The sequence below is a fragment of the Allobosea sp. genome, from assembly GCF_035944895.1.
Taxonomy (GTDB): Bacteria; Pseudomonadota; Alphaproteobacteria; order Rhizobiales; family Beijerinckiaceae; genus Allobosea.
Genome location: NZ_DASZAT010000006.1, coordinates 111945 through 169294 on the forward strand (window position 1 = coordinate 111945; position 57350 = coordinate 169294).

Annotated in this window: 50 protein-coding genes and 2 tRNA genes (2 of these 52 cut by a window edge); 21 read left to right on the forward strand and 31 right to left on the reverse strand. The window is 66.8% G+C overall.

Annotated elements, in window-relative coordinates; translation table 11 throughout:
* Window positions 1-527, reverse strand: partial view of a quinone oxidoreductase family protein gene (locus VGV58_RS09120; protein ID WP_326873702.1) — the 5' portion only. It extends 445 nt beyond the left edge of the window; the window shows 527 of its 972 coding nt (coding positions 1-527); its start codon is at window positions 525-527; its stop codon lies beyond the left edge, outside the window.
* 128 nt (window positions 528-655) lie between these two features.
* Between VGV58_RS09120 and VGV58_RS09125 the strand changes: the two genes are divergently transcribed.
* Together VGV58_RS09125 and VGV58_RS09130 are read left to right on the forward strand one after the other, a co-directional pair.
* Window positions 656-2356 (forward strand): SulP family inorganic anion transporter, encoded by a 1701-nt coding sequence (locus VGV58_RS09125; protein WP_326873703.1) that lies wholly within the window; start codon window positions 656-658, stop codon window positions 2354-2356.
* A gap of 52 nt (window positions 2357-2408) precedes the next feature.
* Window positions 2409-3581 (forward strand): UbiH/UbiF family hydroxylase, encoded by a 1173-nt coding sequence (locus VGV58_RS09130; protein WP_326873704.1) that lies wholly within the window; start codon window positions 2409-2411, stop codon window positions 3579-3581.
* Window positions 3582-3584: 3 nt separating this feature from the next.
* On the opposite strand, the gene VGV58_RS09135 is transcribed toward VGV58_RS09130, so the two are convergent.
* Window positions 3585-4688 (reverse strand): CaiB/BaiF CoA transferase family protein, encoded by a 1104-nt coding sequence (locus tag VGV58_RS09135; RefSeq protein WP_326873705.1) that lies wholly within the window; start codon window positions 4686-4688, stop codon window positions 3585-3587.
* 34 nt (window positions 4689-4722) lie between these two features.
* Window positions 4723-5694 (reverse strand): AEC family transporter, encoded by a 972-nt coding sequence (locus VGV58_RS09140; protein ID WP_326873706.1) that lies wholly within the window; start codon window positions 5692-5694, stop codon window positions 4723-4725.
* 230 nt (window positions 5695-5924) lie between these two features.
* Between VGV58_RS09140 and VGV58_RS09145 the strand changes: the two genes are divergently transcribed.
* Complete coding sequence (locus tag VGV58_RS09145; protein ID WP_326873707.1) at window positions 5925-7589, forward strand: hypothetical protein; 1665 nt, start codon at window positions 5925-5927, stop codon at window positions 7587-7589.
* Window positions 7590-7667: 78 nt separating this feature from the next.
* Here the strand turns inward: VGV58_RS09145 and VGV58_RS09150 are convergent.
* The 3 genes from VGV58_RS09150 to VGV58_RS09160 form a co-directional block, all read right to left on the reverse strand.
* Window positions 7668-7742 (reverse strand) — tRNA-Glu (locus VGV58_RS09150).
* Window positions 7743-7836: 94 nt separating this feature from the next.
* The gene (gene recJ, locus VGV58_RS09155; protein WP_326873708.1) at window positions 7837-9639 is read right to left on the reverse strand and encodes a single-stranded-DNA-specific exonuclease RecJ; all 1803 of its coding nucleotides are present in this window, start codon (window positions 9637-9639) and stop codon (window positions 7837-7839) included.
* 46 nt (window positions 9640-9685) lie between these two features.
* Window positions 9686-11125: an MFS transporter gene (locus tag VGV58_RS09160; protein WP_326873709.1), complete on the reverse strand. Its 1440-nt coding sequence runs from the start codon at window positions 11123-11125 to the stop codon at window positions 9686-9688.
* A gap of 298 nt (window positions 11126-11423) precedes the next feature.
* Here VGV58_RS09160 and VGV58_RS09165 point away from each other — a divergent pair, with 298 nt between their 5' ends.
* From VGV58_RS09165 to VGV58_RS09205, 9 genes are all read left to right on the forward strand, one after another.
* Window positions 11424-11762, forward strand: coding sequence for a hypothetical protein (locus VGV58_RS09165; RefSeq protein WP_326873710.1), 339 nt, complete (start codon window positions 11424-11426; stop codon window positions 11760-11762).
* 180 nt (window positions 11763-11942) lie between these two features.
* Entirely contained in the window at window positions 11943-13436 is a 1494-nt protein-coding gene (gene guaB / locus VGV58_RS09170) for an IMP dehydrogenase (protein WP_326873711.1), read from the forward strand.
* Window positions 13437-13538: 102 nt separating this feature from the next.
* Window positions 13539-13949: an MAPEG family protein gene (locus tag VGV58_RS09175; RefSeq protein ID WP_326873712.1), complete on the forward strand. Its 411-nt coding sequence runs from the start codon at window positions 13539-13541 to the stop codon at window positions 13947-13949.
* Window positions 13950-14164: 215 nt separating this feature from the next.
* Window positions 14165-15433 (forward strand): efflux RND transporter periplasmic adaptor subunit, encoded by a 1269-nt coding sequence (locus VGV58_RS09180; RefSeq protein ID WP_326873713.1) that lies wholly within the window; start codon window positions 14165-14167, stop codon window positions 15431-15433.
* Entirely contained in the window at window positions 15433-18579 is a 3147-nt protein-coding gene (locus VGV58_RS09185; protein WP_326873714.1) for an efflux RND transporter permease subunit, read from the forward strand. The genes VGV58_RS09180 and VGV58_RS09185 overlap by 1 nt, the downstream gene beginning before the upstream one ends.
* 267 nt (window positions 18580-18846) lie before the next feature.
* Entirely contained in the window at window positions 18847-19959 is a 1113-nt protein-coding gene (locus VGV58_RS09190; RefSeq protein ID WP_326873715.1) for a DUF2865 domain-containing protein, read from the forward strand.
* Window positions 19960-20084: 125 nt separating this feature from the next.
* Window positions 20085-21134 (forward strand): HpcH/HpaI aldolase/citrate lyase family protein, encoded by a 1050-nt coding sequence (locus VGV58_RS09195; protein WP_326873716.1) that lies wholly within the window; start codon window positions 20085-20087, stop codon window positions 21132-21134.
* Window positions 21135-21250: 116 nt separating this feature from the next.
* Window positions 21251-21580, forward strand: coding sequence for a heat shock protein HspQ (gene hspQ / locus VGV58_RS09200; RefSeq protein WP_091829030.1), 330 nt, complete (start codon window positions 21251-21253; stop codon window positions 21578-21580).
* A gap of 50 nt (window positions 21581-21630) precedes the next feature.
* Entirely contained in the window at window positions 21631-23250 is a 1620-nt protein-coding gene (locus tag VGV58_RS09205) for a phytoene desaturase family protein (RefSeq protein ID WP_326873717.1), read from the forward strand.
* 21 nt (window positions 23251-23271) lie between these two features.
* On the opposite strand, the gene hflX is transcribed toward VGV58_RS09205, so the two are convergent.
* The 7 genes from hflX to dusB all read right to left on the reverse strand — a co-directional run bounded on the left by hflX (window position 23272) and on the right by dusB (window position 32673).
* Window positions 23272-24609 (reverse strand): GTPase HflX, encoded by a 1338-nt coding sequence (gene hflX, locus VGV58_RS09210; protein WP_326873718.1) that lies wholly within the window; start codon window positions 24607-24609, stop codon window positions 23272-23274.
* An 80-nt stretch (window positions 24610-24689) separates the two neighbouring features.
* Window positions 24690-24938 carry an RNA chaperone Hfq gene (gene hfq / locus VGV58_RS09215; protein ID WP_057192822.1) on the reverse strand — a complete coding sequence of 83 codons (249 nt, stop codon included), beginning with the start codon at window positions 24936-24938 and terminating at the stop codon, window positions 24690-24692.
* A gap of 196 nt (window positions 24939-25134) precedes the next feature.
* The gene (gene ntrX / locus VGV58_RS09220; protein ID WP_326873719.1) at window positions 25135-26502 is read right to left on the reverse strand and encodes a nitrogen assimilation response regulator NtrX; all 1368 of its coding nucleotides are present in this window, start codon (window positions 26500-26502) and stop codon (window positions 25135-25137) included.
* Window positions 26499-28775 (reverse strand): sensor histidine kinase NtrY-like, encoded by a 2277-nt coding sequence (locus tag VGV58_RS09225; RefSeq protein ID WP_326873720.1) that lies wholly within the window; start codon window positions 28773-28775, stop codon window positions 26499-26501. The genes ntrX and VGV58_RS09225 overlap by 4 nt, the downstream gene beginning before the upstream one ends.
* Before the next feature lie 234 nt (window positions 28776-29009).
* Entirely contained in the window at window positions 29010-30464 is a 1455-nt protein-coding gene (gene ntrC / locus VGV58_RS09230; RefSeq protein WP_326873721.1) for a nitrogen regulation protein NR(I), read from the reverse strand.
* Window positions 30465-30491: 27 nt separating this feature from the next.
* Window positions 30492-31607 carry a two-component system sensor histidine kinase NtrB gene (locus tag VGV58_RS09235; RefSeq protein ID WP_326874113.1) on the reverse strand — a complete coding sequence of 372 codons (1116 nt, stop codon included), beginning with the start codon at window positions 31605-31607 and terminating at the stop codon, window positions 30492-30494.
* 43 nt (window positions 31608-31650) lie between these two features.
* Window positions 31651-32673: a tRNA dihydrouridine synthase DusB gene (dusB, locus tag VGV58_RS09240; protein WP_326873722.1), complete on the reverse strand. Its 1023-nt coding sequence runs from the start codon at window positions 32671-32673 to the stop codon at window positions 31651-31653.
* Between the two features lie 183 nt (window positions 32674-32856).
* Between dusB and VGV58_RS09245 the strand changes: the two genes are divergently transcribed.
* Complete coding sequence (locus VGV58_RS09245) at window positions 32857-34050, forward strand: bifunctional 2-C-methyl-D-erythritol 4-phosphate cytidylyltransferase/2-C-methyl-D-erythritol 2,4-cyclodiphosphate synthase (protein ID WP_326873723.1); 1194 nt, start codon at window positions 32857-32859, stop codon at window positions 34048-34050.
* 4 nt (window positions 34051-34054) lie between these two features.
* Window positions 34055-34552 (forward strand): CinA family protein, encoded by a 498-nt coding sequence (locus tag VGV58_RS09250; protein ID WP_326873724.1) that lies wholly within the window; start codon window positions 34055-34057, stop codon window positions 34550-34552.
* 10 nt (window positions 34553-34562) lie between these two features.
* On the opposite strand, the gene VGV58_RS09255 is transcribed toward VGV58_RS09250, so the two are convergent.
* The 14 genes from VGV58_RS09255 to VGV58_RS09320 form a co-directional block, all read right to left on the reverse strand.
* Window positions 34563-36671: a fused MFS/spermidine synthase gene (locus VGV58_RS09255; protein WP_326873725.1), complete on the reverse strand. Its 2109-nt coding sequence runs from the start codon at window positions 36669-36671 to the stop codon at window positions 34563-34565.
* Between the two features lie 48 nt (window positions 36672-36719).
* Window positions 36720-37187, reverse strand: a complete 468-nt coding sequence (locus VGV58_RS09260) for a type II toxin-antitoxin system RatA family toxin (protein ID WP_326873726.1) — start codon at window positions 37185-37187, stop codon at window positions 36720-36722.
* A gap of 14 nt (window positions 37188-37201) precedes the next feature.
* A complete protein-coding gene (gene lipA, locus VGV58_RS09265; protein WP_326873727.1) occupies window positions 37202-38200 on the reverse strand; it encodes a lipoyl synthase in 999 nt (332 codons plus the stop codon).
* A 198-nt stretch (window positions 38201-38398) separates the two neighbouring features.
* Entirely contained in the window at window positions 38399-38674 is a 276-nt protein-coding gene (locus VGV58_RS09270) for a GlsB/YeaQ/YmgE family stress response membrane protein (RefSeq protein ID WP_152014699.1), read from the reverse strand.
* A 72-nt stretch (window positions 38675-38746) separates the two neighbouring features.
* Window positions 38747-39082, reverse strand: a complete 336-nt coding sequence (locus VGV58_RS09275; protein ID WP_326873728.1) for a GlsB/YeaQ/YmgE family stress response membrane protein — start codon at window positions 39080-39082, stop codon at window positions 38747-38749.
* Between the two features lie 46 nt (window positions 39083-39128).
* Window positions 39129-39377: a GlsB/YeaQ/YmgE family stress response membrane protein gene (locus VGV58_RS09280; protein WP_414643921.1), complete on the reverse strand. Its 249-nt coding sequence runs from the start codon at window positions 39375-39377 to the stop codon at window positions 39129-39131.
* Between the two features lie 74 nt (window positions 39378-39451).
* Window positions 39452-40891, reverse strand: coding sequence for a dihydrolipoyl dehydrogenase (gene lpdA / locus VGV58_RS09285; RefSeq protein ID WP_326873729.1), 1440 nt, complete (start codon window positions 40889-40891; stop codon window positions 39452-39454).
* A gap of 75 nt (window positions 40892-40966) precedes the next feature.
* A complete protein-coding gene (locus VGV58_RS09290; RefSeq protein ID WP_326873730.1) occupies window positions 40967-41659 on the reverse strand; it encodes an SGNH/GDSL hydrolase family protein in 693 nt (230 codons plus the stop codon).
* A gap of 7 nt (window positions 41660-41666) precedes the next feature.
* Complete coding sequence (locus VGV58_RS09295) at window positions 41667-43010, reverse strand: pyruvate dehydrogenase complex dihydrolipoamide acetyltransferase (RefSeq protein ID WP_326873731.1); 1344 nt, start codon at window positions 43008-43010, stop codon at window positions 41667-41669.
* A complete protein-coding gene (locus VGV58_RS09300) occupies window positions 43001-43384 on the reverse strand; it encodes a hypothetical protein (protein WP_326873732.1) in 384 nt (127 codons plus the stop codon). The genes VGV58_RS09295 and VGV58_RS09300 overlap by 10 nt, the downstream gene beginning before the upstream one ends.
* A 2-nt stretch (window positions 43385-43386) precedes the next feature.
* Window positions 43387-44799, reverse strand: a complete 1413-nt coding sequence (locus VGV58_RS09305; RefSeq protein WP_326873733.1) for a pyruvate dehydrogenase complex E1 component subunit beta — start codon at window positions 44797-44799, stop codon at window positions 43387-43389.
* A gap of 65 nt (window positions 44800-44864) precedes the next feature.
* Window positions 44865-45950, reverse strand: a complete 1086-nt coding sequence (pdhA, locus tag VGV58_RS09310) for a pyruvate dehydrogenase (acetyl-transferring) E1 component subunit alpha (RefSeq protein WP_326873734.1) — start codon at window positions 45948-45950, stop codon at window positions 44865-44867.
* Window positions 45951-46226: 276 nt separating this feature from the next.
* Complete coding sequence (locus tag VGV58_RS09315; RefSeq protein WP_326873735.1) at window positions 46227-46538, reverse strand: FtsB family cell division protein; 312 nt, start codon at window positions 46536-46538, stop codon at window positions 46227-46229.
* 34 nt (window positions 46539-46572) lie between these two features.
* A complete protein-coding gene (locus VGV58_RS09320) occupies window positions 46573-47679 on the reverse strand; it encodes a hypothetical protein (RefSeq protein ID WP_326873736.1) in 1107 nt (368 codons plus the stop codon).
* Between the two features lie 81 nt (window positions 47680-47760).
* Here VGV58_RS09320 and VGV58_RS09325 point away from each other — a divergent pair.
* Window positions 47761-47835, forward strand: a tRNA-Lys gene (locus VGV58_RS09325).
* Window positions 47836-48037: 202 nt separating this feature from the next.
* Here the strand turns inward: VGV58_RS09325 and VGV58_RS09330 are convergent.
* On the reverse strand, window positions 48038-48904 hold the full coding sequence (locus VGV58_RS09330; protein WP_326873737.1) for a hypothetical protein: 867 nt from the start codon (window positions 48902-48904) through the stop codon (window positions 48038-48040).
* 125 nt (window positions 48905-49029) lie between these two features.
* Window positions 49030-49299 carry a hypothetical protein gene (locus VGV58_RS09335; protein WP_326873738.1) on the reverse strand — a complete coding sequence of 90 codons (270 nt, stop codon included), beginning with the start codon at window positions 49297-49299 and terminating at the stop codon, window positions 49030-49032.
* 192 nt (window positions 49300-49491) lie between these two features.
* Between VGV58_RS09335 and VGV58_RS09340 the strand changes: the two genes are divergently transcribed.
* The gene (locus tag VGV58_RS09340) at window positions 49492-50055 is read left to right on the forward strand and encodes a PRC-barrel domain-containing protein (protein WP_326873739.1); all 564 of its coding nucleotides are present in this window, start codon (window positions 49492-49494) and stop codon (window positions 50053-50055) included.
* A gap of 67 nt (window positions 50056-50122) precedes the next feature.
* Here VGV58_RS09340 and VGV58_RS09345 read toward each other — a convergent pair whose 3' ends face one another.
* Entirely contained in the window at window positions 50123-51646 is a 1524-nt protein-coding gene (locus VGV58_RS09345) for an NAD(P)H-hydrate dehydratase (RefSeq protein ID WP_326873740.1), read from the reverse strand.
* 281 nt (window positions 51647-51927) lie between these two features.
* Between VGV58_RS09345 and VGV58_RS09350 the strand changes: the two genes are divergently transcribed.
* From VGV58_RS09350 to VGV58_RS09365, 4 genes are all read left to right on the forward strand, one after another.
* A complete protein-coding gene (locus VGV58_RS09350) occupies window positions 51928-52266 on the forward strand; it encodes a P-II family nitrogen regulator (protein ID WP_057192756.1) in 339 nt (112 codons plus the stop codon).
* 96 nt (window positions 52267-52362) lie between these two features.
* Window positions 52363-53772, forward strand: coding sequence for a type I glutamate--ammonia ligase (gene glnA / locus VGV58_RS09355; protein WP_326873741.1), 1410 nt, complete (start codon window positions 52363-52365; stop codon window positions 53770-53772).
* A 365-nt stretch (window positions 53773-54137) separates the two neighbouring features.
* On the forward strand, window positions 54138-55013 hold the full coding sequence (locus VGV58_RS09360) for an FkbM family methyltransferase (protein WP_326873742.1): 876 nt from the start codon (window positions 54138-54140) through the stop codon (window positions 55011-55013).
* 65 nt (window positions 55014-55078) lie between these two features.
* Window positions 55079-56215 (forward strand): glycosyltransferase, encoded by a 1137-nt coding sequence (locus VGV58_RS09365; RefSeq protein WP_326873743.1) that lies wholly within the window; start codon window positions 55079-55081, stop codon window positions 56213-56215.
* An 18-nt stretch (window positions 56216-56233) separates the two neighbouring features.
* On the opposite strand, the gene VGV58_RS09370 is transcribed toward VGV58_RS09365, so the two are convergent.
* Window positions 56234-56434 (reverse strand): hypothetical protein, encoded by a 201-nt coding sequence (locus tag VGV58_RS09370; RefSeq protein WP_326873744.1) that lies wholly within the window; start codon window positions 56432-56434, stop codon window positions 56234-56236.
* A 300-nt stretch (window positions 56435-56734) separates the two neighbouring features.
* Here VGV58_RS09370 and parE point away from each other — a divergent pair, with 300 nt between their 5' ends.
* Window positions 56735-57350, forward strand: the beginning of a protein-coding gene (gene parE, locus VGV58_RS09375; RefSeq protein WP_414643922.1) for a DNA topoisomerase IV subunit B. The gene runs 1448 nt beyond the window's last position; only the first 616 of its 2064 coding nucleotides appear in the window; the start codon lies at window positions 56735-56737; its stop codon lies beyond the right edge, outside the window.

Sequence of the window (57350 nt, forward strand, 5' to 3'; positions counted from 1 at the left end):
GCCTTCTCCTTGCTGCCGACGGTACCGATCACGGTCGCACCCAGCGCCTTGCCCCATTGGCAGAGGATAGAGCCGGTGCCGCCGGCCGCGGCATGGACCAGGATCGTGTCGCCCGGCTTCACCGGATAGGTGCGGTGAAGCAGGTATTCCGCCGTCAGCCCCTTCAGCATCATGCTGGCGCCGGCTTCGTAGGACACGTTGTCGGGCAAGGCGACGACCGCCGACGCAGGAACGATGCGCTCCTCGGCATAGGCGCCATGGGCGGCGACGACGGCGATCCGGTCGCCCGGCTTGAACTCCGTGACGCCGGGGCCGACCGCGAGCACGTCGCCCGCCGATTCGTTGCCGAGCGTGAACGGCAGCGGCGCCGGGTAGAGGCCGGTGCGGAAATAGGTGTCGATGAAGTTGAGGCCGATGGCGCGGTTGCGGATCAGGATCTCGCCCGCTCCCGGCGCCGGCAGGCTGACCTCTTCGAGCTGCAGAACCTCGGGGCCACCGGTCTTGTGTACGCGGATTGCTTTCGCCATGGCGATCTCCTGATGTCGATGGCCGCAACGATAGGGACTTGCCTTCCTCCCGCGCAACGGCTGCACTGCACGGCAGACCCGCGCAAACGCCGAGTCGGTCTGGCATCTCTGCATGATCGGTCTCTGACATGAACAGGCAAGGCGCTCATCTCGGTGGCCCGCCGATCCTGCGCGAGGCCTTCACGCCCAAGCTGATCTCCGCCCTGAGGGAAGGCTATGGCCTGGCGCGGCTACGCGCCGATGCTCTTTCCGGGCTGACGGTCGCGATCGTCGCGCTGCCGCTTTCCATGGCGATCGCCATCGCCAGTGGCGCCACACCGGCGGCCGGGCTGTTCACTGCGATCGTCGGCGGTTTCCTGGTCTCGGCGCTGAGCGGCAGCCGCCACCAGATCGGCGGGCCGGCCGGCGCCTTCATCGTCCTCGTCGCCGCGACGATCGACCAGCACGGCTTCGACGGGCTTCTGCTCGCCACCATGCTGGCCGGCGCGGTGCTGATTGCGGTCGGGGCGCTCAGGCTCGGCACCTACATCAAGTACATCCCGCATCCCGTGCTGGTCGGCTTCACCACCGGCATCGCCATCATCATCTTCGCGAGCCAGATCCGCGATCTGCTCGGCCTGACGCTGCCCGGCAAGGAGCCGGCGGCGCTGATCCCGAAGCTGCAGGCGCTCGGGGGCGCGCTCGGCACGCTCAACCCGGCAGCGCTCGGGCTCTCGGCCCTGACGGTCGCGACGATCCTGGCCATCAGGCGCTGGCGGCCGAGCTGGCCGGGTCTCCTGATCGCTGTCGCGCTCGCCGCCGCCGCGACCTTCCTGTTCAATCTGCCGGTCGAGACCATCGGCAGCCGCTTCGGCGGCATTCCGCGCGCCCTGCCCGCCCCGCATCTGCCGGCCTTCAGCCTCGACAAGCTGGTCGAGGTGCTGCCGGCGGCGCTGTCGATCGCCGTGCTTGGCGGCATCGAATCGCTGCTTTCCGCCGTGGTCGCCGACGGGATGAGCGGACGCCGGCACCGCTCGAACATGGAGCTGGTGGCGCAGGGCGTCGCCAATATCGGCTCGCCCCTTTTCGGGGGCATCTGCGTCACCGGCACGATCGCCCGCACCGCGACCAATATCCGCGCCGGCGGCGTCACGCCGATCGCCGGGATGCTGCACGCCGCCTTCGTGCTGCTGTTCATGCTGGTCGCGGCGCCGCTCGCCTCCTACATCCCGTTGGCGGCGCTTGCCGGGGTGCTCGCCGTGGTCTCCTGGAACATGGCCGAGAAGGCCGCTTTCGCGGCGATCCTCAGGCATTCGCGCGCCGACTCGCTCGTGCTGCTCGCGACCTTCCTGCTGGTGATCTTCGAGGACCTGATGGTCGGGATCGGCGTTGGCGTCGTGCTGGGATCGCTGATCTTCATGCACCGCATGGCCAATATCGTCACGGTCGAGGCCGGCATGGACACAGGCCTCGTCGACTATGACGAAGCGGGTCATGACGAGCCGCAGATGAACGGCAACGGCAAGCGCGACGGCGAAGCCTTCCACTACAAGATCACCGGCCCGCTCTTCTTCGGCGCCAGCAGCCATGTCGCGACCGTGCTCGATCGCGTCGGCCCCTTTCCCGAGCGGATCGTGCTCGATCTCTCAGGCGTGCCCTTCGCCGATTCGAGCGCGGCAGTCTCGCTCAAGGCGATGATCGACAAGGCGTTGCGGCATGGTTCCGCCGTCGAGATTCGTGGCGCCGGGCGGCAGGTCCGCGCTGTGCTCGGTCATGAGGGCATCGACGAGCGGATCGTCTCGTTCCGGGAGATCGCCCAGAAGCCCGGCAAGGGCGTGGTTTGGGGATAGCTGCGGCAAGCCAGCGCTCGCCAGCGGAGCCCGCATCGGCTACCCAAAGGCCATGACGGATCAGCAGCATTGCGACATCGCCATCGTCGGGGCCGGCGCGGTCGGCCTCGCAGCAGCGCTCGCGCTCGCCGCCGCCGGGCGGCAGGTCGTGCTGTTCGGGCAGGCGAGCGCGCCGCGCGATGGCCGTACCGTCGCCTTGCTCGACGGTTCCTGGCGGCTGCTCGAGGCGCTCGGCTTGACTGAGACGCTGGACGCGGTCGCCGCGCCGCTCGCGGTGATGCGAATGGTCGACGACACCGGCAGCCTGTTCCGGCAGCCACCGGTCGAGTTCAAGGCGGCCGAACTCGGCCTGCCGGCCTTCGGCTGGAATGTCGAGAACGCCGTGCTGGTCGAAGCCATGGCAGCCAGGTCCGCGGCCGAGCCGCGTATCCACATGATCCCGCAGGCGGTGACGGAGATCGCGGCAGGCGCCGACAGTGTCCGTCTGGCGGGTGACGGCTTTACGCCTGTCGCGGCCCGCCTCGTCGTCGGCGCCGATGGCCGCAAGTCGCGGGTCCGTGAGGCCGCCGGCATCACGGCGCGCGACTGGAGCTACCCACAGGTGGCGCTGACGGCGATCTTGAGCCATCGCCGCGAGCATCAGGACGCCTCGACCGAATTCCACACCCGCTCGGGCCCGTGCACGCTGGTGCCGATGTCCGGCCGGCGCTCCTCGCTGGTCTGGCTGGTCGAACCGCAGGACGCGGACCGGCTCGCCGGAATGGATGATCTCGCTTTCGCCCGGGAGGTGGAGCGCCGGACCCATTCGATCCTCGGCGCGCTGACCGTCGCAGGCCCGCGCGGGCGCGTACCGATGGGCGGCCTGTCGGTCGATCGCTTCGCCGCCGACCGCATGGCGCTGATCGGCGAAGCCGCGCATGTCTTCCCGCCGATCGGGGCGCAGGGACTCAATCTCGGCCTGCGCGACGTCGCGGCGCTGCGCGATGCGGTGGCCGGAGCCGACGATCCTGGCGACGAGGCGGCGCTCGCTGCTTATGACCGCTCGCGCCAGGCCGATGTGCGACTGCGCACCGGCGCCGTCGATGCGCTCAACCGGACCTTGCTGACCGACTTGCTGCCGGCCGACCTGATGCGCGGCGCCGGGCTGCTCGCATTGTCGCGGATCGCGCCCTTGCGCCGGCTGGTGATGCGCCAGGGCCTCGCCGGCGGCACCGCGGCAGGCTGAGCCTCAGATTTCGTAGTCGCCGACCGGTGGGCTTGGCCGCAGCGCCGGCGCGGCGTCGCGGAAGACCGGCGCGAGCGGCAGCGGTGTCGAGACCATGCGCCTTCCACCGGGCTCCTCGACCTGCCGGTCGAGCAGGCCGCGCGCGGTCAGGTGCGGATCGGCCAAGGCTTCGTCTAGCGTCCGGACCACGGTGCAGCAGCAGTCGAGCGGTTCGATCGTTTCCCGCCAATGTTTCGCCGGCCGGGACGCGATGATCGTGGCGATTGCGGAGCGCGTCGCCTCCGGGTCGAGCCGGTCGTCCCACAATGTGGCGTCGAGGCCGATGCCCTCGCAGAAGCTCGCCCAGAACTTCTCTTCGAGTGCGCCGACGGCGAGGAACCAGCCATCTTCCGTAGCATAGAGGCCGTAACGGGGGCTGGCCCCGGTCAGTAGCCCCTCCCCGCCACTGGGATAGCGGCCGGCGGCTTGTCCCTGCGCCAATGCGTACCAGGAGAAGGCGAGCATCGCATCGGTCATGGCGATGTCGAGATGGCAGCCCTGGCCGGAGCGGTCACGTTCGCGCAGGGCGAGCAGGATGTTGATCACAGCCGGCATGGCGCCGCCGGCGATGTCGGCGACCAAGGTCGGCGGCAGTGGCGCCGGCCTGCCGCGCGCGAGCGATTGGCCGAGCAGGCCGCCGATTGCCTGGTAGTTGATGTCGTGGCCGGCCTCGGAGGCGCGCGGACCGTCTTGGCCGTAGCCGCTGACCGAGCAATAGACCAGGCGCGGATTGAGCGCCTTCAGCGCCTCGTAGCCGAAGCCAAGGCGCGCCATCACGCCGGGCCGGAACTGCTCGATGACGATGTCGGCCTGCTCGATCAATGGGGTCAACCGTGCCAGCGCGTCAGACGCCTTGAGATCGATGGCGAGGCTCTGCTTGCCGCGATTGAGGGCGGCGAAGGGAGCGGAGGTCTCGCCGAAGCGCGGCGGGAAGCGGCGCATGTCCTCGCCATCCGGCCGCTCGATCCGGATCACGCGCGCGCCGGCTTCGGCGAGGAAGAGGCTTGCAAGCGGGCCCGGCAGCAGGGTCGAGAAATCGAGGACGAGGAGATCGGAGAGCGGCTGCATCGGCGGGCCCGGGAAGACAGGCCCTCTCAGGCCTTCAGTGAAACAAATCTGCCGGCATCCTGCCCGTCTTCACCAGCCACAGGAAGCCCGTCAGCGTCACTGTCGAGACGATGGTGCCGACGAGGATGCAGGCCGAAGCGCGCTCGATGCCGACGCGATACTGCGTCGAGATCACGAAGATGTTCAGCGCCGGCGGCAGCGCCGCCATGATCACCGCGGCATAGACCCAGGGCGCCGAGAAATCACCGAGGCCCGATAGAAGCAGCCAGACCAGCAACGGGTGCAGCAGCAGCTTGATCGCCACGAGCCAGGGCAATTCGCCGGGCATCTGCCGTATCGGCTGCAGCGCGACCGTGACGCCGAGCAGGAACAGCGCGCAGGGTGCGGCCGCCTGCGAGAGCCAGAGCGTCATCTTGTCGATCGCGGTCGGCAATTCGAGCTTGAGGAAAGCCGCGAGCACGCCGGCGACGGTCGCGACATTGAAGGGATGGGTCACGACCCGCCGGACCACCTCGGCGGCCGTCGCGGCGAAGCTGCGCTTCTCGACGCCAGCCAGCGCCATCAGGAACGGGATCAGCGAGAACAGCAGCAGATTGTCGAAGACGAAGATCAGCACCACCGGCGCGCTGGCGGCGGGGCCGAGCGCCGCCAGGATCAGCGGCGGGCCCATATAGCCGATATTGGAATAGGAGCCGGCGACGCCCTGCATCACCGCTTGCGGCATGTCGCCATGGGTGTGGCGCCAACCGAGTGCGAAGGAGAGCACGAAGGCGCAGAAGGTGGCGAGCGTCGTTACCGCGACGAAGCGCCAGTTGGTCAGCTCGCTCAGCGGCTTGTCGGCGATCAGCCGGTAGAACAGGCAAGGCAGCGCGACATAGATCAGGAAGAACTGCATCCAGGCCAGCCCCTCGCCCGGCAGCCGCTTGTAACGGCCGATCAGGAAGCCGAGCAGGATCAGCCCGAAGAAGGGCGCGACCAGGTTGAACAGGCTGGCGATGTCGGCCATGCGGCATTCTCGCTTGACCGACGATGGCGACGGCGCCGCCTTATAGGACGGGCGTCGGCGCCTGAGAACCCGGCGGCCGCGCACATTCCTGCGCCGGCAGCTCGTGCAACTAAAGATTGCAGCTTTCGACAAAGCCGGAAGCGATCGGGTAACACATTTCTGCCATGTTCCCCCGATGGCTCATGGAACAGGTGATGATGAGCGGCTCTCAAGCGGCAACAGGTAGTCCGGTGTCCGGGGCAGTCTGGCGATCTTCGATCACGTCTCCGACCTTCTGGATCGCGGCGTTCCTGGCGATGGTGATCCTGGGGCTCGCGCTCCCGATCCGCCTGCCGCTCGGCCCGAATTACTGGGACACCGACATCTACCTCGATGCCGCCCAGCGCATCCGGCAGGGGCAGGTTCCCAATATCGACTTCTTCACCTCGATCGGTCCGCTCGGCTTCTATCTCACTGCCGGGATCAAGGCGCTGTTCCCGCAGGCGCAGCCGGCCCTGCTCGCCAATTGGGCGATCGTGCCGATCTCGCTGCCGATCGCTGCGTTGATCGCCTGGGACATCGGCGCACGCTCGCGCAAGCTGGCGCTGGCGATCGTCATACCGTTCCTGGTTCTGACCTCGCTGCCGATCAATCTTCACAGCCTCTACCCATCGCCCGGCTTCGACGGGTTCGGCTACTACAACCGCCATGTGGCCCTGCTGCTCTATCTGCTGCTGGCGGCGCTCCTCTTCGTCGAGAGCCGGGCCCTGCTGACGACGCTCGTCGCGGTGCTGATGGTCGCGCTGTTCCTGGTCAAGGTGACGGGGCCAGTCTCGGGCGCTGCCCTTGTCGGCTATGCGGTTCTGGCCGGGCGCATGCGCTTTCGCGATGCGGCGATCGCCGCCGGCGCTGTCATCGCCTGCCTGGGCCTGATCGAACTCGCGACCGGCCTCGTCTTCGCTTATCTCGAAGACATCCTCGATCTGGCGATGCTCAACTCCGCCTCGTTCCTGCGGCGCTTCCTGACGCTGGGCTCGATCAAGTTCAACGTGATCGCGCCTTGCCTGGCTCTGATCGGCGTTCTCGCCTACGCGGCGCGGCGGGACCGGCTGTCGCAGGGGAGCCTGCTGACCTCGCCGCTGGGCTGGCTGGGCGCGAGCCTCTTCGCACTGGTCCTCGGCGAGACGCAGAACAGCGGGTCGCTCGAATTCATCGGGCTCTGGCCGGTGCTGATCCTGATCCTCAAGGACTATTCCCAAAAATCCGGCGACCAGTTGCGTCCATGGGTCCTGATGCTCGTCATGGCCGTCTCGCTACCCAGCGCCGTGATCTTCCTGGAGCGGGGGGCGCGCGCGGTGATCGCCGCTCCGCGCTACCAGGCGCTGGAGGTGCCGGATGTCGGGCCGCTCGGCCGCGTCAGCCTGAAGCCGGAGCTGGCGGAGCGCGCGGTCGGGCAGCTCGAGCACTATGTCGAGTATTATGACGCCTCCGCCGACCTCGTCCGCCGGGGCCTGCTGCCGTCGGCCACCCTGTTCTCGGAGATCGACCACCAGGCGACCTGGCTGCTCGAAGTGCAGCAGGGCGTCGATGCCATCAAGCGCTGGGAAGCCACAAACCGCCGCCAGCTCAACGGCTTCTTCGCGCTCGACTTCGTCAGCCCATTCAATCACCTGCTCGGCCGCGCTGCTCCGCTTCACGTCGCACTCGGCATCGATACCGAGCGGACCAACCCGAAGGTCACGCGCGAGATGCTGGAAGCCCTGCGCGACATCGACGCGATCATGCGGCCCAAATGCCCCTACGAGGTCAAGCGGGCAGCGATCTGGACACAGTTCGCCCAGGCCCTGGAAGGCCGCCAGCTGATCAGCCTTTCGCCCTGCTGGGACATGTATCTGAGAAAGCAGCGCGAGCCCTGAGAGCGCCTAGCGATAGCGGCGCTGCGCTCGCCACGAGCGTGGTGGCTGTGATCGCGATGCTGTAGCGCTGAACAGGAGTGGCGCGGTCTACGGGAGTCGAACCCGTCTCCCCAGCGTGAAAGGCTGGTGTCCTAACCGATAGACGAAGACCGCGGGCCTGAGCGCGAAGCGCTCTTGCGAGGCGGGGCGAGCTATAGTGTCCCGGCGAAGCTTGGGCAACCCCGTTGTCAGGGTTTTTCGCATCCGCTCACAGCGGCCGGGCCAAATCCACCACGCGCAGCTCGGCCCGCTCGTTGCCGCCCCAGCGATTCAGCGTCAATGTGCCCGCCAGATGCACGCTCTCGCCGCGTGCCGCCAGCAGCGCCTGGCCGAGCGGCTCGCGCGCGGCGCGGAAGGCGATTCCCCCGATCGTGGCGCCATCGCCCGCCCGCAGCTTGATGCGCATGTGCCCACCGGCTCCGACCTCGATCACCTCCGTGAGGCGATGTGCCGGCAGCACGAAGACCGGCTCCGGGCAGCCGGCGCCGAATGGGCCGGCCCGGTCGATCTCGGCGAGCAGGCGCGGATTGGCGCCGCCGGCGCTGATAGCCGCGTCGATCAGCAGCGCCTCGGCCTCGCGCGAACCGGCAACACCACGGGCCAGCCGTTCGCTGACGAAGCTGGCGAAGGCGCCCTCCTGCCCTGGCGCCAGCGTGACGCCGGCCGCCATGGCATGGCCGCCACCCTTGACCGCAAGACCGGCCTCGACCGCATGGCGCACGGCCGAGCCGAGGTCGACGCCGGCGATCGAGCGGCCAGAGCCGGTCGCGCCGCCATTGGCGTTACGCGCCAGCGCGAAGGCCGGCCGGTTGAACCGTTCCTTCAGGCGGCCCGCAATCAGCCCGACAATGCCCGGATGCCAATCGGCCGAGCCGACGACCAGCACCGGATGCGCGGCGGCATCCTCGAAGCGATGCTCGACCTCGGCCACCGCTTCCTCGACCGCGGCACGCTCGATCTCCTGACGTTCCTGGTTGAGCCGGTTGAGTTCGGCGGCGATGCTGCGCGCCTCGACCTCGTCCGAGGTCAGGAGCAAACGGGCGCCGAGAGCCGCGTCGCCGATGCGCCCACCGGCATTGATGCGTGGCCCGAGCAGGAAGCCGAGATGCCAAGCCTGCACGGGCCCATCGAGCCCGGCGACATCGAGCAATGCCGCGAGGCCGGGCCGCTGGCGCAGCCGCATCATGACGATGCCCTGGCGCACGAAGGCGCGGTTGAGGCCGATCAGCGGCACGACATCGGCGACAGTCGCCAGCCCGACGAGATCGAGCGCCGCGAGCAGATCAGGCTCGCCGCCCCTTGCCTGCCAGGCGCCGCGACGACGCAGCTCGCGATTGGTCGCGACCAGCGTCAGGAAGACCACGCCGGCGGCACAGAGATGGCCGAGACCGGCGAGATCGTCCTGCCGGTTTGGATTGACCAGCGCCTCGACCTCGGGAAGCAGCTCCGGCGCCTGGTGATGGTCGAGCACGACAGTGTCGAGGCCGAGCCGTGCCGCCTGCTGCAGCGGCTCGTGGCTGGTCGTGCCGCAGTCGACGGTGACGAGCAGTGTTGCGCCCTCGCCTGCCAGCATGGCTATGGCCTCGGCGTTGGGGCCATAGCCCTCGATCAGGCGATCGGGGATATGGATGCGCGGCTTGGCTCCCGACTCGGCCAGGAAACCGGCAAGCAGCGCCGCCGAGCAGGCGCCGTCGACGTCGTAGTCGCCGAAGATCGCGACCTTCTCGCCGGATATCGCCGCCTGCGCGAGCCGCTGCGCTGCGCGGTCCATGTCACGCAGCACGGATGGGTCCGGCAGCAGATCGCGCAGCTTCGGCTCGAGATGGCGCAGCGCCTCGCTGGAGGCGACGCCGCGGCCGGCCAGGACGCGCGCCAGCGTATCGGGCACACCCTCGACCTGCGCCAGCGCCTCGGCTTGCGCGAGGCCGGCGGGATCGAGGCGGTCGCGCCAGGGGCGTCCGAGGGCCGAGTGCCCGACGCCGAGGAACAGGCGATTCTGGCCGGAGATCATGTGTCACCGCTGGCGCAGCGGCGCGGCTTCGTCAATCCAGGGCACATCACTCGAGCGGCTTCTGATCCTCGATCGCCTGCGCGGTGACCTTGCGGGCGCTCATCGGCGCATGGCCGGAGACTTCCGCGCCGGCATCAGGCTTCAGCCTGATCATCCACAGCGCCGACGAGGCCGAGATCAGACCGACCAGGACGAAGGCCGGCCAGAAATCCCCGGCACCAAGCGCCTTGCCGCCATTGTAGAGATTGGCGGCCTCGAGCGCGAACGCCCCGACGGTGATGCCCAGGCTGAGCGATAGTTGCTGGGCGACGCTGGAGAAACTGGTCGCGCTCGACATGTCGCGGTTCGAGACGTCGGCATAGCTCAGCGCGTTGATGCCGGTGAACTGCAGCGAGCGGAAGCAGCCGCCGATGAAAAGCACGCCGAGCATGATCCAGTGCGGCGTCGTCGGGGTGAACAGGCCTGAAGCTGCCAGGAAGGCCGAGCCGATCAGCGCGTTGAACGTCAGCACGCCGCGGAAGCCGAAGCGGGCGAGGATCGTCTTCGCCAGCGTCTTCATCACGAGCGCGCCTGCGGCCGAAGCGAAGGTGATCAGGCCCGATTGCAACGCGTCGAGGCCGAAACCGAGCTGCAGCATCAGGGGCAGCAGGAACGGGATCGCGCCGATGCCGACGCGAAAGATAGAGCCGCCGAGGACGCCGATTCGATAGGTCGGGATGCGCAGCAGCGAGAGATTGAGCACTGGATAGGCCAGCCGGCGGGCATGGAACCAGTAGAGGACCAATGCCGCGATCCCGAAGGCGACGCAGCCATAGGAGACAGCGACAGGCACGAGATGGCGCCCACCGGTGGCGAGGCCGAGCATCAGCGCGGCGAAGCCGGTCGAGGAGAGCAGGAAGCCCCTGATGTCGAGCGGAGCGACGTCCTCCTCGCGGATATCCTCAAAGAACATCGTCGCGAGCGCGATGCCGAGCAAGCCGATCGGCAGGTTGATGAAGAAGATCCAGCGCCAGTCGAAATAGGTGGTGATGAAGCCGCCGACCACGGGGCCGACGACCGGGCCGACCAGCGCCGGCACCGTCAGATAGGCCAGCGCACTGACCAACTCCGATTTCTCGACGCTGCGCAGGATGACGAGCCGGCCGACCGGCACCATCATCGCCCCGCCCATGCCCTGGATGAAGCGTGCCCCGACGAAGGCCCCGAGCGAGTTCGAGAAGGCGCAGAGCACCGAGCCGAGCATGAAGATGCCGAGCGCCGTCCTGAAGATGGTGCGGGCCCCGAACCTGTCGGCCATCCAGCCGGAGATCGGGATGAAGACGGCAAGGCTGACGAGATAGGAGGTCAGCGCCAGCTTGAGCGCGATCGGATCCTCGCCGAGCGACTGGGCGATCACCGGCAGCGAGGTCGCAATCACCGTCGAGTCGGTGTTCTCCATGAACAGCGCGCAGGCGACGATGAGAGGCAGGAGCTTGGCGCGCTGCAAGGAATCGGACTTTCGGAATTTTTCGGCCGCCTGCTGCCCTTTAATGCGGGCTTATCCGGCTGGCGAGAGCGGATCGGGACGGGATGACGAGGGTTGCATTCCCTGCATGACAAAACCGCTGACATAACCGGTGACGGGTCGATTCCGGAGATGTGTGCAGCTCATCACAAGGACGTGATTGCGGCTCAGCTATGCGTCTGTCGCGGGTCATTCGGGCAAGATCGTGCCTATCTCATGGCCGAAGGGGCGATGATTTCGCATACGCCGACGCGGCCGGTCCGCGGGCAAGAGGTGTCCTATGATCAACTCCACCCACCACGCAGTCCGCTCGCTCACCCTGACCGCTTTGCGCCACGGTGCTGCGGTCGCCTTGCTCGCCGGAGCCGCTTTCTTCGGCGCCGGGCAGGCGCCGGCCCTCGCCCAGTCGATGAGCTGGGAAGAAGGCTGCGCGATGCGCGTCGTGACGCCGGGCTCGGGCGACATATTGCGAACCACCAACTGCGGCCGTCAGAAGGACTGCCAGCAGATGGCCAACGCCAAGGGCAGCATGATGATGGGCAATGGCTGCTTCTTCGTGGCGCCCAACGCAGCTCCCGCTGCGCAGGCCACTCAGGCGCGCCCCGTCCGCAAGCAGTAATGACCCGCTGACCGCCATTGCATCGGGCGTGGCCTTGGGTTGCGCCCGACGCTCATAACTTTTGTCATGACGCCTCTAGCGGGCGCGCCACACGCGTGATATCGGGCCTCGTCAACTCGGCTTAGGGCACACCCGCCCTGCCCCTTTTCAGTGCCGGCCGTACCGGCCCCGGAGTTGACGATGGCGACCATCACTGACGGCCTCATTCGCGACGGTTTCACCTTCGACGACGTGCTGCTCGAGCCCGGCCCGTCCGAGGTGATGCCCGGCGATGTCGATATCTCGACGAAGCTCACCAAGACGATCTCGCTCAACCTGCCGATCATCGCCTCGGCGATGGACACGGTCACCGAGGCGAAGATGGCGATCGCCATGGCCCAGGCCGGCGGCCTCGGCGTCGTGCACCGCAATCTCGATCCCGAGCAGCAAGCGGCGCAGGTCCGCCTGGTCAAGAAGTTCGAATCCGGGATGATCGCCAACCCGATCACCATCCATCCCGACGAGACGCTGGCCGACGCGTTCACGCTGATGCGGAACAACGGCATCTCCGGCATTCCGGTGGTCGAGCGCGGCCCGCAGGGGCACAAGGGCAAGCTGGTCGGCATCCTGACCAATCGCGACGTGCGCTTTGCCGCCAATCCGGAACAGCCCGTCTCCGAGCTGATGACCAAGGATCGGCTGATCACGGTCCGCGAAGGCGTCGCGCAGGATGAAGCCCGCCGCCTGCTGCATCAGTTCCGCATCGAGAAGCTGCTGGTGGTCGACGATCACTACCGCTGCATCGGCCTGATCACCGTCAAGGACATGGAGAAGCAGGTCACGCATCCCAATGCCGCCAAGGATGGCCAGGGGCGGCTGCTGGTCGCGGCAGCGACCACCACCGGCGACCTCGGCTTCGAGCGCTCGGAGATGCTGATCGACGCCGGCGTCGACCTCATCGTCGTCGACACCGCCCATGGCCACTCCGCCAAGGTGCTGGAGGCGGTGACGCGGGTGAAGAAGCTCTCCAATGCCGTCCAGGTCATCGCCGGCAACGTCGCCACCGCCGGCGGCGCGCAGGCCCTGATCGACGCCGGCGCCGACGCGATCAAGGTCGGCATCGGCCCGGGCTCGATCTGCACCACCCGCATCGTCGCCGGCGTCGGCGTGCCGCAGCTCACCGCGGTGATGGATGCGGCCTCGGCCGGGCACAAGGCCGGCATCCCGATCATCGCCGATGGCGGCATCAAATATTCCGGCGATCTTGCCAAGGCGCTCGCCGCCGGCGCCGCCTGCGCCATGGTCGGTTCGCTGCTCGCGGGCACCGACGAGACGCCGGGCGAGACCTTCCTGTACCAGGGGCGCTCCTACAAGGCCTATCGCGGCATGGGCTCGGTCGGCGCGATGGCGCGCGGCTCGGCCGACCGCTATTTCCAGCAGGACATCAAGGATGCGCTGAAGCTGGTGCCGGAGGGCATTGAGGGCCAGGTCGCCTATAAGGGCCCGGTCTCGGGCGTGCTGCACCAGCTCGCCGGCGGCCTGCGCGCCGCGATGGGCTATGTCGGCGGCCGCAACCTCGAGGACTATCGCAACAAGGCCCGCTTCATCCGCATCACCAGCGCCGGCCTGCGCGAGAGCCATGTCCATGACGTGACGATCGTGCGCGAGAGCCCGAACTACCCGACGCGCTCCTGATTTCGGATCGCCTCACGGCGATCTGTCCTTTTTCGATCGGGCATCAGATACTTCCGGAGGGTGGACCCAGTTGTCGGTCCGCCGCTCCGCGAAGAGGACGACATGACGCTCAAGCTGATCTATCCGGCGCTGGCCCAGATCCTCTGGAGCTTCGTCGTCCTCGTCATCATGTTCCGGCGCCGCAAGCGGGCCTTCGCCAATCGCGAGGTCGGGCTCGCCGATATCGCCGTCTCGACCGAACGTTACCCTGACACGGCGCGGTTGGCCGCGGCCAATTTCAGTAATCAGTTCGAGACGCCGGTCCTGTTCTTCGCGTTGATCCTGATCGCGATCCATGTCGGCGCGACCGGCTATGTCATGGCGATGCTGGCCTGGGCTTATGTCGCCACGCGCATCGTCCATACATTGGTTCATACTGGAACCAACAGCCTGAAGCAGCGAGCGCTCGTCTTTGCAGCCGGCATTGCCTGCCTGTTCTTCATGTGGGTCGGCATCGTGATTGCTGTTCTCTGAGCAGCCTTTGCTTGTCGCACGCAAGACGTGTGCGGGCGATTTCAACTGGCCGAATTGTCGTCCTGTCACTTCGTCGCTACAGCGCTCAATAAACCGTGTTAGACACTTGCGTCGAAACCGGGCCGTCTTCATGCTAAATTCTTGCGGTGAGGACGATGTGCGGAGCGACCGTCCGGATTAGCCGGATACGGCGTTCCCGTGGCGCAAGGCTTTCTATGGCAGTGCTGACTTTCGGGCGTGTGGCTCTGTTCTCGGCCGCGGGCGTGCTCGCCGCGGGCGCGTTTCTTCATTACACTGGGCGTCCTATTCCCTGGCCGCTCGATCAGGTTCCTTATGGCAAGGTGATCCCCGGTCCGGCCAAGCCGGCCGCGACGGCGTCAGCCCCCGCGGCGGGCGGAAACAACCGCTCAGGCCAGGCCAACCGGCCGCCGGTGACGATCGTCACCGCCAAGGTCGAGCGCCGGGCAATGCCGGTGCGGATCGATGCGATCGGTACCGTCCAGGCGATCTCCACCGTCAACATCCGCTCGCGCGTCGACAGCCAGATCATGGCGGTCGAGTTCCGCGACGGCGCCATGGTCAACAAGGGCGATGTGCTGTTCCGGCTGGATTCGCGCCAGCTCGAGGCGCAGCTGCGCCAGGCCGAGGCCAATGTCGCGCGCGACAAGGCTTCGTTGATCGCGGCCGAATCCGATCTGCGCCGGGCCGAGGAGCTCTCGCGGCGGGAGATCGCCACCGACCAGCGGCTCGACACCGCCCGCACGGCGGTGAGCACCCTGCGCGCCGCGATCCGCGGCGGTGAAGCGGCGGTCGACAGCCTGCGCGTCCAGCTCAGCTACTACACGATCAGCGCGCCGGTTTCGGGCCGCGTCGGCGTCGCTGCCCTCAAGGAGGGCAATATCGCCAAGAGCGGCGACAGTTCGGCGATGCTGGCGACGATCAATCAGATCGACCCGATCTATGTCAGCTTCGCGGTAGCCCAGCGCTATCTGCCCGAGATCCGCGAGGCGATGCAGGCGAAGACGGCGGTCGTCCAGGCGAGCCAGCAGGGCGTCGGCAAGAGCATCGAAGGCACGATCGCGGTGATCGACAACGCGGTCGATGCGACGACCGGCACGATCCAGATTCGCGCCAGCTTCGACAATCCTGCCGAGACGCTCTGGCCCGGCGCGCTCGGTCAGGTCCGGCTGACACTGCGGACCGAGCCTGATGCCGTCACCGTGCCGCGCGAGGCGGTCCAGACCGGCCAGAACGGCTCCTATGTCTTCGTGATCGAGAACAACCTCGCCCGCGCCCGGCCGATCGTCGTTGCCCGCAATGTCGATGACCGCGCCGTCATCGCGTCGGGCCTGACCGGAGACGAGACGGTGGTGATCGACGGGCAGCTGCTGCTGACAGAAGGGGCACGCACGGTCGAGCGCGGCCGTGGCGGCCAGAGCCCGCCAGCGCCCAATCTCACCTCCCAGCGGGGGAGCGCCGGCTGATGAACCTGCCCGAGCTCTGCATCCGTCGCCCGGTCATGACGACCCTTCTGATGGCGACGTTCCTGATCTTCGGGCTGTTCGCCTTCAAGCAGCTGCCGGTCGCGGCGCTGCCCCGGGTCGATTTCCCGACCATCAATGTCAGCGCCCGCCTGCCGGGCGCCAGCCCCGAGACGATGGCGTCGTCGGTCGCGGCGCCGCTCGAGCGCGAATTCGCCTCGATCTCCGGTATCACCTCGATGTCGTCGGTCTCGCAGCAGGGCTCGACCTCGATCACGCTGCAGTTCGACCTCAACCGCAATATCGACGGCGCCGCGCTCGACGTGCAGGCGGCGCTCAGCGCGACGGTGCGGCGCCTGCCGCCAGAGCTCCCTGCCCCGCCGAGCTTCAGGAAGGTCAACCCGGCCGACCAGCCGGTGCTGTTCATGGTGCTGACCTCGGCGACCAAGCCGCTCTACGAGGTCCATGAATTCGGCGAAAACATCCTGCAGCAGCAGATCTCGCAATTGCCCGGCGTCGCCCAGGTCAACATCTTCGGCGCGCAGAAATATGCGGTCCGCGTGCGAGTGAACCCCGACGCCGTCTCGGCCCGCGGCCTCTCTCTTGCAGAAGTCCGCACCGCCATCGCCGCCGCGAACTCCAACTCCCCGGTTGGCACGCTGAACGGCGCCAACCAGCGCCTGACGCTCGGCGCCACCGGCCAGATGGAGCGGGCCGGCGAATACGGCAACCTGATCATCTCGCAGAAGAACGGCATCCCGATCCGGCTCAACGACGTCGCGCAGATCTACGACTCCGTCGAGAACGACCAGACCGGCAGCTGGTATAACGGCCAGCGCTCGATCATGCTGGCGGTCTACCGCCAGTCGGACGCCAACACCGTCCAGGTCGTCGACAGCATCAAAGGCAAGCTCGACGCCTATCGCGCGCAATTGCCGGCGGCGATCGAGCTGCACGTCCTCAACGACCGTTCGATTCCGATCCGCGAGGCGGTCGAGGATGTCGAGGTCTCGCTGATGATCGCGATCGCTCTCGTGATCATGGTGATCTTCCTGTTCCTGAAGAGCTTCGCCGCGACTGTGATCCCGACGCTGGCGCTGCCGATCTCGCTGGTCGGCACCTTCGCGATCATGTTCGCGCTGGGCTATTCGCTCGACAACATCTCGCTGCTGGCGCTGACGCTCGCGGTCGGCTTCGTCGTCGACGACGCCATCGTCATGCTGGAGAACATCATCCGGCATATCGAGATGGGCAAGAAGCCGTTCCAGGCGGCGCTCGACGGTTCGCGCGAGATCGGCTTCACCATCCTGTCGATCACCATCTCGCTGGTTGCCGTCTTCATCCCGGTCTTCTTCATGGGCGGCGTTGTCGGCAAGGTCTTCGCCGAATTCGCCGGCACGATCGCGGCGGCGATCATCGTCTCCGGCTTCGTCTCGCTGACGCTGACGCCGATGCTCTGCGCCCGCTTCCTCAAGGCGCATGACCACCACAAGAAGCCGAACATCGTCGAACGGGTGTTCGAGGCCGGCTTCCAGGGCATGCTCGGAGCCTATCGCTGGACGCTGGATTGCGTGCTGAAGGCACGCTTCCTGATGCTGCTGGTGACGCTCGGCACGGTCTATGTCTCGGTCCAGCTCTATATGGACGTGCCGAAGGGCTTCTTCCCGACCGAGGACACCGGCCTCCTGCGCGGCTCGACCGAAGGCCCGCCCGACACCTCGTTCGAGGCGATGGCGGCGCGCCAGATGCGTCTTGCCGAGATCGTCAAGGCCGATCCGGCGATCGACTACCTGACCTCGAATATCGGCGGTTTCAACGCCACCAATAACGGCTTCATGTTCATCGCATTGAAGCCGAAGGAGCAGCGCGACAAGGCCGAGGTCGTGATCGCGCGGCTGCGCCGGGCCGTCTCGGAGGTGCCGGGCATCACCGCGGTGTTCCAGCAGGTCCAGAACATCAACCTGAACGCAGGTCGTTCCTCGCGGGCACAGTATCTCTATTCGCTGCAGGGGCCCGATCTTGGCGCCCTCTTCAACTATGCGCCTCTGATGCAGCAGCGTCTGTCGCAGCTGCCGCAATTGCGCGACGCCAATATCGACCTGCAACTGCGCAATCCGCAGCTCTCGATCGACATCGACCGCGAGCGCGCCGCCAGCCTCGGCATCTCCAGCGACCAGATCCGCCAGGCACTCGGCAACGCCTTCGGATCGCGCCAGATCGCGACGATCTTCACGCCGGCCACCGACTACCAGGTCATCATGGAGGCCGAGCGCGCCTACCAGCAGGATCCGGCGGTGCTGTCGCGGCTGATGCTGAAGGCCGCCAACGGCCAGAACGTGCCGCTGGAGACGGTGGCGACGATCAAGCCGAGCGTCGGGCCGCTCGCGGTCAACCGTATCTCCCAGCAGCCGGCGGTGACGATCTCGTTCAACACCGCACCCGGCGTCTCGCTGGGCGACGCCGTCAACGCGATCCGCGCTGCCGAGCGCGACATCAACCTGCCCGCCTCGATCGTGACCAGTTTCGCGGGCTCGGCCCAACTCTTCCAGGACGCACTGAAGGGCCAGGGCCTGCTGATCTTCGCGGCGATCCTGGTGATCTACATCATCCTCGGCATTCTCTACGAGAGCTTCATCCACCCGATCACGATCCTGTCCGGTCTGCCCTCTGCGGGCCTGGGCGCCCTGCTCGCCTTGCAGTACTTCCACATGGACCTGTCGGTGATCGCGATCATCGGCATCCTGATGCTGGTCGGCATCGTCAAGAAGAACGCGATCATGATGGTCGACTTCGCGATCGAGCGCCGCAAGATGGGCGACGATGCGCTGACCGCGATCCGCGAGGCCGCGCTGGTGCGCTTCCGGCCGATCATGATGACGAGCTTCGCCGCGATCTTCGGCGTGCTGCCGATCGCGCTCGGGGCCGGCGCTGGCGCGGAGCTGCGCCAGCCGCTCGGCATCGCCGTGGTCGGCGGCCTCGTCGTCTCGCAACTGCTGACGCTCTACATCACGCCCGTCGTCTATTTCTATCTCGACAAGGTCGACAGCTTCATCTCCGGCCGCGGTCGCGGCGAGCGGGAGGAAGCGGCGTCGGTGCCGGGCGCAATCCCTGTTGCGATCCCGCAGGCGGTCCACCGCCCGGCGGATTGAGAGGGCGTTCAGCGTCATTCTTGGTCATCCCGGACAAGCGGCGAAGCCGCGCCGATCCGGGATCCATTCCTGAGCCTTTCCGAAAGAAGTTCCGGAATGGGTCCCGGGTCTCCCTTCGGTCGCCCGGGACGACACGCGCCTTTTCGGTGTTAACGATGACGCCGGCTTTGCGGTGACAGCGCCCCGCCGGCCGTTGAGTCTTAACGAAAAGTAAACTAAGCCAATCCTGCGGCGGACAATGAACCAGCGAGCGATGGAGAGATCGCGGTGCTTCGTGTCCGTAATGTCGATTGCCTGCGTTCCGATCCTGTCCCGCCGACCGGTTCCAGTTCCTCGACAAAGGTGAATTCGGTTTCGCGCGGCCGCAACAGCGGCCTGCGTATGATCGCCATGGCCGGTGTCGGGCTCGCGCTCGGCGCGGGTGGCACGATCCTGACCGTCTCGCTGGTCCAGGCCGAGGACGATGCCGGTATCCGTGCCTTCTATCGCGAAGAAGCGGTCCGCAGGGCTGAGCGCGCGCCGCCACGGGCGACCTACGCCTCGGTTCCGGTGTCGGCCTATGCCCCGGCCCGCCACACCTGGTCCGTGCCCTTCTTCCAGCAGGCGCGCCCGGATGGCCGTCTCGCGCCGCCGCCGGTCGAGCTCAATCCGTTCAAGCCGGTTCGTGCTGCAGCCAGGCAGGCACAGCCGAAGCCGAAGCCGCCGGCGATCCGCTACGACACGGTGTCCGGCGCGGCCGACGTGACGCGCACCATCTGCGTGCGCCTCTGCGACGGCTTCCAGGCACCGATCGGCCATCTGCGCAGCCAGTCCGATCTCAGAGCGCATGAAGCGCTCTGCCAGGCCGCCAATCCCGGCGTGCCGGTCAAGGTCTTCAAGGTTGCGGCCGGCGCCGCCACGATCGACGACGCTGTGGCGAGCGACGGCAAGACCTATCGTGCGCTGCCGATGGCCTACGCTTATGAGCGCGGCGCCGATCCGGCCTGCCGGCCTGCCATCGCGACGGCGAAGGATCGCCGCGTCTCGTTGCTGCGCGACTTCACCTTGCGGCCGGGCGACAGCATTGTGCTCGACGGGCGGGTGCGGACCTTCACCGGCGGCAAATGGCCCTACACCACCGCCGATTTCCGCGATTTCCGCGGCGCGCCCGACCTGACGGCGAGCGACCGCCGCAAGATCGACGAAAAGGTCGGCATTTCGCATAAGGAAGCGCAGGTCCGCGCTCTGCGCCGGCAGATGCGGGTGCGCGAGGCCAGCCTGCACGATGACAACTACGCCAGCGACGCCGATACGCTCGGTCTGCGCGGCCTGCTCAGCCCACGTGATCCGATTGCCAATCCGCCGCGCGTCGTGCTGCACACGCCGTTCTCGCGGAACTGAATGGAGTGAAGGATAGTTATCCTAGGCTTTTCACCCTAGGATAATTCGCCTAAGCCCGTCGAAAGAGCGATGGACGACGCGCCGACCTTCCGGCACATTCGCTGCATTGCAGCATGGAGCCGAGCATGACCACCAAGACGCCGCGCCAGTTCTTCCGCCCGCTGGCGATCGGTGCGCCCGAGCCCTATCGCGAACTGCCGCTCCGGCTGGAGCGGATGATCCATTTCGTGCCCCCGCATCTGGAGAAGGTGCGCACCAAGGTTCCCGAGCTCGCCGGCCAGGTCGACATCGTGCTCGGCAACCTCGAGGACGCGATCCCGGTCGAGGCCAAGCAGGCGGCGCGCGACGGCTTCATCGAGCTGGCGAAGGCCACCGATTTCGGCGCGACCGGCCTGTGGACCCGCGTCAATGCTCTGAATTCGCCCTGGTTCCTCGACGACATCGCCGCGATCATGTCCGAGATCGGCGGCAAGCTCGACGTGGTCATGGTGCCGAAGGTCGAGGGGCCCTGGGACATCCACTATGTCGACCAGTTGCTGGCGCAGTACGAGGCGCGCCACGCCTTGCCCAAGCCGATCCTGATCCACGCCATCCTGGAGACCGCCGAGGGCGTGAAGAACGTCGACGCGATCGCCACCGCCTCCCCCCGCATGCATGGGATGAGCCTTGGCCCAGCGGACCTCGCCGCCTCGCGCGCGATGAAGACCACCCGCGTCGGCGGCGGCCACCCCGAATACAAGGTCATCGCTGACCCCGCGCCCGATGGCGGCCCGCGCGCGATCGCGCAGCAGGATCTTTGGCATTACACCCTCGCGAAGATGGTCGATGCCTGTGCCTCGGCCGGCCTGAAGCCCTTCTACGGCCCGTTCGGCGACTTCTCGGATGGAGCCGCCTGCGAGGCCCAGTTCCGCAACGCCTTCCTGCTTGGCTGCGCTGGCGCCTGGACGCTGCATCCCTCGCAGATCGAGATCGCCAAGCGCGTCTTCAGCCCTGATCCCGACGAGGTTTCCTTCGCCAGGCGCATCCTGGAGGCGATGCCGGACGGCTCGGGCGCGGTGATGATCGACGGCAAGATGCAGGACGACGCGACCTGGAAACAGGCCAAGGTCATCGTCGACCTCGCCCGGCAGGTGGCAGCGCGCGATCCGGCGCTGGCGGCGCGCTACGGTCTCTGAAGGATTAGCACCCGCGACATCCATGGATATTGACGCATTTGCGACGTAATCCTAGGTCAAGCGCAAGGGGCGGCGACATCGGTTGTGACGGGCCGGGTTTGGGCTGAACGAGGATCATGGAATCACGCACGGCGAAATTCCGCATCGGCGACGTTGTGCGCCATCGCGTCTACCCGTTCCGGGGCGTGATCTTCGATGTCGATCCGGTGTTCTCGAATTCGGACGAGTGGTGGCTGGCGATCCCGGAGCACCTGCGTCCGTCCAAGGACCAGCCCTTTTATCACCTCTTCGCCGAGAACGAGGAAACCGAGTACGTCGCCTATGTCTCGGAACAAAATCTCGTGATCGACGAGTCGGGCCAGCCGATCCGTCATCCGCAGGCGCGCGAATATTTCCGGCGCGACCGCAAGGGCAAGTACCGGCTCGACAAGGCCGAGCTGAACTGATCCGCCGAGTTTCCAATAGACGTGCTGCGTGCTGACGAAGGGGTGGTTTCGTGAGCACCAGCCATGCTGACATCGTCATTCTCGGTGGCGGCCATAACGGGCTCGTCTGCGCCTTCTATCTCGCCAAGGCCGGACTGAAGGTCATCGTGCTGGAGCGGCGTGCCGTGGCCGGCGGCGCGGCGGTCACCGAGGAGTTCCATCCCGGTTTCCGCAATTCCACGGCGAGCTACACGGTCAGCCTGCTCAATCCGCGCATCATTGCGGAGATGGAATTGGCCCGGCATGGGTTGCGTGTCGTCGAGCGACGCGTGGCCAACTTCCTGCCGCTGCCGGATGGACGCTATCTCGCTGCCGGCGAGGGACGCACGGAAGCGGAGGTGGCGAAGTTCTCCACCCGCGATGCGGAGCGGCTATCGGCCTATGGCGGGCGGCTGGAGCGGATCGCCGCCATGCTGCGCGATCTCGTGCTGCAGGCGCCGCCCAATCTCGGTGATGGCGGCTGGTTGGCCGCGCTGCCACAGATGCTGGATGCGGCCGCGCTCGGGCGGCGCATCGCCGGGTTCGACCAGTCCGCCCGGCGCGATCTCCTCGACCTATTCACCAAATCGGCCGGCGACTGGCTCGACGGCTGGTTCGAGAGCGATCCGGTCAAGGCGCTGTTCGGCTTCGACAGCATCGTCGGCAACTATGCCAGCCCCTATACGCCCGGCTCGGCCTATGTGCTGCTGCATCACGTCTTCGGCGAGGTCAACGGCAAGCGCGGCGCCTGGGGCCATGCGCTTGGCGGCATGGGCGCGATCACGCAGGCCATGGCGCGGGCCTGCGCGGAACAGGGCGTCGAGATCAGGCTGGAGACGCCGGTCGCGCAGGTGCTGAGCGAGAGGGGCCGCGCCGCCGGCGCCGTGACCGAGCAGGGCGATGTGGTGAGGGCGCGCGCCGTGGTCTCAAACCTACATCCGCGCCTGCTGTTCGAGCGGTTCGTCGACCCGGCGGTCGTCCCGGCCGACTTCAGCGAGCGCATCCGCCGCTATGCCTCGGGCTCCGGGACCTTCCGGATGAATCTGGCGCTGTCGGAGCTGCCGCGCTTTGCCTGCCTGCCGGAGCCGGGCGACCACCTGACCGCCGGCATCATCATCGCGCCGTCGCTCGGCTATATGGACCGCGCCCATGCGCAGGCACGGCTGTCGGGCTGGTCGAGCGAGCCGATCGTCGAGATGCTGATCCCCTCGACGCTTGACGACAGCCTCGCCCCGTCCGGACGGCATGTCGCCAGCCTGTTCTGCCAGCATGTCGCGCCGCAGCTGCCGGACGGCGAGAGCTGGGACAAGCATCGCGACACTGTTGCCGATCTGATGATCGACACCGTGGATCGCTACGCTCCGGGCTTCCGCGCCTCCATCATCGGCCGGCTGGCTCTGGCGCCGAGCGATCTGGAGGCGCGTTTCGGACTGGTTGGCGGCGATATCTTCCATGGCCGGCTGACGCTCGACCAGCTCTTCAGCGCCCGCCCGGTGCTCGGCCATGCCGATTATCGCATGCCGGTGCCGGGCCTCTATCTCTGCGGCTCCGGGGCCCATCCGGGGGGCGGCGTCACCGGCGCGCCGGGCCACAATGCAGCCCGCTCCGTGCTCGCCGACCTGAAGCCCCAGCGCTTCAGGCTGCGACCATAGCAAGCGTGACCGAACCCATCCTCAGGGATTGCTGCCGACGCGTTCAGCTTGCGGGAAACGTGCGCCGAAGGCCCCTTCCCGCTCCGGCGGTAGCCTGACCAGCAGGTCGAGCGTGCCGTCCTCGGCATCCTCGCGCTCAAGGATCTCGCCATTGGCGTGCAGCCAGGCCAGGGACTTGCCGTCGCCCGGTTCGAGCGTGAGCCGATAGACCGGCCGGGTGCGTGCGATGCGCCGCTCGATCGCATCGGTCAGCCGCTCCATGCCCTCGCCAGTCAGGGCAGAGACCAGAACCGGCCGCGAGGCGCCAGGTCTGAGCTCGGTCAGTGCCGCCTGGCGCTCGCGCTCGTCGCCCGAGAGCAGATCGGCCTTGTTCCAGACCTCGATGACGCGGTCGCCATCTTCCGGGTCGATGCCGAGATCGCGCAGGATTCCTTGCACGTCGGCGGCCTGGGCCTGCGTATCCTCATGCGAGACATCGCGGACATGCAACAGCACATCGGCCTCGATCGCGTCTTCCAGCGTGGCGCGGAAGGCAGCGACGAGCTGCGTCGGCAGGTCGGAGATGAAGCCGACCGTGTCCGAGAGCATGATCCTGGCGCCATGCGGCAGCTTCAGCGCCCGCGCCGTCGGGTCGAGCGTGGCGAAGAGCATGTCCTGCGCCAGCACTTCGGCCGAGGTCAGCCGGTTGAACAGCGTCGACTTGCCGGCATTGGTGTAGCCGACCAGCGCAACGACTGGATAGGGCACGCGCTTGCGGCTGGCGCGATGCAGCGAGCGAGTGCGCTTCACGCTGTCGAGCTCGCGCTCGATCTTGGTCATCCGTTCCTGGATGATGCGCCGGTCGGCCTCGATCTGGGTCTCGCCAGGGCCGCCAAGGAAGCCGAAGCCGCCGCGCTGGCGTTCCAGGTGGGTCCAGGAGCGTACGAGCCGGCTCTTCTGGTAGTTGAGATGGGCAAGCTCGACCTGCAGCGCGCCTTCGCGCGTGCGGGCGCGCCGGCCGAAGATCTCGAGGATCAGGCCGGTGCGGTCGATGACCTTGCAGCCGAAAGCCTTTTCAAGGTTGCGCTGCTGCACTGGCGACAGGGCGCAATCCATCACGACGAGGCCGATTTCCTCGATCTTGACGCGCTCGGCGAGCTCCTCGACCTTGCCCTTGCCGAGATAGGTCGCGGGCCGCAGCGCCGTCAGCACCACGGGGATTGCCTCGACGATCTGGAGATCGATGGCGCCAGCGAGGCCGAAGGCCTCGTCCAGCCGCGCCGCGTGGCTGCGCTGGTTCTCGTCGCCTGTGGCCGCCCGGCTGGCGGCGTGGCGCGCCAGATAGGGGCCGATCACAAAGGCGCGAGTGTCGGCGGCCAAGGCATGCTCGGCCGCGTCGATCGAAATCCCGATTGCGTTTCCGCTGCCCGTCGTCGGGCTACCGGCCTTGCCGCCCACGGTCAGGCCTTGTCCGTGTCCTCGGGCTCGAACAGCTGCACCGGGTGGCCCGGCATGATCGTCGAGATCGCGTGCTTGTAGACGAGCTGCGAATGCCCGTCGCGGCGCAGAAGAACGCAGAAATTATCGAACCAGGTGACGACGCCCTGCAGTTTGACGCCGTTCACGAGAAAGATGGTGAGGGGAATCTTCTGCTTGCGGACGTGATTGAGGAAGGTGTCCTGAAGATTTTGAGCCCGTTCGGCGGCCATGGGTAATCCCTGTTGTTGGGATCGCAATCGGTTTGCCCTTGCGATCCAGATCGTCCCGTTCGGCTTCGGCGCCAATCGCCGGGCCGTCGGAACACCGACACTCCATTAGATCGCGACCCGGCGAGAACGCGCAAGGGTTGCGGAACGTCAATTTCGGCCAGCCGCCTTGCGTGCAGTGCAACACGGTGGCTGGATTTCAGCCCACTCCGAGCGATTTCAGCTTACGGTGCAGGGCTGAACGCTCCATGCCGATGAACTCCGCTGTGCGCGAGATGTTTCCGGAGAAGCGGGCGATCTGCGCCATCAGATATTCGCGCTCGAAGATCTCGCGGGCATCGCGCAGCGGCAGGCTCATCAGCTTCTCGCCGCCCGAGCCGGAGGGCGTCGTCGGCACCATGGCGCCGACCTCGGCCGGCAGCATGTCGACCGTGATCTCCGCTGTCGGCTCGCCCTTGGTCAGGATCATCAGCCGCTCGACATTGTTGCGCAGCTCGCGGACATTGCCCGGCCATTCATGCGATTGCAGGATCGCCATGGCGTCACCGCCGATCCGGCGCTTGGGCAGGCCGCTCGCGACCGAGATCTGGTCCATGAAGAACTCGATCAGCTCGGGCACGTCCTCGCGCCGCTCCGACAGGGCCGGCACGCGGATCGGCACCACGCCGAGCCGGTGATAGAGATCCTCGCGCAATTGGCCGTCGGCGATCAGCTGGGCGAGGTCGCGGCTGCTGGACGAGATGATTCGGACGTCGACATGGACGCGGGTCGCGCCGCCGACGCGCTGGAAGTTCTGGTCGACCAGCACGCGCAGGATGCGGTTCTGCGTCTCGCGCGGCATGTCGCCGATCTCGTCGATGTAGAGCGTGCCGCCATGGGCCTCCTCGAGCGCGCCGACGCGGCGCGAGCGCCCGTCGCCGCCTTCGATGCCGAACAGTTCCTCTTCCATCGTCTCGGGCGTGATCGTCGCCGCGTTGATCACGACGAAGGGGCCGGCCGAGCGGGTCGAGGCGTCATGCAGGGTGCGCGCGGTCAGCTCCTTGCCGCAGCCCGGTTCGCCGGTGATCAGCACGCGGGCATTGGTCGGCGCAACGCGCTCCAGCGTCTGGCGCAGCTGGTTGACCGCGGTCGAGCGGCCGACGATGCGGCTGGCCTGGACCGAGCGGGTCTTGAGCTCGCGCACTTCGCGCCGCAGGCGCGACGCTTCCAGGGCTCGCTCGGCGACGAGCACGAGCCGGTCGGCCTTGAACGGCTTCTCTATGAAGTCGTAGGCGCCGCTCTTGATCGCCGAGACCGCTGTCTCGATGTTGCCGTGCCCGGAGATCATCACCACCGCGAGGTCGGGATGGCTCTCCTTGATCAGCTCCAGCACCTGCAACCCGTCGAGCCGGCTGCCTTGCAGCCAGATGTCGAGGAAGACGAGATTGGGCCGTCGTGCCGCGATCGCGGCCAACGCCTCGTCGGCGGAGCCCGCCTTGCGCGTCCGATAGCCTTCGTCCTCCAGGAGGCCGGCCACCAGTTCGCGGATATCGACCTCGTCGTCGACGACGAGAATGTCAGCACTCATGCCTTCGTCCCGTTCACTTGTCGTGTGGCGGAATCCGCCATGCTTTTGCCTGTGTCTGGTTTTTCTTCGCCGGTCGGCGGCGGTCCTGTCTCGATGAACCAGAGCCTGATGCGGGCGCCGCGGGCGCCGTCCGGACGGTCGAGCAATTCGATGCCGCCGCCATGGTCCTCGAGGATCTTGCCGACGATGGCGAGGCCGAGCCCGGTCCCGCCGTCACGGGTGGTCATGTAGGGCTCGAGCAGCTTCTGACGCTGGTCGGCCGGCAGGCCCTTGCCGTTGTCGAGGATGTCGATGACGATCCGGCCATCCTGTGTCCGTTCGAAACCGATCTCGATGCGGCCCTTGCCGCGCGCCTCGGCCGGCACGGCCTGGATCGCCTCGGTCGCGTTCTTGATGACGTTGGTCAGGGCCTGCGAGATCAGGCGCCGGTCGAAATGCGCCAGGACCGGAACCTCCGGCAGGTTGTCGGTGATGTCGATCTCGGGATTGCCGACCCGCATCAGGAAGGTGACCTGCCTTGCCGTCTCGACGATATCGTCCCGTGCCGGCGAGGGCTTGGGCATGCGGGCGAAGGATGAGAACTCGTCGACCATCCTGCGGATGTCCTCGACCTGGCGCACGATCGTCGCCGTGCACTGGTCGAAGATCTCCTTGTCGTCGACGATGATGCGGCCGAACTTGCGCCTTATGCGCTCGGCCGAGAGCTGGATCGGCGTCAGCGGGTTCTTGATCTCGTGGGCGATGCGGCGGGCGACGTCGGCCCAGGCGGCGGTGCGCTGTGCCGAGACGAGATCGGTGATGTCGTCGAGCGTCACGACCAGCCCGGCGCCGGCCCCCTCACCTTCGCGCGTCGCCCGGATGTTGAGCATGCGCTCGCGGCCACCGCGGGTGATCGCCGCCTGGCTGGAGCTCAGGCGCTGGCGATTGCCGAGTGCCTCGGAGACAAAGCCGGCGATCTCGGGAACGACACGTGCGACCGGTTCGCCGAGCAGCCGGCCGCCAGAGCCGAGCAGGGTCTCGGCCGAACGGTTGCTGAGCGTGATGTGCCCATCCTCGTCGATGCCGAGCACGCCGGAGGAGACGCCCGAGAGCACCGTCTCGGTGAAGCGCCTGCGCCGGTCGATCACCTCGCTTGCCGTGACCAGCCCATCACGCTGGCGGCGCAGTTCGGCGGTCATCTTGTTGAAGGTCTCGCCGAGATGGGCAAGATCCCCTTCCGCTCGTCGTATTGGTACCTGGACGTAGAAATTGCCGCTGGAAACCTGGTCGGTCGCGTGGATCATCCGCCGGATCGGGGCGACGAGGCCGTTGGCGAAATTGAGGCCGAGCCAGATCGCCGAGAGCAGCAGGATCACCGAGATCAGCGCATACATCGAGGCGAAGGCGATCTGCACGCCCTTCCGGCGCGCGTCGATGCCGAGATACTCGACCACGGCTCCGCGGGCGACGGCCGGGAACTCGACGGCGAGCGGATCGACCTCGCGGGCGACATAGAGGAAGGCGCCGTCATAGCTCGGCAGCTTCATCAGCGCGCCGAAGACCCGCCCCGCCGACGGCAGCACGCAGATCGGCTCCGGCGAGCTCTGTGCGTCCTCGAACGCGTCGGCATTGGGCTTGTGGGCGTCGCGCAGCACGTCGATATTGGCGCGGACGACGACGGTGTCCGGCGGTTTCATGATCCAGACCACCGGCAGGCCGAGCGCCGTGGCGCGCGCCGTCAGAAAGGTCTCGAACCAGCTCCGATCGGCGTCGTAGGCGGTCTTCGCCCGCCCGAGGTCGTCAGCGAGCAGCCGGATCTCGCGGCCGAGCGAGCGGCACTGCCCGGTCGTGTAGGCGTCGGCGACCTCGACGGACTTGAAGATCACGTCGCGCATCCGGTCGGAGAACCAGGGCTCGAGACCACGCTCCAGCGTCGCGGTCGCGATGATCGCGACGAGTACCGCAGGCAGCGCGGCAACGATGCTGAACAGGCTGACGATCCGCACATGCAGGCCGGCTGCTGCGACACCCTTGCGCCTGGCACGGATCAACACCGCCGCTTCGAAGGCGACGATGATCAGCAGGAGCAGGATCAGCAGGCCGTTGATGATGAAGACGCCGACCACGACCTCGTGGACGGGTGCGACCGGCGTCGCGCCCGAAAGCACGAGGAAGGTGGTGAGCGCCGAGACCAGCGCGAAGCCGACGACGAGCGCGCCGAGCCAGCCCGAGATCCGGCGTGGCGGGTCGTCGGTCCGGGGCGTCATGCGCATGTCGCCGGTCGAGGTGGTCAAGACGGGATCGGAGCTCCATTACCGCGGCGCTCCGTCACCGGAACCGCCGCACAGCGCACTGATGCGCCGCCGCAACGGTGTTGTCAAAATATGACAGATGCAAGGCAGCCACAGTGGCGGCCAGAGACCAGTCCGATCAGGTTGATTCAAGTCGATCGGTAAGTCCGTCTCCTACCTCGAGTTTCGGGACCGTTTTACGGATCGGCTTGCGGTGCAAGCTGATCGGAACGGGCTCTACCGCGGCGAGCGCATCACCTGCATATCGAGCTCGCGGATCTTCTTGCGCAGAGTGTTGCGATTAAGTCCCAGCAGCTCCGCGGCGCGAATCTGGTTGCCACGCGTTGCCGCCAGGGCGGCGGCGATCAGGGGCGGCTCGATCTCGCGCAGGATGCGGTGATAGAGGCCGGGCGGCGGGATCTGGTCGCCGAAACCGCCGAAATACTGGCCGAGATGGCGCTCGACAGAGCCTGACAGGGTTTCCGCCCGTTCCGGCGCGCTGCTGCCGTTCCCGGCTTGCAAGGGAGCGCCGGTCGCCGGCTGCAACTCGGCTTCGACGATCGGTGCTGTGATCGTCTCCTGCGGATAGAGCGCGGCCAGACGCCGCACCAGATTCTCCAGCTCGCGGACATTGCCGGGCCAGCGATAGCGCCGCAGCACGTCCATCGCTTCCGAATCGATCTGCTTGCGCGGCAGCCCCTCTTTCTCGACCATCGCGAAGAAATGACGGACGAGATCCGGAATGTCCTCGACGCGCTCGCGCAGCGGCGGCAGGCGGATCGGCACGACATTGAGGCGGAAGAACAGGTCCTCGCGGAACAGCCCGTGCGCGATCGAGATGCGCAGGTCCTTGTTGGTCGCGGCGACGATGCGGACATTGGTCTTGATCGGGGTGCGGCCGCCGACGGTGGTGTATTCGCCTTGCTGCAGCACCCGCAGCAGGCGCGTCTGAGCCTCCATCGGCATGTCGCCGATCTCGTCGAGGAAGAGCGTGCCGCCCTCGGCCTGCTCGAAGCGACCGGAGGAGCGGGTCAGCGCGCCGGTGAAGGCGCCCTTTTCATGGCCGAACAGTTCCGACTCGATCAGGTCCTTGGGGATCGCCGCCATGTTGATCGCGACGAAGGGGCCGTTGCGGCGCTTGCCGTAGTCGTGCAGGGCGCGGGCCACCAGCTCCTTGCCGGTGCCGGATTCGCCGTTGATCATCACGGTGAGATCGATCGGCATCAGCCGCGCCAAAGCGCGGTAGACGTCCTGCATCGCCGGCGAGCGGCCGACCAGCGGGATGTCCTCGGGCTCGGCGGCATGGCCACGCGGCGCATCGCCGCGCGGCCGCGACAGCGCCCGCCCGACGATGGCGACGAGTTCTTTCAGGTCGAAGGGCTTGGGTAGGTACTCATAGGCGCCGCGCTCGGACGCCTTGATCGCGGTCATGAAGGTGTTCTGCGCGCTCATCACGATGATCGGCAGCTCGGGCCGGACCCGCTTGATGCGCGGCAGAAGATCGAAGGCGTTGCCGTCCGGCATCACCACGTCGGTGATGATGAGGTCGCCCAGGCCCTGCGCCGCCCAGGTCCAGAGCGTCGCCGCCTGGCCGGTGGTGCGGACCTCGTAGCCGGCGCGGGCGAGCGCCTGGTTGAGGACGGTGCGGATCGCGGCGTCGTCGTCGGCGATGAGGATGTTACCCGTCGGCATGCGCTTTTTCCGTGTCCTACTCGTCTTTTACCCAACCTGAGACGGCTTCGCCTCGTGCAGGGGCAATCGAATGCGGAATGTCGTGCGTCGCGGCACGGATTCGCATTCGACGATTCCGCCGTGATCGCCGATCACCTTGGCAACGAGTGCAAGTCCAAGGCCACTTCCCTGCGCCTTGGTCGTGACGAAGGGATCGAACAGGAGTTGGTGCAGGTCGGGCGGCACGCCAGGCCCGTTGTCGCGGACGCCGATCTCGAGCGGCAGGGCGAGCCGGGCACCGGAGCCAGGCGCCTGCATGCGGATGCCCGGACGATAGGCTGTGGTCAGCGTGATCTCGCCGTCCATGGCATCCTGGCCGATTGCCTCGGCCGCGTTCTTGACCAGGTTGAGCAGCACCTGGACGAGCTGGTCGCGATTGCCGGCGACCGGGGGCAGCGACGGATCGTAGGCCTCGCTGAAGCGGATGTGTCGGGCAAAGCCCGACTGCGCCAGCCGCTTCACATGGTCGAGCACGTCGTGGACGTTGACCGGCCCGCGCTCGCTCGGACGCTCATCGCCGAACAATTCGACGCGTTCCACCAGCTTCACGATCCGGTCGGCCTCATCGCAGATCAACTGCGTCAGCAGGCGATCATCGTCGCCAACCGAAGCCTCGAGCAGTTGAGCCGCTCCGCGGATGCCGGAGAGCGGGTTCTTGATCTCATGCGCCAGCATGGCGCCCAGCGCCGTGATTGAGCGCGCTGCCCCTCTATGCGTCAATTGCCTGTCCATTTTTTCGGCAATTGTCCGTTCTTGCAGCAGAAGCACTACGGCATCGGGCTGGCTGGGCAGCAATGAGGCAAAGACGTCGACGATCCGGTCGAGGCCGAGCCGGGGCGAGGCAAGCTCGAGCCGGTACTCGCTGACACTGGCGCCACGGCGCTGCACCTCTTCGACCAGTCCCAGGACCGGGGAGCCGAAGGCGACGAGGTCATCGAGGCGCTGGCGCTTCAGGACAAGCGCGCTGGCCTGGAAGAAATCCTCGGCGGCGGTATTGGCATAGAGGATGCCATGCCCCTCCCCGATCACCAGCACGGGCATGGGCAGGACGTTCAGCGCCTGGATTTCGAGCAGGTCGGACAAGGGGTCGTGCCGCTCCTCCATACCGTCGTTGAACATCGCCATCGTCATGTGCGGACTTTCGTGGTCAGGCGGCGGCGCCGAGGCGGTCGCTTGAGAACAATTGCCCGAGCGCAGCGATCGCCCGCGCGGGCTCAGTGGTGGTGAGCAGCTCGCGGCGGGCGCTCTCGTCGGGCGCCAGCCCGCTGGCGAGCGCCTCGTCGGCATAGGCGGCAAGGTGCTTGCGGGCATGACGGACGCCGGATTCGCGCCCCATCAGCAACAGCAGACCCTCATAATGCTCGCGGGCGATGTCGTGCTTGGCGGCGAGCGAAATCTCCGCCGGCTCGCGGCCGGCGAGCGCGGCGCCGATCGCACCGGGCAGCCAGGGGCGGCCCATCGCGGCGCGCCCGACCATGACATAGTCGGCGCCCGACCGTTCCAGGCAGGATCGCGCCTGTGCCAGCGTCGCGATGTCGCCATTGGCGACCAGCGGGAACGTGCCCGCCGCGCGTACCGGACGGATTGCGCCCCAATCGGCCTGCCCCTTGTAGAATTGCTGGCGCGTGCGGCCATGTACGGTGATCGCGGCCGCACCGGCGACGACAGCCCGGCGCGCCAACTCCGGCGCGTTGCGACTGGCATCATCCCAGCCGAGCCGCATCTTGACCGTGACCGGCACCTTCACCGCCGCGACGACGGCCTCGACCAGGCCGACCGCATGGTCGAGATCGCGCATCAGCGCCGAGCCGGCCCAGCCGCCGACGACGCGCTTGGCCGGGCAGCCCATATTGATGTCGATAATATCTGCGCCCGACGCCTCGGCGACCTGCGCGGCTTCGGCGAGCCAGCGCGCCTCGCAGCCGGCGAGCTGGACGACATGTGGCGTGACGCCGGCGCCCTCGGCCCGCAGCCGCGCCTCCTCGCTGCCGCGAACGAGCTCGTCCGATGCGACCATCTCGGACACAACGAGCCCGGCGCCGAAACGCGCGGCGATCCGGCGCATGGCGAGATCGGTCACGCCCGACATCGGCGCGAGGAAGGCACGCGAGACCGGCAGCAGCCCGCCGATCGACACATTGGGCTCGCCCGAATTTGAGGCAGTTTCCATTTTGCCGATTTATTGGACAAATGGTGCGCCGCGCAAGAGAATTTCACGCCATGTTGCAATGCAATATCGGCATGCGCGGAAACAGATCCTCATCTCGCTTCTTGCTTTAGCGTGCTGATGGCTTGGCGGCAGGCCTTTGCCGTCCTATCAGCGAGGCCTCGTAATCCGGACCCAAGAGGATCGATGACACCGGCCGTCGCAGCCCTGATCGTTGCCGCCGGGCGCGGCCTGCGCGCCGGAGCCGAGGCTCCGAAGCAATACCGACGGCTCGGCGGTCTGCCTGTGCTGTGCCGTACGCTCGAGCCCTTCCTGGCTGAAGAGCGGATCGGCACCGTGCTGGTGGTGATCGGAGCGGGCGACGCCGCACGCTACGACGATGCGATAAACCATCTTCCGGAGGCGACCCGTACCCGGCTGACTGCACCCATCGAAGGCGGCGAGACCCGGCAAGATTCGGTTCGTGCAGGGCTGGAAGCGCTTGCAGCCGCGGGGTTCGCGGGCAGCGTGCTCGTGCATGACGCAGCCCGCCCCTTCGTCTCATCGGCCCTGATCGAACGGGCTCTTGCCGCGAGCGCAGAGCACACCGCCACGATTCCGGCGCTCGCGGTCACCGATACCGTCAAACGCGTCGATGCGTCAGGCCTGATCGACGAGACCCTGCCGCGTGAGCAGCTCGTTTCGGTGCAGACGCCGCAAGCCTTCGCCTTCCAGCCGCTCCTCGCCGCGCACCGGGCCGCCCATGCCGCCGGAGCCGGCGGCTTCACCGACGATTCCGCCATCATGGAATGGGCCGGTCACCGGGTCGCGACCTTCGCCGGAGATCCGATGAACCTGAAGCTGACTTATCCCGGCGATTTCAAACTGGCCGAGCAGCGCCTCGCCCGCCCGCTCGTCACCCGTACCGGCACCGGTTATGACGTCCATGCCTTCACCGAGGGCGACCATGTCTGGCTCGGCGGCATCCGCATCCCGCACAGCCGCGGCGTCACAGCTCACTCCGACGGAGACGTCGCCCTGCATGCGCTGACAGATGCCGTGCTAGGCGCCCTGGCCGATGGTGATATCGGTAGCCATTTCCCGCCGAGCGATCCGCAATGGCGCGGTGCCTCATCGGACCGTTTCCTCGCCTTCGCCGCCGAGCGCGTGCGGCAGCGCGGCGGCCGGATCGACCATCTCGACCTGACCATCGTCTGCGAGGGGCCAAAGGTCGGCCCGCATCGCGATGCCATCCGCGCCCGCATCGCCGAAATCGCAGGCCTACGCCTGGACCAGGTGGGCACCAAGGCGACAACGTCGGAGCGTCTTGGCTTTACCGGGCGTGGCGAGGGCCTTGCCGCGCTCGCCACGGCGACGATCCGCCTGCCGGAACCGGAGTGAGGCCATGTTCGATCTCGACATCCGTTCGCTCGCCGCCGAATTGCTGAACATCTCGCGCGAGCGCGGCATCACCGTCGCGACGGTCGAGTCCTGCACCGGCGGGCTGGTCGCCGGAGCACTGACCGCGATCTCGGGCTCGTCGAGCATGGTTCTAGGCGGCCTCGTCACCTATTCCAACGAGGCGAAAACGGTGCTGGCCGGTGTCCCCGCTGAGTTGATCCGGGAGCATGGCGCGGTCAGCGAGCCCGTCGCGCGCGCCATGGCGGAAGGCGGCCGCGAGCGGCTGTCATCGCGGCTCGCCGTCTCGATCACCGGCATCGCCGGCCCGGACGGCGGCAGCGAAGCGAAGCCGGTCGGGCTGGTGCATTTCGCCTGCGCCAATGGCGCGCTGACATTGCACCGCGAGAAGCGCTTCGGCGCGAAGAGCCGTGACGAGATCAGGCGCCTCAGCGTCCTGGAGGCGCTCGACCTGCTACGCGAAGCCGCGCTGACGGTAGAGTAGGCCCCGGCCTCTATTTCAGCGAAAGCTGCCGCCAGATGGCTCCGACGACGTCGGCATAGTCGTCGCTCCACGGGCGGGTTGTTCCCGGGCCGGCCTGCCGTTTCCAGCCTCTCACGGCCGAGCCGGGATCGACGCCCGGGCGCGTGACGAGGGCGACCTCCGGTGCAGTCTTCATCGCCCGCAGATCCTCGGCCGTGCGGACGGGCTTGTTGAGCCAGGTCGCAAGCCCCTGCGAGGCGGCGGTCGCCGTCACAACGGAAGCGAGTTCCATGTTCCGGTTCGAAATGTGCAGCAGCACGGCACCATCCGGCTTGAGCTTGCGCATATAGAGCGCCAAGGCCTCGCCGGTGAGCAGATGGACAGGGATCGCATCGGAGGAGAAGGCATCGACGACGATCAGGTCGAGTGAGCCGTCGCTCGCATCGCCAAGCGTCAGTCGCGCATCGCCGATCACAAAGGTCGGCGCGGGCGCGCAGGCGCTGAAGAAGCCAAAGCGCGCCGGATCGGTCGCGATCCTGATCACGGCCGGATCAATCTCGTAGAAGCGCCAATCCTCGCCGGCGCGGACCTGGCAGGCGAGCGAGCCGGTGCCGACACCGATGGCCGCGACCGCGGCAAGCGTGCCTCCCCTCGCCTGGCGAACGGAGGCGATCCCGTCTGCGATGCCGCCGCCGGCGAAGTAATAGGTCAGGGCTTCCGGGCGCCCCGACACCGGCGTGCCGTCGTCCTGACGCAGGCGCTGCGCACCGTGGACCGTGCTGCCGTGGCTGAGCACGCGGAAGCGGCCATCCTGTATTTCGGTGATGCGATGGATGCCGAAGAACGAGCGAACCGAGTCCGTTCGCATCATTTCGCGAGCGACCAGGCTCACGCTCGCGAGAGCTGCGATGGAGGCCAGCGCGACGCCCTGCCAGCGCCGCAACCGGATCGAGGTGAAGCCCGGACGGCAGAGCATGCCCGCCACCACCAGAAGCGGGTACTCGGCGACCGAGTTGAACAGCAAGGGTGCCAGCAGCGCGGTGAACACTCCGCCCAGCACGCCGCCGAGCGACATCCAGAGATAGAATCCCGTCAGTCCAGCCGCGGATGGCCGCAGCCGCGCCAGTTCGCCATGCGCGACCATCGCCGTGACGAACAGGACGGCGAGATGAAGGACGAGCTCGCCGCCCCAGCCCAGGCGCAGATGGAGCGTCGTCGCGGCCATGTAGCAGAGGACAAGCAGCAGCTGCGCATTCAGCATCCAGCCATGGCGCAGCAGTGGCTTGCGCTGGAAGACGATGACGAAGGTCAGCAGGAAGAGCGCCAGCGGGGCAACCCAGAGCAGCGGTCCTGACGCAACATCGGTCGAGATGTGAGCGGTCACCGCGACCAGCAGTCCCGAAGGCACGAAGGCCAGGAAAAGCCAATGCAGCTTGCGGCTGGCCGGGATGGGCTCTGCGACGAGCGGTGGCGTGTCGAGCCTGCTTGCCGAGCGCCCGACACATAATCCAGCGCAGGCCGTGATACCGGCGAGCAGCAAGCCAAAGCCCCACGCCCAGGCAGAGGCCTGTGTCGCCAGCCTCAGCGTCGGCTCGACCGCGAATGGATAGGCGAGCAAAGCCAGGAAGCTGCCGACATTGGAGGCGGCATAGAGAAAATAGGGATCGCGGGCATGGGCATGCCCGGTGCGCGCGAACCAGGCCTGCAGCAACGGCCCGTTCGCGGAGACCGCGAAGAAGGGCAAGCCGACCGAAGCCGTGAAGAGCAGCAGAAGCCAGGCGAATTCGCCTTGTTGCGGCGGGCGCTCGAAGCCTGCGGCGATGCCGATGGGTAGCGAGGTCGCTACGACCACGATCATCAGGGCGATGTGGATCAGGGCGGCGCGCCGCACGCTGAAGCGGCTGACCAGCCAGTGCGCATAGGCATAGCCCGCGAGCAGCATGGCCTGGAAGAAGACCATGGCCGTCGACCAGACTGCCGGCGAGCCGCCTAGCCTCGGCAGCACCATCTTGGCGAACATCGGCTGGATGCCGAAGAGCAGGAAAGCGGAGAGGAAGATCGTGCCGGCGAAGACCGGCAACACCGCGCCCATCCGACGCGCCCCGACATCGGCACGCGCCTGCATCAATGGAGCTTCCATGCCTTCCCCCTGCCGGAACGAGGGAACAATGGCGCAGGCCGCTTAAAACTAGGTGAGCGCCGCTGGCCTGCTTCCATAGATCGCGTCGGCGCGCTTCTCGAAGGCCTCGGCGAATTTGCGGAAGGCCTTGTCGAACATCGCGCCCATCAGCAGGCCGAGCATGCGGCTGGCGAACTCGTAGGAGATGAAGAAGCCGATCTCGCTGCCCGTATCCAGCGGCTTGAAGCTCCAGCGGTTCTCCAGATAGCGGAACGGCCCGTCGACATATTCGACCAGGATCTTGAGGTTTGCCGGATCGAGTGTGACGCGACTGGTGAACGTCTCGCGGATCGCCTTGTAGCCGACGGTCATGTCGGCGAGCAGCACTTCCCCGCCGCCCTCGCGCGGCGTGCGCCGGCGGACCGTCAGCCCCTCGCAGAGCGGCAGGAACTGCGGGTATTTCTCGACATCCGCCACGAGCGCGAACATCTCTCCGGGTGAATGCTTCACCCGGCGGGTGCTGTTGAACATCGGCATGTGGTTTTTGCCGATCAGCTGCCGAGCTTGGCCGCGCGCGCTGCCCGCAGCTTGGCGAAGTCCTCGCCGGCATGGTGCGAGGAGCGCGTCAGCGGCGTCGAGGAGACCATCAGGAAGCCCTTCACATAGGCGATGGTCTCGAAGCTCTTGAACTCGTCCGGCGTGACGAAGCGGATGACCGCATGATGCTTGCGCGAGGGGGCGAGGTACTGGCCGATGGTGATGAAATCGACCTCGGCGGAGCGCAGGTCGTCCATCAGCTGCAGAACCTCGTTCCGCTCCTCGCCAAGGCCGACCATGATGCCGGATTTGGTGAAGATGGTCGGGTCGAGCTCCTTGACCTGCTGCAGCAGCCGCAGCGAGTGGAAATAGCGGGCGCCGGGACGCACCTTCAGGTACTTGCCGGGCACCGTCTCGAGATTGTGGTTGAAGACGTCGGGCTTGGCCGCGACGACGACTTCGAGCGCGCCGGGCTTGCGTAGGAAGTCCGGCGTCAGGATCTCGATCGTCGTGCCGGGCGAAGCCTCGCGGATGGCACGGATGACGCGGGCGAAATGCTCGGCGCCGCCATCCTTGAGGTCGTCGCGATCGACCGAGGTGATCACGACGTGTTCCAGGCCGAGCTTGGCGACGGCATCGGCGACCTTGCGCGGCTCGTCATGATCGAGCGCTTCCGGCACGCCGGTCTTGACGTTGCAGAAGGCACAGGCGCGCGTGCAGGTGTCGCCCATGATCATGAAGGTGGCGTGCTTCTTCTCCCAGCACTCGCCGATATTGGGGCAGCCCGCCTCCTCGCAGACGGTGACGAGCTTCTCGGCCTTCACGATCTTCTGGGTCTCGGCCCATTTCGGCGAGCCCGGCGCCTTGACGCGGATCCAGTCCGGCTTGCGCAGGATCGGGTTCTCCGGCCGCTTCTGCTTTTCCGGATGGCGCAGCTCCGGCTTGACCTCGGATTTCGGGTTGCCGGAGTTGGGGCGCGGATCGCGGTTGAGGAGGTCGAGCACGACGGCCATGGACGGGTCCGTTACTGGCGCCGCGCAGCAGGGCGCGGCCACTCCCGTCTAGCTAATGCCGAAGTGCTTCGCGAGCAACCCGCGGAGCATGTTCTGCAAAAGTGGACGCCACTTTTGCAGAACATGCTCCAAAACCTAAAGTTGCGCGAATTCTGATCGTTCGACCGTCCCGGTCGAACGGAAAGCGCGCCGTGGGACTCAGTTGCGCACCGCGCGCCAGACTACGATCAGCAGGCAGGCGCCGGCGATCGCCGCGACGAGCGTGCGCCAGAAGCCGAAGACCGGGATCTCCAGCAGCTCGGCAAGCCGGCTGCCGACGAAGGAGCCGGCGACGCCGACGATCATGTTAGTGAAGAGCCCATGGTCCGACGAGGTGACGCGCTCGGCGATCCAGCCGGCGATGATGCCGATCAACAGCGTCATGAAGAAGCCGTAGCCCGGCGTGCCGAGCGCGGCATAGATCTGGTCGTTCATGGCAATCCCCCTGCCCTCGAGGCCTGGCCGTGCGGCCGCCGACGACAACGCGTGGTGCGCCCTCCGGTTCCGTCAGGCAATAAAGCGCGCCAGCAGCACCACCAGGATCGCGCCGATCACCGCCATCGCCATCGAATCGAGGAAGCGATAGCCGGTGCTCGCCCGCCAGCCGGTGACGTGGACGATGCCCTGTCCAACCAGCATGCCGAGCAGCCCGACCACCGCATGGCGCAGGAAGCCGCCGCCCCCGACGACCAGGCTGGCGATGAAGCCAGCGGCCGTGCCGAAGGCGACCGGGGGTAGCAGCCGGGCCCAATCAAGCGTCAGATTCCTGCGCGGCGGCAGTATCTCGACCTTCTCGTCGGGCACGACCTTGTCGGGCTTGGTGGATTTGCGGGCGCGGCTCATCGGCCGGATATGGCCTGCGCCATCGACAAATGCCAGCGCCGGAGGGTCAGGCGACCAGCCGGGCGAGGAAGACCACGACGATCGCACCGATCGTCGCGGTGATGATCTGCGAGATCAAAGGGTTGCCGATACCGAGGCTGATGCCAAGGAACTGCAGCAGGAAGCTGCCGACGAAGGCGCCGATCAGGCCGGTGATGATGTATCGGATCAGCCCGCCACCACCCATGACGATGCTGGCGAGCCAGCCGGCGACGGCGCCGATGGCGATGGCGACGAGAAGGGCACGAAGGTCCATGGCGATCCTCCTGGAGCAATGACCGGAGGATCGCCGAGCTTATGTGAAGCGGATGTGAACGCCTTCGCCTGGGATCAGGCGTTCAACACCTTGCCATAGGCGTCGAGCACGGCCTCCTTCATCGTCTCCGACAGGGTCGGATGCGGGAAGATGGTGTGCATCAGCTCTTCCTCGGTGGTCTCGAGGTTCATCGCGACCACGAAGCCCTGGATCAGCTCGGTGACCTCCGCGCCGACCATGTGGGCGCCGAGCAGCTTGCCGGTCTTGGCGTCGAACACGGTCTTGACCATGCCGCTGTCCTCGCCGAGCGCCACCGCCTTGCCGTTGGCGACGAAGTTGAAGCGGCCGACCTTGAGCTGGTGGCCGGCCTCCTTGGCCTTGGCTTCGGTCAGGCCGACGCTGGCGATCTGCGGATGGCAATAGGTGCAGCCCGGGATCATCGCCTTGTCCATCGGGTGCGGATGCAGGCCCTTGATCGCCTCGACGCAGATCACTGCCTCATGCTCGGCCTTGTGGGCCAGCATCGGCGGGCCGGCGACGTCACCGATCGCGTAGATGCCCTTCACATTGGTGCGGCAGAGCCCGTCGATCGCGATCACGCCGCGATCGAGCTTCACGCCGAGCGCCTCAAGCCCGAGATTCTCGACATTGGCGACGACGCCGACCGCCGAGATCATCCGCTCGGCGGTGATCGTCTGCTTGTTGCCCTTGTCGTCCTCGATATGGGCGGTGACGGAGTTCGCCCCCTTCTCGACCTTGGTGACCTTGGTCGAGGTCAGGATCTTCATGCCCTGCTTCTCGAAAGCCTTGCGGGCGAAGGCACCGATCTCGGCATCCTCCACGGGGACGACCTGTGGCATCACCTCGACCACCGTCACCTCGGCGCCGAGCGTGCGGTAGAACGAGGCGAACTCGATGCCGATCGCGCCCGAGCCCATCACCACCAGCGATTTCGGCATGGTCGGCGGCACCAGGGCCTCGAAATAGGTCCAGATCAGCTTGCCGTCTGGCTCCAGCCCCGGCAGCACGCGCGGGCGGGCGCCGGTCGCGACGATGATGTGGTCGGCAGTGTAGGTGCCCTCGCCCTTGGCGCCTTTCGGGATCGGCCCCTGCGGCTGCATCGCCGGCTTCTTGGTCGGGGCGACGACGATGGTGTTGGCCTTGGTGAGCTTGGCCTCGCCCCAGATGACGTCGACCTTGTTCTTCTTCATCAAGAACTGGACGCCGTTGTTCATGCGCACCGCAATGCCGCGCGAGCGCTTCACCACCGCCTCCAGATCGGCCTTGAACGAGCCTTCCAGCGTCAGCCCGTAATCCTTGGCGTGCTGGCCGTAATGCAGGATCTCGGCCGAGCGCAGCAGCGCCTTGGTCGGGATGCAGCCCCAGTTCGAGCAGATGCCGGCGAGATGCTCGCGCTCGACGATCGCGGTCTTGAAGCCGAGCTGAGCCGCGCGGATCGCCGCGACATAGCCGCCGGGGCCGGAGCCGATGATGATGATGTCGTAGTCAGCCATGGGAAATGCCTCGGCTCGCTCTGCCCACCGCGGGCAGTGTTGATGGTGCGGGGCAAGGCCCCGATCGAATGTCGTTTACGGGCCCGCGATCCGCAGAGCCGGTCCACGTGCCGGCAGCGGTAGGCCAAGCAGGCCGTCGACCACCGGCGCCAACGCCAGCCCGATCGCGCAGGTGTTCTCGGCATCGAGATGGATGCCGTCCGCGCCAGTCACGGTCGCGACCGCCGCCGCGTCGAAAAAGCTGACGCCGATCTCGTCGGCGATGCGGCGATAATAGGTCGCCAGCAGCGCCGTCTTCTCGGGCGCGCCTTCCATGAAGAAATTGGCCTCGTGCTCGGGATCGTCGGGCATGCGCACGACCGGCGGCGAGACGATCAGCACCTCCGGCACCGGCATGCCCGGCTCGACCGGCGGACGCTGCGCAACCTGCGCCAGCATCCGCATCGAGCGGGCGACGTCATAGGGCGCCAGCGAGTGTTGGCGCTGGCAGTCATTGGTGCCGAGCATCAGGATGACGAGGTCGAGCGGCGCGTGGCACTCGATGAACAGCGGCAGCAGCGAGATGCCGGAGCGATACGGGCGCAGCGGATCGTCGAGCGCGATCCGTCGCCCATTGAGCCCTTCTTCGATCACCGTGGCGTAGCCGCCGAGCGCCTTCTCGAGCACCCGCGGCCAGCGCACATCGTCGCCATGCCGCTCCGGTCGGTTGGCGATCCGGCCCCAGGTGAGAGAATCGCCGAAAGCGAGGATGCGGGCCTGACGGGTCATCGCCGCCTCACACCAGCATCGCCATCGGCTTCTCGATATAGCCCTTGAAGGCCTGGAGCAGTTCGGCCCCGAGCGCCCCGTCGACGGCGCGATGGTCGGTCGAGAGAGTCACCGACATCACCGTCGCGACGGCCGGCTGGCCGCCCTTGACGATGACGCGCTGCTCGCCGGCGCCGACGGCCAGGATCGTCGCATGCGGCGGGTTCACCACCGCGGCGAAGTCCTTGACGCCGAACATGCCGAGGTTCGAAACCGCGGTCGTGCCGCCCTGATACTCCTCGGGCTTCAGCTTGCGCGCTTTCGCCCGCGCCGCCATGTCCTTCATCTCATTGGATATCTGGGACAGCGTCTTGTGGCAGGCGTCGCGGATGATCGGGGTGATCAGCCCGCCCGGGATCGAGACGGCGACGCCGACATCAGCATTCTTGTGCTTCAGCATCGCGGCGTCGGTCCAGGAGACGTTGGCGTCGGGGACGGCCTTGAGGGCCAAAGCGAGGGCCTTGATCACCATGTCGTTGACCGAGAGCTTGTAGGCCGGCTTGCCGTCCTTCTCGGGCGCCGCGGCATTGAGTTCGGCCCGCAGCTTCAGCAGTGCATCGAGCTCGCAATCCAGCGTGACGTAGAAATGCGGGATGGTCTGCTTGGCTTCGGTCAGGCGGCGCGCGATCGTCTTGCGCATGCCGTCATGCGGGATCTCCTCATAGGAGCCCGGCGCGAACAGCTTCTTGGTCTGCTCGTCGGAGGGGCCGGTCGCGAGCGGCGCGGCGGCAGGCTTGGGTGCCGCCGGAGTGCCGGCCGCGGCAGCCGGCGCAGCCTTGGCCGCCCCGCCCTGCTTGGCGGCTTCGATGTCCTTCTCGACGATACGGCCATGCGGGCCCGAGCCCTGGACCTTGCCGAGGTCGATGCCGGCATCCTTGGCGAGGCGGCGCGCCAGTGGCGAGGCGAAGGGGCGGTTGCCGGAAGCGGGCGCAGTGGCCTGCGCGGCAGGCGCCGGAGCAACCGCGGCCGGAGCAGCCGAGGCGGCGGCGGGAGCAGGCTCGGCCGCCTTCGGAGCGGGCTCGCTCTTGGCCGGCGCGGCGCTCGGCGCGGAGACGCTCTTGGCATCCTCGCCCTCGCCGGCGATCACGCCGATGATTTCGTTGACGGCGACGTCGGCGGTACCTTCCGGCACGACGATCTTGGCGAGGACGCCCTCGTCGACCGCCTCGACCTCCATGGTCGCCTTGTCGGTCTCGATCTCGGCGATGATGTCGCCGGACTTGATGGCGTCACCCTCCTTCTTCAGCCACTTGGCGAGATTACCCTTCTCCATCGTCGGAGAGAGCGCGGGCATCAGGATGTTCACGGGCATGGCTGGAGGCTCGCTTTTTCCAATGCGATAAACAGCATGCGGCGGATGACGCCCATGCCGAAACTGACGGAGACGAGAACGAAGGCGATATAGTCGAAATGCTCCAGCGCCGTGCCGGCCAGCGTCTTGCCGGCCATCAGTTCGGGCGCGAAAGCCTGGACGCTTTCCGGAATTAGCGTCAGCACGCCGGCGGCGGCGAGCACGAAGGAGAGGACGTCGACACGGTGCAGATAAAGCCGCGTGGTGGCGAGGTCTCTCGGTGTCAGCGGGCGCGGCGACAGCCGTTTACGGGGCTGGACATAGGCATAGCTCGCCAGCCCCCCGATCGCCGCGAGGCCGACCGAAACCAGCATGGCTCCGATCGTCACCTGCATGGTCAGGCCCGGTAGCAGACGGCCTTGGCCGCCGCGACGACCTCACCGATGTTCGGCAGCGCCAGCTTCTCGAGATTGGCGGCGTAGGGCATCGGCACGTCCTTGCCGGTGACGCGCGCGACGGGCGCGTCGAGATAATCGAAGGCCGCCTCCATGATCTTCATGCCGATCTCGGCGGTGATGCCGGACTGCGGGAAGCCTTCCTCGACCGCGACGCAGCGATTGGTCTTCTGGACCGAGGCGATGACCGTCTCGATGTCCATCGGCCGGATGGTGCGCAGATCGATGACCTCGGCCTCGATGCCTTCCTTGGCCAGCGCCTCGGCGGCGCCGAGCGCATAGGTCATGCCGATGCCGAAGGAGACGATGGTGACGTCGCTGCCGGGGCGCACGACCTTGGCCTTGCCGATCGGGATGGTGAAGTCGTCGCCCTTGGGCACGTCGAAGGAGCGGCCGTAGAGGATCTCGTTCTCAAGGAAGATGATCGGGTTGGGATCGCGGATCGCGCTCTTGAGCAATCCCTTCGCGTCGGAGGCGCTGTAGGGCATCACCACCTTGAGGCCGGGTACGTTCGAGTACCAGGCGGCATAGTCGTGGCTGTGCTGGGCGCCGACGCGGGCGGCGGCACCGTTGGGGCCGCGGAAGACGATCGGGCAGCCCATCTGGCCGCCGGACATGTAGAGCGTCTTGGCCGCCGAATTGATGATGTGGTCGATCGCCTGCATGGCGAAGTTGAAGGTCATGAACTCGACGATCGGCTTCAGGCCGGTCAGCGCCGCGCCGACGCCGATGCCGGCGAAGCCATGCTCGGTGATCGGGGTGTCGATCACGCGGCGTGCGCCGAACTCCTGCAGCAGCCCCTGAGTGACCTTGTAGGCGCCCTGATACTCCGCGACCTCCTCGCCCATGACGAAGACGTCGGCATCGCGCCGCATCTCCTCGGCCATGGCGTCGCGCAGCGCCTCGCGCACCGTCATCGAGACGATCTCGGCGCCAGCCGGGAATTCGGAGGAGGCGTCATAGGATTTCGCCTGGGCCGGAACGCTCGCCGCCACCGCAGGAGCCGGGCTGGCGGGTGCTTCTGCCGTTGCCGCCGGAGCGGGAGCTTCCGCAGCCTGCGGAGCCGCGACGGGCGCCTTGGCAGCGCCGCTCGCGGCCGCAGATACGTCCTCGCCATCGGCGGCGATCACCGCGATCGGCGTGTTGACCGCGACGTTCTCGGTGCCGTCGGCGATCAGGATCTTCGCCAGCACGCCCTCGTCGACCGCCTCGACCTCCATGGTCGCCTTGTCGGTCTCGATCTCGGCGATGATGTCACCGGCCTTGATCTTGTCGCCCTCGGCTTTCAGCCATTTGGCGAGCTTGCCCTGTTCCATGGTCGGCGACAGGGCGGGCATCAGAATGTCGATCGGCATTTACGCACCCGGATTTCTGGGATGGCCGCGAGGGCTGAAAGGGCGGGGAGGATCGAGCGCGGCCTTCAGGCCTGCGCCGGCTCCAGCAGGATGTCGGTCCAGAGCTCCGAGACGTCCGGCTCGGGATCATGGGTCGCGAATTCGGCGGCGTCGTTGACGATCTCGCGGACCTTGGCGTCGATCGCCTTGAGCTCGTCCTCGCCGATCTTGTAGTCGCGCGTCAGGCGGCCACGAACCTGCTCGATCGGGTCGTGCTCCTCGCGCATGCGCTGGACCTCGTCCTTCGAGCGGTACTTCGCCGGATCGGACATGGAATGGCCACGATAGCGATAGGTCTGCATCTCAAGGATGTAGGGGCCCTTGCCGGAGCGGGCATGGTCGATGGCGCGTTGGCCGGCCTCCCGGACCGCGCGGACATCCATGCCGTCGACCTGCTCGCCGGGAATGTTGAAGGACACCCCGCGCCGGGAGAAGTCGGTCTGTGCCGAGGCACGGTTGACCGAGGTGCCCATGGCATAGCGGTTGTTCTCGATCACGAACACGACCGGCAGCTTCCAGAGCTCGGCCATGTTGAAGCTCTCATAGACCTGGCCCTGATTGGCGGCGCCGTCGCCGAAATAGGCCATCGATACGCGCCCGTCTTGGCGGTACCAGTTGGCGAAGCCGAGGCCGGCGCCGAGCGAAACCTGCGCGCCGACGATGCCGTGGCCGCCATAGAAGTTCTTCTCGCGGCTGAACATGTGCATCGAGCCGCCCTTGCCGTGCGAATAACCGCCGCGCCGGCCGGTGAGCTCGGCCATCACGCCGCGCGATTCCATGCCGCAAGCCAGCATGTGGCCGTGGTCGCGATAGCCGGTGATGACCTGGTCGCCCTCCTTGGAGGCCATCTGCATGCCGATGACCACGGCTTCCTGGCCGATATAAAGGTGGCAGAACCCGCCGATCAGGCCCATGCCGTACATCTGGCCCGCCTTCTCCTCGAAGCGGCGGATCAGCAGCATCTCGCGATAAGCGTGGAGCTCTTCTTCCCTGTTGAAGGTCGGGGCGTTCGACAGCGTCTTGGCCGCACCTTTCGGAGCGCTCTTCGCTGGCGCCTTCGCGGCCGCCTTGGCAGGCGCTCCTGCTTTCGTCTTCCGTGCGGCAATGGCCATGAACGGTCCTCCCGAGCTCTGCTGCTTTGGTTGTAGAGGAAGCTCCAGACCTTGGCGAGACGGATATCTCGCACTGCAACATAAGCTAAATATCTGTTATATCTGAAATAATGCTGATTAACTGATTATCGGTTAATCGATCTTTTTGCGACCATCGACGCCGGGAAAGCCGGCTCAGCGCCGCTTTCGACCGAAGCCTCGCAACCGATCGGCAAAGCTGTCTTCCAACTGGGAATGTCGGCTCGGCGGCCTCTCCTCAGAGGGCACGGCCGGGGCTTAACGCCCCATGACGACAACGTCGTTGCGGTGGATGCGCCCGAGCAGGGCACGCGCCCTCTCCTCGAGCAGGTCGCGATCGATGGCTTCGTCGCGCATCAGTCCCAGGCGCTTCTCCCAGTCCTGCCGCTCGCCGTTCAGGCTGGCGAGTTCCACTTCCATCTCGCTGAGCTTCTCGCGCAGGCCAGCCGAGGTCTCGAGTCCGCGCGCGCCATGCTGCGCGTGGAACAGGAAATAGCCGACCACGGCGCTCGACACGAGATAGAGCGCGAGCGTGACGAGGACGGAGCGGAGACCGCGGCGGATGACCATGCCGCCACGTTAGAATCGCTTGGTTGATGCGCCGTTAACGATGGGCGCCGATCACGATCAGGGCCGGGTCGTCCGGAGCTCGCTCCCCTTGCCCCAGCGTGATCAGATCGGCTTCGAGCCGCCGCGCAATCGACAACCGATAGTGCAGCGGATCCCAGTAGTTGGAATCCTCGCGGGTCAACTCCGACGGATGGGTGTAGTCGGCGACCACTGCCTTTTGACGTGCCGCGATCGCCGCGATCTGCGCCTTGCAGGCTTCGAAGCGCTGCCAGGCGGCGCTGCCTTCGCCCGGCATCGCGCCGGCGTGCACCGGCGGAAGGACGATCAGGCGTCGCGTCGTCGCCGGAAAGCCGGCCAGCCCCTGCTCCAACCAGGCGAGCGCCGGAAAGCGCCAGCTCGCGCGCTCGGCGGCCGAGACCTCGGCGGCAGGTGCCTGAGGCGCCGTATCAGGCGCTCGACCGCCATGGCTGCGATAGAGATGGAAGCGCGCACGAGCGAGATCGTACGTCTCTTCGGGCGGGGTGAAGACCTCGTAGCCGTCGCCGCGCAGGCGCTCCGGCCGCAGGCCGAGCCGATGGGCAGCCAGGCGCAGCGCGATCTCCAGCGTGGTGACATTGAGCTGCCTTGGCCAGCTGTACCAGGCGCTGTCGTCATAAAGCCAGGGCGGGAACGGCCGCGGCGTCAACCGGCGCGCCTCGTCGGCCGCATCCGCTTCGCACCAGGTCTGGTCGATGCCCCAGATCACGACCTTCGGGGCCATGACCTTGCGCGCGAACAGGCCGGCGATCTGGCTCTGCTCCCAGGGCGTCGCGGCGTTCATGCCGAGATTGGCGAAGCGGGCGGACAATCCCTTCGAGAGAATCTGCGGATCGAGCAGGCGCAGCGTCGACGTGCCGAACACCGCCGAATCGAAGGCTCCCGATCTGACGATCTGCGGGTACATGAAGCGCTGGTTGAGATCCATCAGCGGCCGCGCGGGCTGGCCGGCCCGCAGGCGCGCACCATAGGGATCGAGCGCGACGATGAAGCCGAGCAGCAAGACCGTCAGTGTCAGGGCGGCGAGCGCGAATGCCGTGATCCAGCCGCACCAGTGTTGCGGTGCGCCGCTCGACGCTGCTCCGATTGCACGCTCGTTCGCCATCGGCACGGCTTCTGCCACGATGTGCCCGCCGGAACAATGTTGACCGGCGCGCGCCACCTGCCTATGTCAGCGCACCGGTGAGGGCGGGTAGCTCAGTGGTAGAGCACGTGACTTTTAATCATGTGGTCGAGGGTTCGATCCCCTCCCCGCTCACCAAAGCCTAAAACCAGCGGTATCAAATTTTAGGCGACGATATTCGTTTCAGGTGCCTGAAACAGAGTTCGGCAAAGGCGCTGCCAGGCCGGACCAGATCGAGAAAACCGTCTTGGACCGTCGTCGTCCGCCCGCGACCTGCAAAAATCTGTCCCGGGATCGACAGCTTCGTCGCGCGACGACGGGTGACGCCTCAGAAACGTGGCTAACGGTCGGGGCGATGGCACGGGTTGTCGCGATGCGCCCGGTACTTGCAGATCGATCCCAAAGCAAAGAGGATGCCGGCTTTCGTGCCATTGCTCATCACGTTGCCAATGGCAGGATCGTCCTCCCGGTGGCGCCGGATCAACGGTTTTGGCTGCCCCCCGAAATAGACGCTGAGGCCTGCCAAAGCAGACACGTCGCCCCCCTCATGCAGAACGGCTCGCGCAAAAATGCTCGGCTGAGCCGAACTCGTGCTTGCCGGCGCCCATTCAACTCCGATGCCTGCCGCCATCTGGCTCCCGGAAAGAGCGCCCGAGATCGTCAATGCGAGATTGTCGTCCGGGTACCAGGTGAGATTGGTGCCCGCCACGAAATGCGTACTGGGATCATAACGGAAATTCCCCAAGGCCGTTGAGTGGGAGGCGCCACTCGCATCGGTCAGGCCGACCAGGCCGCCCAGTGTGACCGAATTCCAGTAGCGCTCAGCCTCGAGCCCGAGGGAATATGTGTTTATCCCGCCCATGGCATCGAGGCGCGCAAAGCCAGCCTCGATGCCGACCATTCCGGTCGATGGGTCGCGCCAGAACAGGTGCGCCCCGGTGCCATAGAACGCCGATTTTCCCAGCGAACCGTCCAGCCCGCCGGCTGCACCGTCAAGCTGCAGGCCGAACCGGTGTCCGAGTGGCACGGTCACGGCGCCTTCCAGCCCCGTCCATTTGTCGCCGTTGGCGCCGCCATGGATGAACATCAGCTTGCCGCTGGGGCCATCCACGGCCGGAAGCGGCTGCTGGGCAGCTGTGGGGGTAGCGGCCAGCAACGCCGCGGCCACGAGGGCACAGAACGACTGATGACGAATCGTGGCCTCCATCGTTGAGCGATGGAACATTGCCCGCTGGAATCTGGGTCGTCCACGTTATGGATCGCAGGTTCCGCATCCTGGATGTGACAGGCAAAGCGCGGAGGCGCGGTTTCCGAAGCCGAGCTTCGCCGGTCTCAACCCAAGCGGCTGACGGATCCGCCTCGACGGAGGGGCTGCTGTCTTCCGGGCGCACGCCACAAATCGCCGCCGAAGCCGCCATAGCCCGGTGCGATCTCCCCGGCGTAGCCGTCGAGCTCCCAGCAGCGCCAGCGCCGGTATTCGGCTGGCGTCGTCCCTTCCGAGCAGACGCGCCATTGCGAGCGTTCCCAGAACGCCGCTGCGGGCGCCGTCGTCGCGATCATGCCGAGGGCGGCGAAGCTCAGAAACGTGAGATTCCTGCTCATCCTGTCAGGCCTCCGGACCCTCGTGGCGAGGCTTCAGCAAAGCGCACAGGCCTTACCGAAGCGCTAAGCCCATAGGTCGTAGTGCCTCCAAACCCGTCAAACGGCAGGCGCACGCTCCCTATACGCGAACCAAAACGTCGTTTCCGCGTTGTTCAGTCATTCCGCAAGTGCGGACACGACAGGAGGACACCGATGTACAAGCGTCACGTTGCATTGACGGCTATCGGCGGCGTCATGCTTGCCGCTGCTGCCGTTGCGCAGACCAGTGCGCCCTCGAACCAGCCCCCGAGCCCGCAGCCGACAGCGCCCGCGACGAGCGCACCGGCTGCCCCGGCGCCGGCCGCAGAGACCGCCAAGGTTCCGGAAAACAATCTCGCCGGCCAGGGCAAGTGGCGGGCGTCGAAGCTGATGGGCGTCGACATCTACGGTCCCGACAACAAGAAGGTCGGCGACGTCACCGAGGTGGTGTTCGACAAGGCCGGCAAGATCGAGATCGTCACCGTTGGCGTCGGCGGCTTCCTCGGCATCGGCTCGAAGGACGTCGCGATCCCGTTCGAGCAGGTCCAGTGGAGCGAGGAACCGATGGTCACGCCGGCCCCCGCCCCGGCCGGCGGAACCGGAGCAGGCGGCAGCACGGCGATGAACGCGCCGCCGGCCGCCAAGAAGGGCCCGGAGATGTATCCGGACCACGGCAAGATCACGATGACCAAGGAGCAGCTGACCTCCGCTCCGGCAGTGACCTACGCCGCCCGCTAAGAACGGCCCGACAAGGCCGACTGAAGGCCCGCCCTCCGCAGGGCGGGCTTTTTCTTCGCCAGGTGTCTCAGTCGTGGATCTCGGCCAGCACGCCAGGGAGTGCCTCCGGCAGGTCGTCTGCGATGAGACCAGGGCCGAACTGCTCGCCAGCACGCCCATGCAGCCAGACTGCGGCGCAGGCCGCTTCGAACGCCGGCATCTTCTGCGCCAGCAGGCCGGCGACGACCCCGCCGAGAACGTCGCCGGAGCCGGCCGTGGCGAGGGCGGGAGAACCGGTATTGTTGATCGCAGCGCGTCCATCAGGCGCGGCGATGATCGTATCAGGCCCCTTGAGGACGACGACTGCTCCCATCAGTCGGGCGGCACGGCGCGTCCGCTCGAGCTTGCCGCGCTCGGGCTCGAAGCCCGCGACATCGGCGACGAGGCGTTGGAACTCGCCCTCATGCGGCGTCAGCACTGCCGGCCCCGCACGCTGTTGCAGCAGATCGGTGAAGGCTGGCCGCTGCGCTCCGATATGGGTCAACGCATCGGCATCGAAGACGCAGGGCCGGTCGCTGCGCAGGGCTGCCGCCACCCAGGACCGCGCTTCGTCGTCGAGGCCGAGCGCTGGCCCGATCAGCAGCGCGCCAACCTTGCCCGCCGACAGCATCGCCTCGAAGGCCGCGGGGTCGGCCGCCGCGCGTTGCATCAGGGCGTCGGGGCCGCGCGCCGCATGCGCAGCCAGCGCCTCCGGCCGGCAGATGATCGTCGCGAGCCCCGCGCCGATACGCAATGCTGCACGGGCGCCGAGCCGCGGTGCCCCGACGCCGGACAATCCGCCCGCCGCGACTGCAACCGCACCGCGGGCATATTTGTGAACACCTACTGCATGGCCCGGCCAGTGAGCACGCCAGAGGCCCGGCGCATTGCGGAAGGTCGAAGGCGTGATCCTGTCCGGTATGAAGATGGTCTCGGGCCGGATGCCGATATCGGCCAGGGTGACGACGCCGCAGAGTGATCGACCAGGTTGGAGCAGATGGCCGGGCTTCAGCCGAAAAAAGGTTACGGTCTCGTCAGCGCGGATAGCGGGGCCATTCGCAAGTCCGGTATCGCCATGGACACCGCTCGGCACGTCGACGGAAACGACAGTTTTGCCGGCGGTGTTGACCTGCTCGACCAGTGCCGCGAGTTCGCCGGAGATCGCACGGCTGAGCCCGGCGCCGAACAGGGCGTCGACCACGAGGTCATGCCCGGCCGGATCGACTCGGCCTATCGCTACGACCGGGCCTGTCCAGCCCTGCGCCGCCAGAGCGGCGTCGCCCTTCAAGGCGGCGGGTTCGGCGGCGAGCGCCAGCGTGACCCGGCAGCCGCGCTCCGCCAGGAGACGGGCCGCGACGAAGCCGTCGCCACCATTGTTGCCGGGGCCGCTGAGCACGAGGACGCTTTGACCGGGGCGGATGCGCCGCGTCACCGCGTCGGCGACCGCCTTGCCTGCCTTTTCCATCAGGACGATGCCCGGCGTGCCGGCAGCGATCGTCGTCGCATCCGCCGCCGCCATCTCGGCGACGCTGAGCAAGGCGAGGGGCGAGAGATCGGCAGCCATGGTCATCATAGGATTGTCTGCCGGCGCCAGCGCCGAGGCAAGGATACCGGCAATTTCCTCGTTTGCACTCAAGATAGGCATTTGCATATTTTTTGGACGGTTTTTCGCCTCTTCAAGAGGCGGTTTGCCCCGGGGGGCGTCATGGCGGCCAGACTGCGCCGATGCTATGAGCAGCACAGGCGAGGTTTCTGCTGGACGCGCCGAGGTTGATCCGTGCCGGCCGCCATGGTCAGAACGGAAAAAGGCTGCGTACAGTGGTCGAAGGTCACGCCAAGGAGGTCGGTCGGCGCATGAAGAAGATCGAAGCGATCATCAAGCCCTTCAAGCTCGACGAGGTGAAGGAGGCGCTGCAGGAGGTCGGCCTCCAGGGCATCACGGTGCTCGAGGCGAAGGGCTTCGGCCGCCAGAAGGGCCATACAGAGCTCTATCGCGGCGCCGAATACGTGGTCGACTTCCTGCCGAAGGTGAAGATCGAGATCGTGCTGGCCGACGATATGGTCGAGCGCGCGATCGAGGCGATCAAGAAAGCCGCCCAGACCGGCCGGATCGGCGATGGCAAGATTTTTGTATCGAGCGTGGAGGGGGCGATCCGCATCCGCACCGGCGAGTCCGGCGCGGACGCGATCTGAGGATTTTTCCCCTCCCCGAAGGAATGCGTGCGCCCGCGGAGCCCCGCAGGCAGCGTCTGTCGTGAGACCCTAGCAGTCGACAAAGGAAGTCGTGAGATGAAGAACGCCAAAGAGGTCCTGAAGGCGATCAAGGACAATGACGTCAAATACGTCGACTTCCGCTTCACCGATCCGCGCGGCAAGTGGCAGCACGTCACCTTCGACGTCTCGATGATCGACGAAGAGATCTTCGCCGAAGGCACGATGTTCGACGGCTCCTCGATCGCCGGCTGGAAGGCGATCAACGAGTCCGACATGCTGCTGATGCCCGATCCGTCGACGGCCTGCATCGACCCGTTCTTCTCGGCCTCGACCATGGTCATCAACTGCGACGTGCTCGAGCCGGCGACCGGCGAGCCCTATAGCCGCGATCCGCGCGGCATGGCCAAGAAGGCCGAGGCCTATCTGAAGTCGACCGGCATCGGCGACACCGTCTATGTCGGCCCCGAAGCCGAATTCTTCGTCTTCGACGACGTCAAGTTCTCGGCCGATCCGTACAACACCGGCTTCAAGCTCGACAGCGTCGAGCTGCCGATCAACGGCCAGACCGAGTACGAGGGCGGCAATCTCGGCCACCGCATCGCGATCAAGGGCGGCTACTTCCCGGTTCCGCCGCAGGACTCCGCGCAGGACATGCGCGGCGAGATGCTCGCGGCCATGGCTGCCATGGGCGCCAAGGTCGAGAAGCACCACCACGAGGTCGCCTCGGCCCAGCACGAGCTCGGCCTGAAGTTCGACACGCTGACCCACATGGCCGACACCATGCAGGTCTACAAGTACGCCATCCACAACGTCGCGCAGAGCTACGGCAAGACCGCGACCTTCATGCCGAAGCCCGTCTATGGCGACAACGGCTCGGGCATGCACGTCCACCTGTCGATCTGGAAGGGCGGCAAGCCTCTCTTCGCCGGCAACAAGTACGCCGACCTGTCGCAGGAGTGCCTGTGGTTCATCGGGGGCGTGATCAAGCACGCCAAGGCGCTGAACGCCTTCACCAACCCGTCGACCAACTCCTACAAGCGCCTGGTCCCGGGCTATGAGGCGCCGGTGCTGCTCGCCTATTCGGCGCGCAACCGTTCGGCCTCCTGCCGTATTCCGTGGACGACCTCGCCGAAGGCCAAGCGCGTCGAGGTCCGCTTCCCCGATCCGATGGCGAACCCCTATCTCGCCTTCGCCGCGTTGACGATGGCCGGCCTCGACGGCATCCTCAACAAGATCGATCCGGGCCCGGCGATGGACAAGGACCTCTACGACCTGCCGCCGCGCGAGTTGAAGAAGATCCCGACCGTCTGCGGCTCGCTGCGCGAGGCGCTCGATTCGCTCAAGAAGGACAACGCCTTCCTCAAGGCCGGCGGCGTCTTCACCGACGATTTCATCGAGAGCTACATCGAGCTCAAGATGCAGGACGTGGCGCGCTTCGAGATGACGCCGCACCCGGTCGAGTTCACGATGTACTATTCCTACTGAGCAGGGTTCCGGCCGGGACTTTGGCCCGGACAGGATTTCCTCCCGACTGCGGTGATCCGCAGTCCACCTTCGAACCGGGGCGGAAACGCCCCGGTTTTTTTGTTGATGCGGGAAACGCGAGCCGAACCGCGTGGCTGGCCGTTCAGAGATGGCGGTTGTGGCCGAAGGTCACGCTGCCCACGGCGGTGGCGAGATCGTTGCCTCATTCGGCCGTCAATCCGGTTCATCGTCCCGCCGTAGACAGGTGCTCGGCCACGCCCGCGGGGGGGCGCTCAGGCCCGCAGATGACCTCAACCACAGGTTAAATATTCAGCAGAGGATCGCTGCTAGGGATGCGTTCAGTGATCTCAATGAATGAGCCGGCCATGCTGAGGATCAACGAGACGCGCGCGACCTATGCGATCCGGCGCGCCTACGACCTGCTGGCCAAAGCGATCGTGCCGGGCAGCAGGAAGCACCTCCCTCCTGCTCCCCGGCTAGCCGTCATCCCAACCGATTATCTCGGCATCTCCATCATCGGAAACGGCATTTACGAGCGCCGCGAGATCGAGCTGCTCAAGGCCATATTCCACGCTCGGAATCTGCAGAGCACCGCATTCCTCGATATCGGCGGCAACATAGGAAATCATTCTGTATCATTGGCGGGGTCGTTCTCGGAGGTGATCGCCTTCGAGCCCAATCCTCCCATCGCATCGCTGTTCAAGACCAATCTCCTGCTGTCCGGGACCGGCAATGTCCGCCTGCACGAGGTCGGGTTGGGGCGGGAAGACGCCGAGCTCCGCTTCTCGTTGCTCCAGGCCGGCAATGACGGCAGCGGCAGCTTCGCCTCGGGCAAAGGCGACATCGTGCTGCCGGTGCGCCAGGGCGACCGCTATCTGGCGCAGCACGAACCGGAGATCGCGAGCGGTGCGAAGCGGATCGGCTTCGTGAAATGCGATGTCGAGGGTTTCGAGGCCGACGTCTTCGCCGGGCTGCGCGAGACCTTCGCCCGCCATCGCCCGATCCTGACCTTCGAGAGCAATCGCAAGCCGGACGGCGAGAAGGCTTGGGCCGAGTTGCGCGCCGCCGGCTTCGACACCCTCTCATGCCTGCGTGAAACCGGTGACGATGGCAGCCGCCCGCTTCAGGAAATGAAGCGGCTGATTTTTGGCTACGCCTGCTGGGCAGCGAAGATCAGCAGCATTCCGGAGCGGCGCTGCAATCTGGTCGCGAGCTTCGGTCCACTGGAAGCGGCCGCCTGATTCAACGCAAGCTTAGGAAAGCTGTGCGATAGACGGCGGCTCATCCTCCGCACGACCGCAGGCGCATGCACTCACCCTCTCCCACCCCCTCCGTCGTCATCTTCGGCTCGGCCAGGCCCGTCACCTGCGCGGTGATGGACTACGCCTATCGGCTTGTCGGCGCCGTCAACGCGCTGCGCCCGGGCCTCGTCGCGATCCGGACGATCGAGCCGGAGCACCCGGCAGCCTTCATCGGCGCCATCGCCGAGGAACTGCGCCGCGACCGTATCGTGCATCTCCAGATGCCGATCGAAGGCTGGGGCAACAGCATCGTACCGGGCTCGGCGCTGATGGCGGCACGGCTGATGACGCGCAAGGGCCGCATCGCGATCACCCTGCACGAATGGGCTTCGCTCAATCACCTGCGCTATCTCTCGATGGTGCCGGACATCCTCGCCTGCGACGGTTTCGTCCTCGTCTCGCAGCAGCAGCGCGAGAGCTTCCAGAAGACGCCATTGGTCAGCGCGGCGAAGAAGCTGGCGGCGCCGGTCATCCCGATCGGCCCCAACATCATGCCGGCGCGGATCGATCCCGAGCGGGTCGCGGCGGAACGGGTGAAGCTGCGCGGCAGCGGCGCGAGCGAAGCCGATGTCGTGATCGGCTATTTCGGCGTGCTCTATGCCAGCAAGCGGCCCGATGTCCTGCTGCGCACGACGAAGGCGCTACATCAGCGCGGCGTCAAGGCACGTCTGCTGATCTGCGGCGATTTCCTCTGGGACAAGCCTGGAGATCGCGAAGCCTTCCTTGCGCTCGCGAGCGAACTCGGCGTCGCCGACTGGCTCGATTTCCGCGGCCGGATCGACGACGAAGGCGAGCTGATGGCGACGCTCTCCGCCGCCGACGTCTTCCTGCTGCCCTTCACCGACGGGATCAGCACGCGGCGCGGCAGCTTCCAGGCGGTCAGCCAGCTCGCAGTCCCGCTGGTCTCGACCGAACCGGAGCAACAGGACGAGTTCGCGCTTGCCCCGGCGCTGAAAGCGAAGATCGACAATCCGGCGACGGTGCTATGCCCGGTCGACGCGGCGCCCGAGCGCTTCGCCGAAGCGATCCTCGCCGCCCAGGCTCGCAAGGCGGAGGCGATCGGCGTCGATCTCGCCAGGTTATGGGACGAGGCCGCCCTCGCCCATCTCAGCTTCTACGACGGCTTGAAGGCGCCCGCCTGAAACACGAATTCAAGGCGCTCAGCGCAGCGCGACGATCGCCAGACCGATCAGCGCGACGATGGCGGCGGCCCACCAGAGCCGTCGCAGTTGCGCGTTCTCGGCATCGTGCCGCGTCTCGACGCCGGAGAGTTCCTCATAAGCGAAGGCCTCGCCGGCGAAACGCGCGGCCCGCTCGAGGCCGGCAATGCGGATATTGGGTACTGCGGAACGCGACGCCACGAGACCTTCCCCCTCTAGCCAGCTTAGCCGAATGCGTTGTCGGGACCAGTCCCGATTCGCATCACGATGATGAAACCGAGGCCCTTAACGGCTGCTGAACCGACAAGCAGCGGCCAGGGTTCCCTGGCCGGCTGTGCCATCTCGGGATGACGGTTCGGCGACGGCCTCGCTCATCCTGACTTCCGGCGGCAATCCGATCGGTTTATTGCGGATGACAGGCGGGTTATAGGGGCTCCGGCAAGCGGCCGGCATGCCGATACGATATCCTGCAGACCAAGCGAATCAGCGAGTATGGTGACGATGGCGGACGATCTCTTCGGCGACGATGGCGGCAAGGAGATGCGCGAGGAATCGCGTGCGCCCGCCCCTGCGCCGAAGCCGGCCGCGCGCCCTGCCCCGCCGCCGCGCAGCGGCACGCCTTCCGAGGCCGACTATGACGCCTCGGCGATCGAGGTGCTCGAAGGGCTGGAGCCGGTGCGGCGCCGGCCGGGCATGTATATCGGCGGCACCGACGAGCGGGCGCTGCATCACCTCTTCGCCGAGGTGATCGACAACGCCATGGACGAAGCGGTCGCCGGCCATGCCAGCTTCATCGATGTCGAGCTCTTCGCCGACGGCTCGCTCGCGGTCACCGATAATGGCCGCGGCATGCCGATCGACCCGCATCCGAAGTTTCCGGACAAGTCGGCGCTCGAAGTGATCATGACGATCCTGCACGCCGGCGGAAAGTTCGACTCCAAGGTCTACGAGACCTCGGGCGGCCTGCACGGCGTCGGCGTTTCCGTCGTCAACGCGCTCTCCGATCTGGTCGAGGTCGAGGTCGCGCGCGGCCAGATGCTCTATCGCCAGAGCTTCTCGCGCGGCTTGCCGCTCGGGCCGCTGGAGACCGTCGGCCGGGCACCGAACCGGCGCGGCA

Excerpts from the sequence above, each read along its gene's own strand:
- VGV58_RS09125 (WP_326873703.1), top strand. The coding sequence starts at position 656 with ATGAACAGGCAAGGCGCTCATCTCGGTGGCCCGCCGATCCTGCGCGAG.
- VGV58_RS09130 (WP_326873704.1), top strand. The coding sequence starts at position 2,409 with ATGACGGATCAGCAGCATTGCGACATCGCCATCGTCGGGGCCGGCGCG.
- VGV58_RS09135 (WP_326873705.1), bottom strand. The coding sequence starts at position 4,688 with ATGCAGCCGCTCTCCGATCTCCTCGTCCTCGATTTCTCGACCCTGCTG.
- VGV58_RS09140 (WP_326873706.1), bottom strand. The coding sequence starts at position 5,694 with ATGGCCGACATCGCCAGCCTGTTCAACCTGGTCGCGCCCTTCTTCGGG.
- recJ (WP_326873708.1), bottom strand. The coding sequence starts at position 9,639 with ATGATCTCCGGCCAGAATCGCCTGTTCCTCGGCGTCGGGCACTCGGCC.
- VGV58_RS09165 (WP_326873710.1), top strand. The coding sequence starts at position 11,424 with ATGATCAACTCCACCCACCACGCAGTCCGCTCGCTCACCCTGACCGCT.
- guaB (WP_326873711.1), top strand. The coding sequence starts at position 11,943 with ATGGCGACCATCACTGACGGCCTCATTCGCGACGGTTTCACCTTCGAC.
- VGV58_RS09175 (WP_326873712.1), top strand. The coding sequence starts at position 13,539 with ATGACGCTCAAGCTGATCTATCCGGCGCTGGCCCAGATCCTCTGGAGC.
- VGV58_RS09180 (WP_326873713.1), top strand. The coding sequence starts at position 14,165 with ATGGCAGTGCTGACTTTCGGGCGTGTGGCTCTGTTCTCGGCCGCGGGC.
- VGV58_RS09185 (WP_326873714.1), top strand. The coding sequence starts at position 15,433 with ATGAACCTGCCCGAGCTCTGCATCCGTCGCCCGGTCATGACGACCCTT.
- VGV58_RS09195 (WP_326873716.1), top strand. The coding sequence starts at position 20,085 with ATGACCACCAAGACGCCGCGCCAGTTCTTCCGCCCGCTGGCGATCGGT.
- hspQ (WP_091829030.1), top strand. The coding sequence starts at position 21,251 with ATGGAATCACGCACGGCGAAATTCCGCATCGGCGACGTTGTGCGCCAT.
- hfq (WP_057192822.1), bottom strand. The coding sequence starts at position 24,938 with ATGGCCGCCGAACGGGCTCAAAATCTTCAGGACACCTTCCTCAATCAC.
- ntrX (WP_326873719.1), bottom strand. The coding sequence starts at position 26,502 with ATGAGTGCTGACATTCTCGTCGTCGACGACGAGGTCGATATCCGCGAA.
- ntrC (WP_326873721.1), bottom strand. The coding sequence starts at position 30,464 with ATGCCGACGGGTAACATCCTCATCGCCGACGACGACGCCGCGATCCGC.
- VGV58_RS09235 (WP_326874113.1), bottom strand. The coding sequence starts at position 31,607 with ATGGAGGAGCGGCACGACCCCTTGTCCGACCTGCTCGAAATCCAGGCG.
- dusB (WP_326873722.1), bottom strand. The coding sequence starts at position 32,673 with ATGGAAACTGCCTCAAATTCGGGCGAGCCCAATGTGTCGATCGGCGGG.
- VGV58_RS09245 (WP_326873723.1), top strand. The coding sequence starts at position 32,857 with ATGACACCGGCCGTCGCAGCCCTGATCGTTGCCGCCGGGCGCGGCCTG.
- VGV58_RS09250 (WP_326873724.1), top strand. The coding sequence starts at position 34,055 with ATGTTCGATCTCGACATCCGTTCGCTCGCCGCCGAATTGCTGAACATC.
- VGV58_RS09255 (WP_326873725.1), bottom strand. The coding sequence starts at position 36,671 with ATGGAAGCTCCATTGATGCAGGCGCGTGCCGATGTCGGGGCGCGTCGG.
- VGV58_RS09260 (WP_326873726.1), bottom strand. The coding sequence starts at position 37,187 with ATGCCGATGTTCAACAGCACCCGCCGGGTGAAGCATTCACCCGGAGAG.
- lipA (WP_326873727.1), bottom strand. The coding sequence starts at position 38,200 with ATGGCCGTCGTGCTCGACCTCCTCAACCGCGATCCGCGCCCCAACTCC.
- VGV58_RS09270 (WP_152014699.1), bottom strand. The coding sequence starts at position 38,674 with ATGAACGACCAGATCTATGCCGCGCTCGGCACGCCGGGCTACGGCTTC.
- VGV58_RS09275 (WP_326873728.1), bottom strand. The coding sequence starts at position 39,082 with ATGAGCCGCGCCCGCAAATCCACCAAGCCCGACAAGGTCGTGCCCGAC.
- VGV58_RS09280 (WP_414643921.1), bottom strand. The coding sequence starts at position 39,377 with ATGGACCTTCGTGCCCTTCTCGTCGCCATCGCCATCGGCGCCGTCGCC.
- lpdA (WP_326873729.1), bottom strand. The coding sequence starts at position 40,891 with ATGGCTGACTACGACATCATCATCATCGGCTCCGGCCCCGGCGGCTAT.
- VGV58_RS09290 (WP_326873730.1), bottom strand. The coding sequence starts at position 41,659 with ATGACCCGTCAGGCCCGCATCCTCGCTTTCGGCGATTCTCTCACCTGG.
- VGV58_RS09295 (WP_326873731.1), bottom strand. The coding sequence starts at position 43,010 with ATGCCCGTGAACATCCTGATGCCCGCGCTCTCTCCGACGATGGAGAAG.
- VGV58_RS09300 (WP_326873732.1), bottom strand. The coding sequence starts at position 43,384 with ATGCAGGTGACGATCGGAGCCATGCTGGTTTCGGTCGGCCTCGCGGCG.
- VGV58_RS09305 (WP_326873733.1), bottom strand. The coding sequence starts at position 44,799 with ATGCCGATCGACATTCTGATGCCCGCCCTGTCGCCGACCATGGAACAG.
- pdhA (WP_326873734.1), bottom strand. The coding sequence starts at position 45,950 with ATGGCCATTGCCGCACGGAAGACGAAAGCAGGAGCGCCTGCCAAGGCG.
- VGV58_RS09315 (WP_326873735.1), bottom strand. The coding sequence starts at position 46,538 with ATGGTCATCCGCCGCGGTCTCCGCTCCGTCCTCGTCACGCTCGCGCTC.
- VGV58_RS09320 (WP_326873736.1), bottom strand. The coding sequence starts at position 47,679 with ATGGCGAACGAGCGTGCAATCGGAGCAGCGTCGAGCGGCGCACCGCAA.
- VGV58_RS09330 (WP_326873737.1), bottom strand. The coding sequence starts at position 48,904 with ATGGAGGCCACGATTCGTCATCAGTCGTTCTGTGCCCTCGTGGCCGCG.
- VGV58_RS09335 (WP_326873738.1), bottom strand. The coding sequence starts at position 49,299 with ATGAGCAGGAATCTCACGTTTCTGAGCTTCGCCGCCCTCGGCATGATC.
- VGV58_RS09340 (WP_326873739.1), top strand. The coding sequence starts at position 49,492 with ATGTACAAGCGTCACGTTGCATTGACGGCTATCGGCGGCGTCATGCTT.
- VGV58_RS09345 (WP_326873740.1), bottom strand. The coding sequence starts at position 51,646 with ATGATGACCATGGCTGCCGATCTCTCGCCCCTCGCCTTGCTCAGCGTC.
- VGV58_RS09350 (WP_057192756.1), top strand. The coding sequence starts at position 51,928 with ATGAAGAAGATCGAAGCGATCATCAAGCCCTTCAAGCTCGACGAGGTG.
- glnA (WP_326873741.1), top strand. The coding sequence starts at position 52,363 with ATGAAGAACGCCAAAGAGGTCCTGAAGGCGATCAAGGACAATGACGTC.
- VGV58_RS09360 (WP_326873742.1), top strand. The coding sequence starts at position 54,138 with ATGCTGAGGATCAACGAGACGCGCGCGACCTATGCGATCCGGCGCGCC.
- VGV58_RS09365 (WP_326873743.1), top strand. The coding sequence starts at position 55,079 with ATGCACTCACCCTCTCCCACCCCCTCCGTCGTCATCTTCGGCTCGGCC.